Annotated in this window: 61 protein-coding genes and 2 tRNA genes (2 of these 63 running past the window's edge); 20 read left to right on the forward strand and 43 right to left on the reverse strand. The window is 72.4% G+C overall.

From position 1 onward, the window contains the following. Both ftsH and ABZ444_RS21580 read right to left on the reverse strand, forming a co-directional pair. On the reverse strand, window positions 1–157 hold the start of the coding sequence (ftsH, locus tag ABZ444_RS21575; RefSeq protein WP_357984867.1) for an ATP-dependent zinc metalloprotease FtsH. The gene continues 1763 nt to the left of window position 1, outside the view; the window shows 157 of its 1920 coding nt (coding positions 1–157); its start codon is at window positions 155–157; its stop codon lies beyond the left edge, outside the window. Between the two features lie 37 nt (window positions 158–194). Next, complete coding sequence (locus tag ABZ444_RS21580; protein WP_357999550.1) at window positions 195–995, reverse strand: hypothetical protein; 801 nt, start codon at window positions 993–995, stop codon at window positions 195–197. Window positions 996–1162: 167 nt separating this feature from the next. Here ABZ444_RS21580 and ABZ444_RS21585 point away from each other — a divergent pair, with 167 nt between their 5' ends. Further along, window positions 1163–2131: a DUF3616 domain-containing protein gene (locus tag ABZ444_RS21585; protein WP_357999553.1), complete on the forward strand. Its 969-nt coding sequence runs from the start codon at window positions 1163–1165 to the stop codon at window positions 2129–2131. Here ABZ444_RS21585 and ABZ444_RS21590 read toward each other — a convergent pair. Together ABZ444_RS21590 and ABZ444_RS21595 are read right to left on the reverse strand one after the other, a co-directional pair. Continuing rightward, window positions 2121–2786 carry a peptidyl-tRNA hydrolase gene (locus ABZ444_RS21590; RefSeq protein WP_357999556.1) on the reverse strand — a complete coding sequence of 222 codons (666 nt, stop codon included), beginning with the start codon at window positions 2784–2786 and terminating at the stop codon, window positions 2121–2123. The genes ABZ444_RS21585 and ABZ444_RS21590 overlap by 11 nt on opposite strands. Beyond that, window positions 2786–4054 (reverse strand): MFS transporter, encoded by a 1269-nt coding sequence (locus ABZ444_RS21595; protein WP_357984854.1) that lies wholly within the window; start codon window positions 4052–4054, stop codon window positions 2786–2788. The genes ABZ444_RS21590 and ABZ444_RS21595 overlap by 1 nt, the downstream gene beginning before the upstream one ends. A 71-nt stretch (window positions 4055–4125) precedes the next feature. Between ABZ444_RS21595 and ABZ444_RS21600 the strand changes: the two genes are divergently transcribed. Beyond that, a complete protein-coding gene (locus ABZ444_RS21600) occupies window positions 4126–5076 on the forward strand; it encodes a DJ-1/PfpI family protein (protein ID WP_357999559.1) in 951 nt (316 codons plus the stop codon). 5 nt (window positions 5077–5081) lie between these two features. On the opposite strand, the gene ABZ444_RS21605 is transcribed toward ABZ444_RS21600, so the two are convergent. Together ABZ444_RS21605 and ABZ444_RS21610 are read right to left on the reverse strand one after the other, a co-directional pair. Next, entirely contained in the window at window positions 5082–5846 is a 765-nt protein-coding gene (locus ABZ444_RS21605; RefSeq protein WP_352357888.1) for a class II aldolase/adducin family protein, read from the reverse strand. 38 nt (window positions 5847–5884) lie between these two features. Then, window positions 5885–6334 carry a hypothetical protein gene (locus ABZ444_RS21610; protein WP_357999562.1) on the reverse strand — a complete coding sequence of 150 codons (450 nt, stop codon included), beginning with the start codon at window positions 6332–6334 and terminating at the stop codon, window positions 5885–5887. A gap of 38 nt (window positions 6335–6372) precedes the next feature. On the opposite strand from ABZ444_RS21610, the gene ABZ444_RS21615 reads away from it, so the two are divergent. After that, entirely contained in the window at window positions 6373–6987 is a 615-nt protein-coding gene (locus ABZ444_RS21615; RefSeq protein WP_357999564.1) for a TetR family transcriptional regulator C-terminal domain-containing protein, read from the forward strand. On the opposite strand, the gene ABZ444_RS21620 is transcribed toward ABZ444_RS21615, so the two are convergent. Further along, the gene (locus ABZ444_RS21620; protein ID WP_357999567.1) at window positions 6946–8427 is read right to left on the reverse strand and encodes an FAD-dependent monooxygenase; all 1482 of its coding nucleotides are present in this window, start codon (window positions 8425–8427) and stop codon (window positions 6946–6948) included. The two genes, ABZ444_RS21615 and ABZ444_RS21620, sit on opposite strands and share 42 nt — an antisense overlap. Beyond that, the gene (locus ABZ444_RS21625) at window positions 8424–9053 is read right to left on the reverse strand and encodes a TetR family transcriptional regulator (RefSeq protein WP_357999570.1); all 630 of its coding nucleotides are present in this window, start codon (window positions 9051–9053) and stop codon (window positions 8424–8426) included. The genes ABZ444_RS21620 and ABZ444_RS21625 overlap by 4 nt, the downstream gene beginning before the upstream one ends. A 98-nt stretch (window positions 9054–9151) precedes the next feature. On the opposite strand from ABZ444_RS21625, the gene ABZ444_RS21630 reads away from it, so the two are divergent. The 3 genes from ABZ444_RS21630 to ABZ444_RS21640 all read left to right on the forward strand — a co-directional run bounded on the left by ABZ444_RS21630 (window position 9152) and on the right by ABZ444_RS21640 (window position 11123). Further along, window positions 9152–9727 (forward strand): ABATE domain-containing protein, encoded by a 576-nt coding sequence (locus ABZ444_RS21630; RefSeq protein ID WP_357999573.1) that lies wholly within the window; start codon window positions 9152–9154, stop codon window positions 9725–9727. Window positions 9728–9815: 88 nt separating this feature from the next. Continuing rightward, window positions 9816–10259 (forward strand): VOC family protein, encoded by a 444-nt coding sequence (locus ABZ444_RS21635; RefSeq protein ID WP_357999576.1) that lies wholly within the window; start codon window positions 9816–9818, stop codon window positions 10257–10259. Then, complete coding sequence (locus tag ABZ444_RS21640; protein WP_357999579.1) at window positions 10260–11123, forward strand: pyridoxamine 5'-phosphate oxidase family protein; 864 nt, start codon at window positions 10260–10262, stop codon at window positions 11121–11123. A 15-nt stretch (window positions 11124–11138) separates the two neighbouring features. Here the strand turns inward: ABZ444_RS21640 and ABZ444_RS21645 are convergent, their stop codons facing one another. After that, a complete protein-coding gene (locus ABZ444_RS21645) occupies window positions 11139–11552 on the reverse strand; it encodes a hemerythrin domain-containing protein (protein WP_357999582.1) in 414 nt (137 codons plus the stop codon). Then, window positions 11549–12880 (reverse strand): MFS transporter, encoded by a 1332-nt coding sequence (locus ABZ444_RS21650; RefSeq protein WP_357999585.1) that lies wholly within the window; start codon window positions 12878–12880, stop codon window positions 11549–11551. The genes ABZ444_RS21645 and ABZ444_RS21650 overlap by 4 nt, the downstream gene beginning before the upstream one ends. A gap of 22 nt (window positions 12881–12902) precedes the next feature. Between ABZ444_RS21650 and ABZ444_RS21655 the strand changes: the two genes are divergently transcribed. Further along, the gene (locus ABZ444_RS21655; RefSeq protein WP_357999588.1) at window positions 12903–13565 is read left to right on the forward strand and encodes a TetR/AcrR family transcriptional regulator; all 663 of its coding nucleotides are present in this window, start codon (window positions 12903–12905) and stop codon (window positions 13563–13565) included. Between the two features lies 1 nt (window position 13566). Here ABZ444_RS21655 and ABZ444_RS21660 read toward each other — a convergent pair whose 3' ends face one another. Next, window positions 13567–14604, reverse strand: a complete 1038-nt coding sequence (locus tag ABZ444_RS21660) for a helix-turn-helix domain-containing protein (RefSeq protein WP_357999590.1) — start codon at window positions 14602–14604, stop codon at window positions 13567–13569. 70 nt (window positions 14605–14674) lie between these two features. Between ABZ444_RS21660 and ABZ444_RS21665 the strand changes: the two genes are divergently transcribed. Beyond that, window positions 14675–15694 carry a 3-oxoacyl-[acyl-carrier-protein] synthase III C-terminal domain-containing protein gene (locus ABZ444_RS21665; RefSeq protein ID WP_357999593.1) on the forward strand — a complete coding sequence of 340 codons (1020 nt, stop codon included), beginning with the start codon at window positions 14675–14677 and terminating at the stop codon, window positions 15692–15694. 450 nt (window positions 15695–16144) lie between these two features. Beyond that, window positions 16145–17488, forward strand: coding sequence for a von Willebrand factor type A domain-containing protein (locus ABZ444_RS21670; protein WP_357999596.1), 1344 nt, complete (start codon window positions 16145–16147; stop codon window positions 17486–17488). Window positions 17489–17501: 13 nt separating this feature from the next. On the opposite strand, the gene ABZ444_RS21675 is transcribed toward ABZ444_RS21670, so the two are convergent. Continuing rightward, entirely contained in the window at window positions 17502–18167 is a 666-nt protein-coding gene (locus ABZ444_RS21675; protein WP_357999599.1) for a tRNA-dependent cyclodipeptide synthase, read from the reverse strand. Window positions 18168–18261: 94 nt separating this feature from the next. Here ABZ444_RS21675 and ABZ444_RS21680 point away from each other — a divergent pair. Further along, window positions 18262–18334: transfer RNA gene (locus tag ABZ444_RS21680), tRNA-Ala, on the forward strand. Window positions 18335–18338: 4 nt separating this feature from the next. Here ABZ444_RS21680 and ABZ444_RS21685 read toward each other — a convergent pair. From ABZ444_RS21685 to ABZ444_RS21695, 3 genes are all read right to left on the reverse strand, one after another. Then, on the reverse strand, window positions 18339–18767 hold the full coding sequence (locus tag ABZ444_RS21685) for a DUF3224 domain-containing protein (RefSeq protein ID WP_357999602.1): 429 nt from the start codon (window positions 18765–18767) through the stop codon (window positions 18339–18341). 36 nt (window positions 18768–18803) lie between these two features. Further along, on the reverse strand, window positions 18804–19595 hold the full coding sequence (locus ABZ444_RS21690; RefSeq protein ID WP_357984805.1) for an LLM class flavin-dependent oxidoreductase: 792 nt from the start codon (window positions 19593–19595) through the stop codon (window positions 18804–18806). A 91-nt stretch (window positions 19596–19686) separates the two neighbouring features. Further along, window positions 19687–20892, reverse strand: coding sequence for an FAD-binding protein (locus ABZ444_RS21695; protein ID WP_357999605.1), 1206 nt, complete (start codon window positions 20890–20892; stop codon window positions 19687–19689). Between the two features lie 66 nt (window positions 20893–20958). Between ABZ444_RS21695 and ABZ444_RS21700 the strand changes: the two genes are divergently transcribed. Next, the gene (locus ABZ444_RS21700; protein ID WP_357999608.1) at window positions 20959–21306 is read left to right on the forward strand and encodes a PLDc N-terminal domain-containing protein; all 348 of its coding nucleotides are present in this window, start codon (window positions 20959–20961) and stop codon (window positions 21304–21306) included. Here the strand turns inward: ABZ444_RS21700 and araA are convergent. From araA to ABZ444_RS21760, 12 genes are all read right to left on the reverse strand, one after another. Beyond that, window positions 21303–22757 carry an L-arabinose isomerase gene (araA, locus tag ABZ444_RS21705; protein WP_357999611.1) on the reverse strand — a complete coding sequence of 485 codons (1455 nt, stop codon included), beginning with the start codon at window positions 22755–22757 and terminating at the stop codon, window positions 21303–21305. The two genes, ABZ444_RS21700 and araA, sit on opposite strands and share 4 nt — an antisense overlap. Further along, window positions 22754–23401, reverse strand: coding sequence for an L-ribulose-5-phosphate 4-epimerase (locus tag ABZ444_RS21710; protein ID WP_357999614.1), 648 nt, complete (start codon window positions 23399–23401; stop codon window positions 22754–22756). The genes araA and ABZ444_RS21710 overlap by 4 nt, the downstream gene beginning before the upstream one ends. Before the next feature lie 11 nt (window positions 23402–23412). Beyond that, window positions 23413–25032 (reverse strand): ribulokinase, encoded by a 1620-nt coding sequence (gene araB / locus ABZ444_RS21715; protein ID WP_357999768.1) that lies wholly within the window; start codon window positions 25030–25032, stop codon window positions 23413–23415. Window positions 25033–25085: 53 nt separating this feature from the next. After that, the gene (locus ABZ444_RS21720; RefSeq protein WP_357999771.1) at window positions 25086–26069 is read right to left on the reverse strand and encodes a LacI family DNA-binding transcriptional regulator; all 984 of its coding nucleotides are present in this window, start codon (window positions 26067–26069) and stop codon (window positions 25086–25088) included. A 71-nt stretch (window positions 26070–26140) separates the two neighbouring features. Beyond that, complete coding sequence (gene mmsB / locus ABZ444_RS21725; protein ID WP_357999617.1) at window positions 26141–27400, reverse strand: multiple monosaccharide ABC transporter permease; 1260 nt, start codon at window positions 27398–27400, stop codon at window positions 26141–26143. A gap of 5 nt (window positions 27401–27405) precedes the next feature. Further along, window positions 27406–28935, reverse strand: a complete 1530-nt coding sequence (gene mmsA / locus ABZ444_RS21730) for a multiple monosaccharide ABC transporter ATP-binding protein (protein WP_357999621.1) — start codon at window positions 28933–28935, stop codon at window positions 27406–27408. Window positions 28936–28996: 61 nt separating this feature from the next. Further along, complete coding sequence (gene chvE / locus ABZ444_RS21735) at window positions 28997–30115, reverse strand: multiple monosaccharide ABC transporter substrate-binding protein (RefSeq protein WP_357984784.1); 1119 nt, start codon at window positions 30113–30115, stop codon at window positions 28997–28999. Window positions 30116–30323: 208 nt separating this feature from the next. Beyond that, window positions 30324–31298 carry a galactofuranose ABC transporter, permease protein YjfF gene (gene yjfF, locus ABZ444_RS21740; RefSeq protein WP_357999774.1) on the reverse strand — a complete coding sequence of 325 codons (975 nt, stop codon included), beginning with the start codon at window positions 31296–31298 and terminating at the stop codon, window positions 30324–30326. A gap of 5 nt (window positions 31299–31303) precedes the next feature. Continuing rightward, on the reverse strand, window positions 31304–32317 hold the full coding sequence (locus tag ABZ444_RS21745; protein WP_357984781.1) for an ABC transporter permease: 1014 nt from the start codon (window positions 32315–32317) through the stop codon (window positions 31304–31306). Beyond that, window positions 32317–33825 (reverse strand): sugar ABC transporter ATP-binding protein, encoded by a 1509-nt coding sequence (locus tag ABZ444_RS21750; protein WP_357999624.1) that lies wholly within the window; start codon window positions 33823–33825, stop codon window positions 32317–32319. Before ABZ444_RS21750 ends, ABZ444_RS21745 begins: the two co-directional genes overlap by 1 nt. A gap of 52 nt (window positions 33826–33877) precedes the next feature. Beyond that, window positions 33878–34849: an ABC transporter substrate-binding protein gene (locus ABZ444_RS21755; RefSeq protein WP_357999626.1), complete on the reverse strand. Its 972-nt coding sequence runs from the start codon at window positions 34847–34849 to the stop codon at window positions 33878–33880. Window positions 34850–35302: 453 nt separating this feature from the next. Next, window positions 35303–36052 carry a metallophosphoesterase gene (locus tag ABZ444_RS21760; RefSeq protein WP_357999629.1) on the reverse strand — a complete coding sequence of 250 codons (750 nt, stop codon included), beginning with the start codon at window positions 36050–36052 and terminating at the stop codon, window positions 35303–35305. A 98-nt stretch (window positions 36053–36150) separates the two neighbouring features. Between ABZ444_RS21760 and ABZ444_RS21765 the strand changes: the two genes are divergently transcribed. The 3 genes from ABZ444_RS21765 (at window position 36151) to ABZ444_RS21775 (ending at window position 39352) form a co-directional block, all read left to right on the forward strand. Next, window positions 36151–37569 carry a PLP-dependent aminotransferase family protein gene (locus tag ABZ444_RS21765; RefSeq protein ID WP_357999632.1) on the forward strand — a complete coding sequence of 473 codons (1419 nt, stop codon included), beginning with the start codon at window positions 36151–36153 and terminating at the stop codon, window positions 37567–37569. A gap of 36 nt (window positions 37570–37605) precedes the next feature. Next, a complete protein-coding gene (locus tag ABZ444_RS21770) occupies window positions 37606–37791 on the forward strand; it encodes a DUF4236 domain-containing protein (protein ID WP_352326433.1) in 186 nt (61 codons plus the stop codon). 88 nt (window positions 37792–37879) lie between these two features. Then, complete coding sequence (locus tag ABZ444_RS21775) at window positions 37880–39352, forward strand: pyridoxal-dependent decarboxylase (RefSeq protein ID WP_357999635.1); 1473 nt, start codon at window positions 37880–37882, stop codon at window positions 39350–39352. Here ABZ444_RS21775 and ABZ444_RS21780 read toward each other — a convergent pair. After that, entirely contained in the window at window positions 39349–39795 is a 447-nt protein-coding gene (locus ABZ444_RS21780) for a MarR family transcriptional regulator (protein WP_357999638.1), read from the reverse strand. The two genes, ABZ444_RS21775 and ABZ444_RS21780, sit on opposite strands and share 4 nt — an antisense overlap. A 61-nt stretch (window positions 39796–39856) precedes the next feature. Between ABZ444_RS21780 and ABZ444_RS21785 the strand changes: the two genes are divergently transcribed. Then, a complete protein-coding gene (locus tag ABZ444_RS21785; RefSeq protein ID WP_357999641.1) occupies window positions 39857–40237 on the forward strand; it encodes a hypothetical protein in 381 nt (126 codons plus the stop codon). Between the two features lie 8 nt (window positions 40238–40245). Here the strand turns inward: ABZ444_RS21785 and ABZ444_RS21790 are convergent, their stop codons facing one another. From ABZ444_RS21790 to ABZ444_RS21820, 7 genes are all read right to left on the reverse strand, one after another. Beyond that, the gene (locus ABZ444_RS21790; RefSeq protein ID WP_357999644.1) at window positions 40246–40887 is read right to left on the reverse strand and encodes a response regulator transcription factor; all 642 of its coding nucleotides are present in this window, start codon (window positions 40885–40887) and stop codon (window positions 40246–40248) included. Continuing rightward, on the reverse strand, window positions 40884–42005 hold the full coding sequence (locus tag ABZ444_RS21795; RefSeq protein WP_357999646.1) for a histidine kinase: 1122 nt from the start codon (window positions 42003–42005) through the stop codon (window positions 40884–40886). The genes ABZ444_RS21790 and ABZ444_RS21795 overlap by 4 nt, the downstream gene beginning before the upstream one ends. Continuing rightward, window positions 41999–42796, reverse strand: a complete 798-nt coding sequence (locus ABZ444_RS21800; protein WP_357999649.1) for a hypothetical protein — start codon at window positions 42794–42796, stop codon at window positions 41999–42001. Before ABZ444_RS21800 ends, ABZ444_RS21795 begins: the two co-directional genes overlap by 7 nt. Before the next feature lie 160 nt (window positions 42797–42956). Further along, window positions 42957–43029 (reverse strand) — tRNA-Ala (locus ABZ444_RS21805). Between the two features lie 106 nt (window positions 43030–43135). Continuing rightward, a complete protein-coding gene (locus ABZ444_RS21810; RefSeq protein WP_357999652.1) occupies window positions 43136–43666 on the reverse strand; it encodes a Clp protease N-terminal domain-containing protein in 531 nt (176 codons plus the stop codon). A 3-nt stretch (window positions 43667–43669) separates the two neighbouring features. Then, on the reverse strand, window positions 43670–43885 hold the full coding sequence (locus ABZ444_RS21815) for a hypothetical protein (protein WP_357999655.1): 216 nt from the start codon (window positions 43883–43885) through the stop codon (window positions 43670–43672). 50 nt (window positions 43886–43935) lie between these two features. After that, window positions 43936–44355: a MarR family transcriptional regulator gene (locus ABZ444_RS21820; protein ID WP_352357956.1), complete on the reverse strand. Its 420-nt coding sequence runs from the start codon at window positions 44353–44355 to the stop codon at window positions 43936–43938. A 49-nt stretch (window positions 44356–44404) separates the two neighbouring features. Between ABZ444_RS21820 and ABZ444_RS21825 the strand changes: the two genes are divergently transcribed. Continuing rightward, the gene (locus ABZ444_RS21825; RefSeq protein ID WP_357999658.1) at window positions 44405–45145 is read left to right on the forward strand and encodes a dienelactone hydrolase family protein; all 741 of its coding nucleotides are present in this window, start codon (window positions 44405–44407) and stop codon (window positions 45143–45145) included. A 22-nt stretch (window positions 45146–45167) separates the two neighbouring features. Here ABZ444_RS21825 and ABZ444_RS21830 read toward each other — a convergent pair whose 3' ends face one another. From ABZ444_RS21830 to ABZ444_RS21855, 6 genes are all read right to left on the reverse strand, one after another. Next, window positions 45168–45989: a metal-dependent hydrolase gene (locus ABZ444_RS21830; protein ID WP_357999661.1), complete on the reverse strand. Its 822-nt coding sequence runs from the start codon at window positions 45987–45989 to the stop codon at window positions 45168–45170. Then, window positions 45986–47152 (reverse strand): MFS transporter, encoded by a 1167-nt coding sequence (locus ABZ444_RS21835; RefSeq protein ID WP_357999664.1) that lies wholly within the window; start codon window positions 47150–47152, stop codon window positions 45986–45988. The genes ABZ444_RS21830 and ABZ444_RS21835 overlap by 4 nt, the downstream gene beginning before the upstream one ends. Before the next feature lie 196 nt (window positions 47153–47348). Beyond that, window positions 47349–47966 (reverse strand): SRPBCC family protein, encoded by a 618-nt coding sequence (locus ABZ444_RS21840; protein ID WP_357984730.1) that lies wholly within the window; start codon window positions 47964–47966, stop codon window positions 47349–47351. Between the two features lie 31 nt (window positions 47967–47997). Further along, window positions 47998–48375 (reverse strand): hypothetical protein, encoded by a 378-nt coding sequence (locus tag ABZ444_RS21845; protein WP_357999667.1) that lies wholly within the window; start codon window positions 48373–48375, stop codon window positions 47998–48000. After that, window positions 48372–48734 (reverse strand): hypothetical protein, encoded by a 363-nt coding sequence (locus ABZ444_RS21850; RefSeq protein WP_357999670.1) that lies wholly within the window; start codon window positions 48732–48734, stop codon window positions 48372–48374. The genes ABZ444_RS21845 and ABZ444_RS21850 overlap by 4 nt, the downstream gene beginning before the upstream one ends. Before the next feature lie 11 nt (window positions 48735–48745). Further along, window positions 48746–49435 carry a TetR/AcrR family transcriptional regulator C-terminal domain-containing protein gene (locus ABZ444_RS21855; RefSeq protein WP_357999673.1) on the reverse strand — a complete coding sequence of 230 codons (690 nt, stop codon included), beginning with the start codon at window positions 49433–49435 and terminating at the stop codon, window positions 48746–48748. A gap of 42 nt (window positions 49436–49477) precedes the next feature. Here ABZ444_RS21855 and ABZ444_RS21860 point away from each other — a divergent pair, with 42 nt between their 5' ends. Both ABZ444_RS21860 and ABZ444_RS21865 read left to right on the forward strand, forming a co-directional pair. Further along, window positions 49478–50833 (forward strand): DHA2 family efflux MFS transporter permease subunit, encoded by a 1356-nt coding sequence (locus ABZ444_RS21860; protein WP_357999676.1) that lies wholly within the window; start codon window positions 49478–49480, stop codon window positions 50831–50833. Next, window positions 50803–51297, forward strand: coding sequence for a DUF523 domain-containing protein (locus tag ABZ444_RS21865; protein ID WP_357999679.1), 495 nt, complete (start codon window positions 50803–50805; stop codon window positions 51295–51297). The genes ABZ444_RS21860 and ABZ444_RS21865 overlap by 31 nt, the downstream gene beginning before the upstream one ends. On the opposite strand, the gene ABZ444_RS21870 is transcribed toward ABZ444_RS21865, so the two are convergent. After that, a complete protein-coding gene (locus tag ABZ444_RS21870; protein ID WP_357999681.1) occupies window positions 51273–51653 on the reverse strand; it encodes a hypothetical protein in 381 nt (126 codons plus the stop codon). The two genes, ABZ444_RS21865 and ABZ444_RS21870, sit on opposite strands and share 25 nt — an antisense overlap. 41 nt (window positions 51654–51694) lie before the next feature. Beyond that, a complete protein-coding gene (locus ABZ444_RS21875) occupies window positions 51695–52294 on the reverse strand; it encodes a TetR/AcrR family transcriptional regulator (RefSeq protein ID WP_357999684.1) in 600 nt (199 codons plus the stop codon). Between the two features lie 139 nt (window positions 52295–52433). On the opposite strand from ABZ444_RS21875, the gene ABZ444_RS21880 reads away from it, so the two are divergent. Together ABZ444_RS21880 and nhaA are read left to right on the forward strand one after the other, a co-directional pair. Then, window positions 52434–53804: a Dyp-type peroxidase gene (locus ABZ444_RS21880; protein ID WP_357999687.1), complete on the forward strand. Its 1371-nt coding sequence runs from the start codon at window positions 52434–52436 to the stop codon at window positions 53802–53804. 88 nt (window positions 53805–53892) lie between these two features. Continuing rightward, a protein-coding gene (gene nhaA, locus ABZ444_RS21885) for a Na+/H+ antiporter NhaA (RefSeq protein WP_357999690.1) crosses the window boundary here: on the forward strand, window positions 53893–53952 show its 5' end (the start). Its footprint extends 1737 nt past the window's final position; the window shows 60 of its 1797 coding nt (coding positions 1–60); it begins with the start codon at window positions 53893–53895; its stop codon lies beyond the right edge, outside the window.

Raw genomic sequence — 53952 nt, forward strand, 5'->3', positions numbered from 1 at the left:
CGACGAAGAAGCCCGCGTACACCACGAGCAGGGTGACGACGAAGCGCCACCAGTTGATCTTCGGCCGCCCGCCTGGCGAACCGGGCAGGCCCTCCGAGCGCCAGGGCGGCTTGACCTTGCCCTTGTTCGGTGCCTGCGGCGGTCCAGAGCGTTCCACGGCGTCACTCCCCCACATCGCCGCATACATGATCTTTCTAGCCTAGAACACGCACTCCTGAGACCACGCGGCCAATATCACGCCAACGCTTTCTCTGCGAGTCAGGCACTGTGACGAACGCAAGTCCCGGCTTGCTCATTCCCCCGTCCATCACCACGACGGCCGCTCGGGAGGAATGTCTGCCGTATTTGACGCGGTATACGAGCATCCATCCGGTTTTGACACGTTGTGAGGCGAGCCAACTGATCTTGGAGCCCTTGGGGTGGTGGTTGAGCGTCCAGCGCGCGGCCAGCAGCGCCGTGTCGCGCGGCGACCTCTGCTCCATGATCGGCAGCGGGCAGGTCACGAGCATGCCGCGCAGCTTGCCGCCGCGCGCCGCCGGCAGCACCTGCTTGCTGGTGAACGGCGCCGCGCCGTGCACCTTCCACGGCTTGCCCAGCCGGGGCACGGCCAGGCCGGTGCGCCTGTCCTTCACCAGGCGCCTGGCCGGCCGGGGCAGGGCCATCCGCTTGACCCGTCCGGTCAGGCGGGGGACCCGGGGGTCGGCGTACAGGGCCTGCATGGCGGTGTAGCCGGGCGCGAGCGAGGCGCCCGGCGACGGAGTCGGGGTCGGCGTGAGGGCGGACGTCGGCGTGGGGGGCGACGTCCGCGTGAGGGTGGCCGACGGCGTGGGGGCCGGAGCGGATGAGGCGGGTGCGGACGAGGCGGGTGCGGCCGGCGGCGCGGTTACCGGCCCCGCCACGACCTCGTCCGGCCCGGAGGGGAGCGCCAGGACGATCACCGTGGCGCCGACCGCCACGGCCGCCACGGCGGCGAGCCCCCGATATATCGACCGCATCCGGACATCGCCGATGCGGGAGCGCCTGGGCGGTGAAACAGGGTTCGCAGGGCGGTCTGTGGTTCTCACTCGTGAACCCTCGGTCTCATCTTCCCCATGGAGCACGACGGGAGCGTACGACATATCCCGCCATTGCGTGTGTGAAGCGACCGAAGTGCAATCATGGCGTGGTGGAACAGGTGGAACTGCGGTTCGGCGAGGACTCCCGGTTCGCCCAGACGCACACGAATCTCTCGGCGGTCAGGTGGGAACCGTCGGGGTTGTGGGTGGCCGGCGACGAGACCGCCACCGTCGAGCGGCTCACCTGGACCGGCGACCACTTCGGCGACGAGCGCTCCTTCTTTCTGGCCGACTACGTGGACCTGCCCGCCGGACGCTTCGACGAGGCCGACATCGAGGGGCTGGCCAGGGCCGACGGCCATCTGTGGGCGGTCGGCTCGCACAGTCTCAAGCGCCGCAAGGCCAAGCCGGGCTCGCCGGAGAAGTCGATCAGGAGGCTGGGCACGGTCGTCCGCGAGGAGAACCGGTTCATCCTGGTCCGGCTGCCGCTGGACGGGACCGGCGAGCGTCCGCTGCCCGGCGCGATCCTGTCCGGCGAGCGCAACGTCGCCGCCATGCTGGCCGGCGACCGCCATCTGGCGCCGTTCCTGGCGCTGCCAGGCAAGGACAACGGGCTCGACATCGAGGGCATCGCGGTCGTGGGCGAGCGGGTCTACCTGGGGCTGCGCGGGCCGGTGCTGCGCGGCTGGGCGGTGGTGCTGGAGATCCGTCCGGTGGACGACGGCGGCGGCCGGTTACGGCTCGACGGGCCGTACCGCAAACACTTCCTGGACCTCGGCGGGCTGGGCGTGCGGGACATGTGCCCGCACGGCGGCGACCTGCTGCTGCTCACCGGTCCCACGATGAGTTTGGACGGCCCGGTGCGGGTCGTGCGCTGGCGCGAGCGGCAGGGCGGCGGGCTCGTGCCCGCGCACGATCTGGAGACGGTCCTGGAGCTGCCCTACGGCGTCGGCGACGACCATCCGGAGGGGCTGGCCGTGCTGCCCGACGGCCGGCTCATGGTCGTCTACGACAGCCCGTCGCCCGCCCGGATCACCCCGGCGGGCGGCGTGCTGGCCGACGTCTTCACGATCTAGCGACCCGCCCGAGGAGCCAGGGCGCCTCGGCGACGAACGTGCACGAACCCGGCTCGATCTCGGTGAACCCGGCGTCGCGCACCACGGGCAGCCCGGCGGCCACCTTGGCGTCGAAGTCGTCCCTGCCGGGCGCGGCGCGCACGGCGACCGCCAGGCCGTCCGCCCGCCAGGCGGCCCGCTCGGCCTCGTCGCTGGCCCACCAGGCGAGCTGCGCGGCGTGCCCGGCCTGGGCCATGGCCTTGCCCGCCGACATGGTCAGCTTCGGGTTCTCCCACAGGACCGGCGGACCAGTCGGGTCGCCCGGCTCGGCCGTGTCGCTCAGCTCGGTGCCGCCCACCTGGAGCCGGGCCAGGTCCTTGGGCCAGGCGTCGAGCGGCACGGGCGGGTGCACCCGCACCTCCGCCGTGCGGTGCTCGACCGTGCGGCCGGGGAGCGCGGCGGCCCTGCGCCACTCGGCGCCCCTGGCGCGCCGCACCACCTTGCGGATCTTGCCGGTGGACTGCCAGGCGTGCAGCTCGGCGGCCCACTCCCCCGGGTCGTCCAAAAGGCTCAGCACGGCCATGGCGGCGGCCTCCAGCGCGTCGGTGCGCTCGGGGGGAGCGGCCCTCTCGATCCTGACCACGAGGGGGAGGACCATCAGTTCGGTCTCGTTCATCACCGTCTAGCATGCCGGATGGCCAGGGACATTCCCGCGGCCAGCAGGCAGAGGGCCCCGGCGGCGTACCAGGCCAGGTCGTAGGCGCCGAGGTGGTCGCGGGTCAGGCCGGCGCCCACGGCGGCGACGGCGGCGCCCACCTGGTGCGAGGCGAACACCCAGCCGAACACGACCGCGCCGTCCTGGCCGTAGATCTGGCGGCACAGGGCGACGGTCGGGGGCACGGTGGCCACCCAGTCCAGGCCGTAGAACACGATGAAGATCAGCATGCTCGGCTCGGTGGTGGCCGCGAACAGGCCGGGCAGCAACATCAGCGACAGGCCGCGCAGGCCGTAGTACACGCCGAGCAGCAGCTTGGGGTTGACCTTGTCGCTGAGCCAGCCGGAGGCGACCGTCCCGGCGATGTCGAAGATCCCGATGATCGCGAGCAGGCCGGCGGCGACCGGCTCGGCCATGCCGTGGTCGTGCGCGGCGGGGATGAAGTGGGTGCCGACCAGGCCGTTCGTGCTCATGCCGCAGATCGCGAAGCCGCCGGCGAGGAACCAGAAGGGCCGCGTGCGCGCGGCCGAGCGCAGCACCGTCAGCGCCCGCGCCGCCGCGTTCCCGCCGGCCGGCCCGGTCCGTACGGCGCCCGCCTCGGCGCCGAGCGCCGTCGTGCCCACCTCCTCGGGGTGGTCGCGCAGCAACCACCAGACGAACGGCACCACCGCGAGCGCGGCGCCCGCCACCGTCAGGGAGGCCACCCGCCAGCCCGGCCCCTCGGCGAGCCAGGCCAGCACGGGCAGGAAGATGAGCTGTCCCGTCGCGCCCGCCGCGGTCAGGATGCCGGTGACCAGCCCCCGGTGCCGGACGAACCAGCGGTCGGTCACCGTGGCGGCGAACACCAGCGCCATCGACCCGGTGCCGAGCCCGATGAACACGCCCCAGAACAGCAGCAGGTGCCAGCTCGCCGTCATGATCACGGTGAGCCCGCTGCCCACCGCGACCAGCAGCAGGGCCAGCGACACCACGCGGCGCATGCCGAAGCGGTCCATCAGCGCGGCGGCGAAGGGCGCGGTCAGCCCGTAGAGCACCAGGTTGATCGACACGGCCAGCGAGATCGTGCCCGTGCTCCAGCCGAACTCGTCGTGCAGCGGGGTGATCAGCACGCCGGGGGTGGCGCGGAAGCCGGCCGCGCCGAGGATGGCCACGAAGGCCACGGCCGCGACCCACCAGGCGCGGTGGATCCTGCGGGTCCGCGTGGGGGCGGGGGTGGTGCTCAACGTCATGCGCCAATCCTGATTCATCGCTTTTTGACGGCGCGAGTGGCCCGAAAGCCAATATGTGCAAGAATCGGGCCATGGCCCATCGTGTCGCGGTCGTCGTGCTGAACCACTTCGCCCCGCTCGACCTCGGCGTGCCCGGCCAGGTCTTCGAGTCGGCCGAGACGCCGGACGGCGAGAAGCTCTACGAGGTCGTGACCTGCTCCCCCGACCGCGAGCCGGTCCGCTGCACGGCCGGCTACACCGTGCTGCCCGACCACGACCTCGACGTGCTGGACACGGCCGACACGGTGCTGGTGCCCGGCATCCACGCGGGCCGGGCGATGAAGGACGGCACGATCACCGCCACCCTGCGGGCGGCCCTCCAGGACCGGCCGCGGGTCATGTCGATCTGCACGGGCGCGTTCGTGCTGGCCGCGGCGGGCCTGCTTGACGGCCGCCCGGCCACCACGCACTGGCGCGAGGCGGGCCGGTTCGCCGCGCTGTTCCCGCAGGTCAAGCTGGACCCCGACGTGCTCTTCGTGGACGACGGCGACGTGCTGACCTCGGCCGGGGTGGCGGCCGGCCTCGACCTGTGCCTGTACGTGATCAAGCGCGACCACGGCACCGAGGTGGCCAACCGGACCGCCCGCCGCTGCGTGATGCCGCCCTGGCGGGACGGCGGCCAGGCGCAGTACATCGAGCGCCCCCTGCCGCACGACGGCGCCGGCGGCACCGCCGCGACCCGCGACTGGATGCTGTCCCACCTCGACGCCCCGCTCGACCTCGCCGTGCTGGCCGCCCACGCCAGGATGAGCGTGCGCACCTTCACCAGGCGCTTTCGCGAGGAGACCGGCATGAGCCCGGCCAAATGGCTGTCCGGCCACCGCGTCCGCCACGCCAGGCGCCTGCTGGAGACCACCGACCTCGGCGTGGAGGAGGTGGCCAGGCGCTCCGGCTTCGGCACGGCGGTCTCGCTCCGGCAGCACCTGCACGCGGCCGTCGGCGTCGCGCCGCTGACCTACCGGCACACCTTCCGCAGCGCCTGAGAGCCCTACTCGAACAGGTCGGGCTGCTCGCGCACGATCTGGTCGTGCAGCGGCTGGTAGTTGATCCAGCCGACCAGGTCGTTGCCGATCTGCTGGTGGGTGAGCGCGGCGTTGTCGGGCTCGATGGGCACGACCTGCCCGGCGGCCTTGGCCAGGAGCTGCACCTGGGCCGAGCGTTCCATGGTGATGAACCACCAGGCGGCCGCGTCGACCGTGTCGCCGACGGTCAGCAGGCCGTGGTTGCGCAGCACGAGGGCCTTGTTGCCGCCCAGCGTCGCGGCGATGCGCTTGCCCTCCTCCAGGTCGGTCACGACGCCCGTGTAGTCGTCGAACAGCGCGTTGTCCTGGTAGAAGGCGCAGGCGTCCTGGGTGATGGGCTCGATGGTCTGGCCGAGCGCCGACAGGGCGCGGCCGTGGATCGAGTGGCTGTGGGCGGCCGCGACGACGTCGGGACGGGCCTGGTGCACCTGGGAGTGGATGGCGAAGGCGGCCTCGTTGACGTGGTAGCGGCCCTCGACGACCTGGCCCTCGTGGTTGACCAGGATGAGGTCGCTGACCCTGACGTGCTTGAACGACATGCCGAACGGGTTGACCCAGAAGTGGTCGCTCAGCTCGGGGTCGCGGGCGGTGATGTGCCCGGCCACCCCCTCCTCGAACCCGAACCTGCCGAAGATGCGCAGCGCCGCCGCGAGCCGTTCCTTGCGGTGCCGCCGCTCCTCCTCGATCGTCTCGAACGTCGGCGGCAGGCGGAAGATGAGGTTGTCCGGCATGGCTCTCCTCGTGCACAGAATGTTGTTCTGACCGCAGACTAACGCTTGAACGGCGCGCCCGCCGTCCGCGACCTGGCCAGGATCACCAGAGCCTCGCCGAGCAGGCCGACGCCGATCGACAGCGGGATCGAGCGCACCTCCTCGTGCATGCCGGCGGCCAGCGCCAGCGCGCCCACGCCGAAGCTGATCGCGAACGTCACGACCCACACGACCAGCGTCCGCCAGGTGTAGCGCTGCCAGAGCACGCCGTCCTTGGGGAAGATCTGCGTGGTGGCGGCGCGCAGGGCGCCGAAGGCCACGCCGATCAGGGCGGTGACCACCAGCCACATGATGTCGAGCGCGGTGGGGCGCAGGTCGAGCAGGCCGTGGAGGCCGATGCCGATGAGGATGACCGGCGGCGCGTACACGTCCTTGGCGACCAGCGGCTGGCCGATCATGCGCCGGGCCACGGCGTAGACGACGAGCGCGGCGATTAGTAGCACGTCCATGCTAAATAAATTAGCAGGGCCGTGCTATAAAGGACAACATGCCGAAAGTCGTGGATCCCGAGGCCCGCCGCGACGAGGTGGCCGACGCCGTGTTCCGGGTCGTGCGCCGCGCCGGGTTCGAGCAGGCGTCGCTGCGGAACGTGGCGGAGGAGGCCGGGCTCGCCATCGGCTCGGTCCGCCACTACTTCGCCGGGCACACCGAGCTGATGACGTTCGCGATGCGCGCCTCGATCGAGCGGGTCGGCGCCCGCCTGGAGGAACGCGTCGGCCCGCTGCTCGCCGCACAGAACGGCGCGGAGCGGACCGAGCTGGTGGAGCGGATGTTGTCGGAGCTGCTGCCCCTGGACGAGCCGCGGCTGGAGGAGGCGGCGGTCTGGCTGGCCTTCACGACGGCCGCGCGCACCCGGCCGGAGCTGCGGCCGCTGGCCCGCGAGGCCTACGACGGCATGCGCCGCCTGGTCGGCCGGATCATCGAGGGCATCGCCGCGCACGGCCGTCTGGGCGCCGACGTCGAGGTGGAGACCGAACGGCTGGGCGCGCTGATCGACGGGCTCACGGTCGAGGGCGTGCTGCACCCCGAACGGATGACGCCCGGCCTGATGCGCCGCTGTCTACGCCGCCACCTCGACACCCTTGCCGAACCAGGTCTCTAGCGCCTGCGTCAGCGTCTCGTCCGGCGTGCCCGCCCAGGCCACGTAGCCGTCGGGGCGGACCAGCACGGCCTCGGCCGGGCACGACGGCACGGTGACCGTCTCGACCCGCTCGTGGCGCACGCGCAGCGCGCCGGTGCGGTCGAGCAGCAGCGGCCGGGCCCGCAAGGCGGGCTCCGCGGGCAGGTCGGCCAGGAACCGGCCGGCGAGGGGATGCCCGCCGCCGGGCGTCGGGTAGGGCAGGTCGGAGCCCGCCATGAGCGCCGCGACGCGCCGCCGGTTGGCGTCGTCGCCCAGCAGCTCGGCGAACAGCGTGCGCAGCGCGGTCACGTCGGGGCCCGGCGCGGCCAGGGCGAGCTGGGCGCTGGAGTGCACGGCCACCCGTTCGGCGGCGGGCCTGCGCTCGGCGTCGTAGGTGTCCAGCAGCCCCTCGGGCGCCCAGCCCTGGAGCTCGGCGGCCAGCTTCCAGGCCAGGTTGGCGGCGTCCTGGAGGCCGAGGTTGAGCCCGGGGGCGCCCATGGCCGAGTGCACGTGCGCGGCGTCGCCGGCCACGAAGACGCGGCCCGCCCGGTAGCGGTCGGCCACCCGGGTCTCGCGGCCGTTCAGACGCCGGAGCAGGTGGGTGCCCTCGCCGGTGGGCGGGGCGAGCGGCAGGTCGGCCCCGAGCACGCGGGCCAGGCTCGCGCGCAGCTCGCCGATCGTCATCGGCACGTCGTCGCCGGGGGTCTCGCCGCCCCACTCCATCGCGGTGACCGAGAGCACGCCCGGCCCCGTGGGGAGCATCGCGTACGCGCCGCGCTCGGTCCGGTGCCACGTGTAGAGCACGAACGTGCCGTGGCCGGGCACCTCCATCTCGGCCGTGCCGGGCCGCACGTCCGCCCCCGGCACGGTGACGTGGGCCGTGCGACTGACGACGTCGGGCGCGCTCACCCCCGGGAAGCCGATGCCGGCCCGCTTCCTGACCAGGCTGTGGGCGCCGTCGCAACCCACCAGGTAGCGCGTACGCAGCTCGGCGGAACCTTCGGGGCCCGTCACCGCCAGCGTGACGCCCTCGGCGTCCTGCTCGAAGCCGGTCAGCTCGTGGCCGCGCCGGATCTGCACGCCCAGCTCGGCGGCCCGCCGCTCGAACAGCTCCTCCAGCTCCGGCTGCCGGACGGGGAGCGCGCGCAGCGGGTTGCCGTCGAGCCCGGCCAGGTCGAGCGGCATGGCGCCGAAGACGAACGCGGGCACGGGCACGGGCGCTGCGGCGAGCCCGCGCTGGTGCAGCAGGCCGACGACCTGGCCGATGATGCCGTTGGCCTTGGGCTGGTCGCTGCGGGCGGGCAGGCGTTCGAGCACGACGGACCGGATCCCGGCCAGGCCGAGCTCGCAGGCCAGCATCAGGCCGTTGGGGCCGGCGCCGGCGATGACGACGTCCGCGATCGTGGAGTCTGCCGAGGTCATGAGGTCTCTCCTTCGGTTCGGGGGTGGGGGGACGGCAGTCCCGCGGCCAGGCGGTGCAGCGCCTCGCGCAGCACCGGCACCAGCGGGACGGGCGGGTCGGAGCGCAGCCAGTGGCCGACGGCCACCTGCACGGCGGCGCTCACGGTGGCCGCCACCAGGTGCGGGTAGAGGTCTTCGCCCGGATCGGTGCCCGTACGCTCGGCCACGGCCGCGGCCAGCTCGCCGTCGGCCGCGAACTGGGCCTTCAGCGCCTCGGCGCGCAGCGCGGGCTCCTCGGCCAGCAGCCTGGTGAGGGCCAGCCGGTCGGCGTCCGGCGGCCCCGGGCTGGTCATGGCCTGTTCCCAGGGCTCGGCGACGGCCGCGATCAGCGCCTCCCACAGCGGCTCGGCCGCCGGGCGGGCGCGCAGCACGGCCACCGTCCGCCGGACGCGGTCGGTGTGGCGGGCGGCCAGGGCCTCGTACTTGCTGGAGAAGTAGTTGTTGAACGTGCGTGGCGACACGCCGACCCGCTCGGCGACGTCCTCCACCCGGACGTTCTCCAGCCCGCGCTCCAGGGCGAGCCCGAGCGCCGCGTCCATCAGCGCCTCGCGGGTCGCCTGCTTCTTCCGTTCCCTCAATCCGGTCACCCTTTCAGGTTACGCACTTTTGCTGATCGCGCAATCTTTCCGGACAGGCAATTTTTTACCTAACGGCAGCGCTGTCCAACCGGCGTTAGATTGGAGCCATGTCCACCACGCTGACCATGGAGTTCGCCGGCACGGTCCAGGCCGACCGCTCCGGGCCCGTCGACCGGCTGCGCGACGCCGCCGCGATGACCGAATGGCTCCGCGAGCACGCGGCCGACCTGGGGCTGCCGCCCGACTTCACCGCCACGGAGGAGTTGCGCGAGCAGACCGTACGCCTACGCCAGGCCGTGAGGGCACTGCTGGCCAGGGCGATCGCGCCGGAGCCGCCGAGCGTCGCGGACGCGGCCACCCTGCCCGGCTTCGCCGAGTCGCTGGCGCTCGTCAACGCGACCGCCCTGGCCGCCCCGACGGCCCCGCAACTGTCGTGGACCGGCGAGCCGGCGCTGACCATGGTCCCGGCGGTCAAGGCGAACCCGTCCACGCGCCTGCGGGGGCGGCTCGCCGTCGCGGCCGTGGAGTTCCTGGCCGGCCCCGACCACGTCCTGCTCCGCACCTGCGGGGCCCCGCGCTGCGTGCTCTATTTCGTCAAGGAGCACCCGCGCCAGGAATGGTGCTCGCCGGCGTGCGGCAACCGCGCACGGGCGGCGCGGCACTACCGGGAGCACAAGAAGTAGCCCCATCTAACGCCAACGACCGACTTTTGCCGTTATATTGGTTTCTAACGGCCACTCGGTCGTGCAACCGTTAGACGAGGAGAGTCGTATGTCGTTCCGGACCGGGCACGTCGGGCTCAATGTCACCGACCTCGACAGGTCGAAGGAGTTCTACGGCCGCGTCTTCGGCTTCACCGTCGCCAGTGAGTCCGCCGAGGACGGCCGCCGCTACGCCCTCCTCGCCCAGGACGGCAAGCTCGTGGTCACGCTCTGGCAGCAGAGCGACGGCCGCTTCCCCACCGCCCTGCCCGGCCTGCACCACCTGTCCTTCCAGGTCGAGGACCTCGACGCGGTGCGCAGGGCCGAGCAGGTCATCAGGGAGATCGGCGCGAAGCTGCACCACGACGGCGTGGTCCCCCACGGCGAGGGCGCCTCCTCCGGCGGCGTGTTCTTCGAGGACCCCGACGGCATCCGGCTGGAGATCTCCGCCCCCGGCGCCGCCGGGGACCGTCCCGCTCCCACCGCCGGCGCTCCGACCTGCGGATTCTTCTAAATGAGACATCCAGGGGAGATCGCCGTCCAGGCCCGCGCCGGGGTGCGGACGCCGGGGGCGTTCGGCAGCTCGCGCACCCGTCCCGAGATCCCCGAGGTGGCCGCCGCGTTCCTGCGTGCGCAGCACCTGCTGGTCGCGGGCGCGGCCGACGACCTCGGCCAGGTGTGGGCCGACGTGCTGACCGGGCCGCCGGGGTTCGCCGACGCCGACGACGACCGCACGATCACCGTCCGCACCCTGCCCGCGGCGCCGCTGCGGGGCCTGTTCACGGCGGAACGCGACATCGGGCTGCTGGCCATCGAGCCGCACACCCGGCGCCGGATGCGGGTGAACGGCACCGCCGTGCAGGCGGGCGGCGGCCTGGTGATCTGGACGGAGCAGGTGTACTCCAACTGCCCCAAGTACATCCAGGCCCGCGAGCCCACCGCCGCGCCCGGCGTCCGGGAGGTCGTCGGCGGCGGGACGCGGCTCGCGCCGGGCCACGTCGAGTGGATCGAGCGGGCCGACACGTTCTTCATCGCCACCCGCGCCGAGGGCCTGGGCGCCGACGTCTCCCATCGCGGCGGCAACCCGGGGTTCGTCCGGGTGACCGGGCCGGGGTCGCTGGAGTTCCCGGACTACGTCGGCAACTCGATGTACATGACGCTCGGCAACCTGGAGCTCGACCCGGCCGCCGGGCTGCTGTTCGTCGACTGGGACGCCGGCCGGACCCTCCACCTGACCGGGCGGGCGGAGGTGGACTGGGCCGCGGCGCAACGGTCGGTGCGGTTCGAGCTGACCGCGTACACGGAGGTGGCCGGCACGGTCGGGGCGGGCTGGACGCCGCCGGAACACCACCGCTTCAACCCGCCCGTCACCCGCTGACGACGGGCGGCGGGCTCACAGGTTCTCGGGCATCGAGGTCATGCCGTTCAGCAGCGGGACGAGCTGTTCCTCCTCGTAGTCCAGGTGGGCCTCCAGCTCGGCGGCCAGCCGGTCGAGCTCGTCCCCCGCGCTCGCGTCCGTGCCGGCCAGGTCGCGGACGCGGGCGACCAGCCGGGCCACCACGCGGTGCTCGGCGCCCAGCCGGGCCAGGACGCCGGCCAGCTCCGGACGCTCGGCGGCCAGGTGCGGGAACAGGACCGCGTCCTCGCCCTCGTGGTGGGCGTGCACGGCGTCGCAGAAGGCCAGGCAGTGCGTACGCAGGTCGAACCCCGCGCCCCCGGCCCGCAGACGCGCCAGCTCCCGGCGGAAACCGTCGTGCAGCTTCACCAGCTCGTCGCCCCACGCGATCAGGCGCTGTTCCGCGCTCATGCCCACGCCACCGCCTTCGCCCGGTGGACGGCCGCGAACACGGCGGCCAGCAGGGCGGCCACGGCGGCGACGCCGAAGCTCCAGCCGGCTCCCCCGGTGGCCGACACGGCCGCGCCGACGGCTCCGGCCAGGCTGCTGCCCACGACTCTGACCAGCGCGTTCACACCGCCGGCCGCCGCGGTCTTGGCCGGTTCGACATGCTCGACGGCCATCGTGCCGAGCGCCGCGTAGACCAGGCCGACGCCGAGGCCCAGGACGGCGGCGGCCCCGTACAGGTCGGCGGCGGTGTCGCGGAAGACCACCAGCCACACCGCGGCGGCGGTGACCAGCGCGGAGCCGCCGGAGACCAGCGCCGCGGCCGGGAAGCGCCGCATCAGCGGCCCGGCCAGCATCGAGACGGCGAGCATCAGCACCGTGGTCGGCAGCAGGTACAGCCCCACCTGCAGCACCGAGGCCCCGAGGGCGCCCTGGGCGACCGCCGACAGCGTGGTGATCGCCCCGAACAGCGCGAACCCGATGAGGAACGAGGCCACCGTGGCCCCGACCGTGCCCCGGTGCAGCAGCATGGGGATCTCGATCAGCGGCGAGGCGGTGCGCCGGGCCGTGACCACCCACGCCACCGCGAGCACGACCGCCCCCGCGAGCAGCCCCCACGTCGGCGGCGACGTCCAGCCCCAGGCGCCGCCCTTGCTGATCGCGAGCAGCAGGCAGACCAGCCAGCCGGCGACCAGCACGGCCCCCACCAGGTCGGGACGCCCGGCGCGCCCGGCCGGCACGGCCTCCCGCACCAGGGCCGCCACCAGGACGAAGCTCAGCGCGCCCAGCGCCGCCAGGATCCAGAACATGGCCCGGTGGTCGCCGCCGACCAGCCCGGCCAGGATCATGCCGCCGCCGCTGCCCACGCCGATGGTGGCGCTCAGCACGCCGATCGCCGTGGCCAGCCGGTGGGCGGGGACCGCCTGCCTGGCCAGCCCCATGGCCAGCGGGAGCAGCGCGGCGGACACGCCCTGGAGCACCCGTCCCGCGACGACCGCGCCGAGCGTGCCGGACAGCGCGGCGACCGCCGCACCGGCCACGAGCAGGGCGAGCGCGGACAGGGCGACGGCGCGGCGGCCGTACATGTCGCCGAGCCGGGACAGCAGCGGGATCGCGACCGCGCCGGACAGCAGGCCGGCGGTGAGCGTCCAGGAGACGGAGGTGGGTGACGCGCCGAGCTGCCTCTGGAGCAGCGGGAGCATCGGGACGACGACGGTCATCTGGAGTGACCCGACGGCGACGGCGAACGCCAGGACCACCACCGCCGTCCAGGGAGATGTCTTTTTATACATGTATAGAAAGTAACATGACGGCATGCCCGCACGCACTGGAAGGCCGCCCCGGATCTCGCGGGCGGACATCGTGGCAGCGGCGCACCGGGTCATCGAGGCCGACGGCGTCGGCGGGCTGACCATGCGCAGGCTGGCCAAGGAGGTCGGCAGCACGCCGATGGCGCTCTACCACCACGTCCGCGACAAGGAGGAGCTCCTGCTGCTCCTGCTCGACGAGTACGCGGCCGGGCTGCCGCGCCCCGACCTGCCCGCCGACCCGCGCGAACGCGTGGTCGTCGTGGCCCTGGCCATGCGCGACGGGGTGGCCGGCTGCCCGTGGGCGGTGGACGTGCTGCGCGCCGACGACCTGCTCGCGGTCGGCGCGCTGTGGTACCCGGAGAAGATCATCGACGCCGCCCTCGACGCGGGCCTGACGGCCGAGCGCGCCGTGCACCTCTACCGGATCATCTGGCACTACACGGCGGGCGAGATCGCCATCCGCGCGGCGGCCGGGCGCAGGCGCGAGGAGGGCGGGCCGACCTACCGCGACCAGGTCTTCGCCGGCCTCGACCCGGCCGCCCTGCCCCGCCTGGCCGAACTGGGCGGCCGCTGGGCCGAGCTCACCGCCGAGGACACCTACGAGCTGGGGCTGCGCACCCTGGTGGACGGCCTGCTCCCCCGCCCCGGCCACACGGCAACGGGTTGAGTCAGGGACCGAAGGCGCGGCGGTAGGCGGAGGGCGAGGTGCGCATGGCGCGCGTGAAGTGGTGCCGGAACGTCGCCGGGCTCTCGAACCCGACGGCCGCCCCGATCTCCTCCACCGGAACCGCCGTCGACTCCAGCATCGGCAGGCTCGCCGCCACCCGCTGCGAGATCACCCACCGCAGCGGGCTGGTCCCGGTCTGCCGCTTGAAGTGCCTGATGAACGAGCGTTGCGACATGTGCGCCACCGCGGCCAGGTCCGCCACGCCGATCGGCTCGGCCAGATGCGCGAGCACCCACCCCATGGCCCTGGCCACGCCGCCGTCGTCGGCCACGGGCGTGACGGCGGCCTCGATGAACTGGGCCTGACCGCCCTCCCGGTGCGGCGGGACGACCAGGCGGCGGGCGACCGCGTTGGCCACGTTCGGCCCGTGGTCGGTGCGTACCAGGTGGACGAGCAGGTCGAGGCCGGCGGCGCTGCCCGCGCTGGTCAGCACGTCGCCGCCGTCCACGTACAGGACCGAGGGGTTGACGCGGACGGCGGGGAAGCGCCGCTGGAGCAGGTCGGCGTACCTCCAGTGGGTGGTGGCCTCACGGCCGTCCAGCAGACCGGCGGCGGCCAGTGCGAACGCGCCGGAGCAGATCGACACCATCCGGGCACCCCGGCCGTGGGCCACGCGCAGCGCCTCGACCAGCTCGCCCGAGACCTCGCCCCGGACGTCGGCCACGCCGGGCACGATCACCGTCCCGGCCCCCGCCAGGACGTCGAGCCCGTGCGCGGCCTGCATGGTGAACCCGCCGACCACGCGCAGCGGCTCGGCGGTCTCGGCGCACACCTTGAGGTCGTACCAGGGCACGTCCAGCTCGGGCCGGGGCAGCCCGAAGAACTCCACGACACACCCCAGCTCGAACGGCGCCATCCCGTCGAAGGCCAGCACGGCGACCGTGGGCAGCCGGGCGGGAACCGGAAGCGGCAGCCGGACCGGGGCCGGAAGCGGGGCGGCATGGGTGGAGGGCGGTCGGCCGGAGGTCGGAAGCGGCACATCTGCATATTAACCGCCCATATCCGGCGCGAGCAGGTTAGCGCTCCGCTCCCTGCGGCAGGAGTGATATATGCATATTTCGGGGGTAGAGACCGTTTTCCCCGATCACCGCTACGAGCAGGCGGAGATCACCGAAGCGTTCTCCCGTCTGACGGACTGCGACGAGGAGTTGCTGCGGCGCTTCCACGCGGCCACCGGCGTCGTGGGCCGCAACCTCGCACTCCCGCTGGACGGCTACACCAAGCTCGACTCCTTCGCCCGCGCCAACGCCATGTACGTCGAGATCGCCCTCGACCTGGGCGAACAGGCCGTCAGAGGCGCCCTCGAAAAGGCCGACGTGCCGCCGGAGAAGATCGACCACCTGCTGTTCTGCTCGACCACCGGCCTGGCCACGCCCTCGCTGGACGCCAAGCTCGCCCAGCGCCTCGGGTTGCGCGGCGACGTCAAGCGGGTGCCCGTGTTCGGCCTCGGCTGCGCGGCCGGGGCCTCGGGCCTGTCGCGCCTGCACGACTATTTGCGCGGCTGGCCCGACCACGCCGCCGTGCTGGTCTGCGTGGAGCTGTGCTCGCTGACCATCCAGCGCGATGACTCCTCGATCGCCAACATGATCGCCAGCGGCCTGTTCGGGGACGGCGCGGCGGCCGTCGTGGCCACCGGGCGCGGCCGGGGCCCCGAGGTCGTCGCCACCCGCAGCAGGCTCTACCCCGACACCGAGCACCTGATGGGATGGGAGGTGGGCGACCACGGCTTCCACATCGTGCTCGACGCCGACCTCACCCACTTCGTGGACCAGGTGCTGGCCGACGACATCAGGGCTTTCCTGGCCGACTACGGCCTGACCCCCGACCAGGTGCCGACGTGGATCTGCCACCCCGGCGGCCCCAAGGTCATCGACAAGATCGTGCAGAGCCTCGACCTCGACCCCAGGGCCCTGGACGTGACGTGGCGGTCGCTGCGGACGTACGGGAACCTGTCGTCGGTCTCGGTGCTCCACGTGCTCCAGGAGACCCGCGGGCACCCCGGGCTGCCCGCCGTGCTGATGGCGCTGGGCCCCGGCTTCTCCGCCGAACTGCTCCTGCTGCACTGGTGACGGCGACCGGCCGACGGCAGGCGATCGGGCGAGGGCCGGCCACCGACGACAGGGCGACGACAGGGCGACGACAGGGCGACGACAGGGCGAGGGTCGATAACGACCGGGCGACGGCCGGTAACGACGGGGCGACGGCGACCTCCGCCGGGCCCGCGCGACCGTCCGCGCCGCTCATCCCCGCTCATCTCATTGATCCGTATTTGTCACAACTGATCACATGATGATCGCGGTTTGTGCTCGCTTGCGTCTCCGGCCCGGCCGCTCCCGCGCCGATCCCCGTCATAGGACGCGGAGGTGGTTGCGATGAGATGTCGCCCCTTAGCCATTCGTCCCCTGGCCATCAGCGTCGGGCTCGCCGCGCTTCTCGGACTCGCCGCGTGCGGCGGCTCCGGCGGATCGTCGAGCGGTAGCGCCGCGCGGGCCCCCCTGTCCGACACGCAGCGTCAGCCCGTGCCGAGCGCGTCCCCGGCCGGCACCCAGGAAACCGAGCAGGACACGACCACGGCGCAGATCTCCACCTTCGCCCTGGACGTGGACACCGCCTCGTACGGCTACGCCCGCCGTACGCTCCAGGAGGGGCGCTGGCCCGCGCCCGGCGAGATCCGCCCCGAGGAGTGGGTCAACGCCTTCGGGCAGGACTACGCGCAGCCCGCCGACGACGGCTTCGCCGTGCACGTGGACGGCGCGCGGCTGCCCGGCCGCGACGAGGCCGTGCTCCGCGTAGGCCTGCAGACCCGCGCCTCCGACTCGGCCGCGCGCCGCCCGGCCAACCTCACGTTCGTGGTCGACGTCTCCGGCTCGATGGCCGAGACCGGCCGCCTCGACCTGGTCAAGTCGGCCCTGCACAAGCTGCTCGACCAGCTCGCGCCCGGCGACCAGGTGTCGCTCGTGGCCTTCAGCGACGAGGCGAAGCTGCTGGCCTCCATGACGCCGCTCACCGCCAGGAGCCAACTCCACGCCGCGGTGGACGAGCTGGCCACCGACGGCGGCACGAACCTGCAGAGCGGCATCCTGGCCGGGTACCGGGAGGCGTCCCAGGCGTTCCGGGCCGCCGCCACGAACCGGGTCATCCTGCTCTCCGACGGCCTGGCCAACCAGGGCGAGACCGAGTGGCGGACCATCGTGGAGCAGGTCAAGGAGTACGCGGGCAAGCAGGTCACGCTGCTCACCGTCGGCGTCGGCCGCGACTACGGCGACGAGCTGATGGAGCAGCTGGCCGACAACGGCGACGGCATGGCCGTCTACGTGGACTCCGAGCAGGAGGCCGAGAAGGTCTTCACCACCCGGCTCCCGGCCAACATCGAGGTACGGGCCCGCGACGCCAAGGCGCAGGTCGTCTTCAACCCCTCGGTCGTGGAGAGCTACCAGCTCATCGGCTACGAGAACCGTGCGATGTCGGCCGAGGAGTTCCGTGACGACAGCCGCGACGGCGGCGAGATCGGCCCCGGCCACTCGGTCACGGCCCTGTACGCCCTCCACCTCAAGCCGGGTGCGCGGGGACAGCTCGCCCAGGCGACCGTGCGCTGGCAGGACCCCGACACCCGGGCGGCCTCCGAGGCCGGCAAGTCGCTGCGGGCCGACGAGCTGAACCCCTCGATCTGGACCGGTACGCCGGTCCGGCTGCAGGTGGACGTGGTGGTCGCGGCCTTCGCGGTCTACCTGCGCGACAGGAAGGCGTTCGGCCTGGACCTGCCGACGCTGCGCGAGCACGCCGAGCGCCTGTCGCGGACCGCGGAGGACCCGATGGTCGCCGAGCTGGTCACCCTGATCGACAAGGCCGGCTCGGTCGGCTGACCGCCCACCCGGGTCAGGCGGGGTCAGGGGCCGGCCGGGAGGCGACGAAGCCCTGGTGGGGCGAGCGCGAGACGGGCAGTGTGCCCGCGTAGAGCTCCCCCACCAGCGGCATGGGCTCGGGGTGGCAGAACACCGACGAGCCCGTGCGCAGGATCGCCGGGCTGTTGAGCACCAGCGGCAGCCCGGCCAGCAGGAAGGGCAGCGCGTTCGCGGCCTGCTCGGGGGTGAGCTCCTGGCCGCCGACGCTCGGCAGCACCGCCGCCACGCACCGCGCGCGGAACGAGGCGTCCTTGGCGGCCAGCCGCTCCAGCTCCCGCCGGGAGCGCCGGTAGGCGCGGTTGCCGGCCAGCTCGTTCCAGTCGAAGACGGTGGCGTTGGCCGCGCCCATGCCTTCGAGCACCCGGATCACCCGGTTGCGCGTGTTGTTGGCCGCCGACCGCGCCTTGATCAGCGCCGCCCCGGACGGGAGCCCGCGCGCCACCAGCGTGCCGGCCAGCTCGACGCCAGGCACGAGCACGTGCACGCCGGTGAACGTGCGGGTCGCCCACTCCAGCAGGCTGCGGATGGCCCGCAGGGTGAAGAACCCGTTGAACGCGCTGACCTCGACGACGGCATGCTCACGAGCGGCGAGGATCTTCGCGCACCGCGGGGTCAACGGGACGGCCTGCACGCTGGACATGGCACGGAGAGTAGCAAGATTTGACTCAGCGTATGCCTGGTACGCGCATGTGTGTCGCGGGTCCCGGAGTCCGATACACTTGTGACCGCAGCAAGGGGCTATGGCGCAGTTGGTAGCGCGCCTCCATGGCATGGAGGAGGTCTGGGGTTCGAATCCCCATAGCTCCACCCCTCATCCACCCGGGCGTTCGCCCGGGTCACTTCCCGCCCGCAGCTCGTAGTCCAGGGTGTAGGAGTGCGAGCCGTCCGGGGCGATGGTGATGTTCATCCCTCCCGTGATGCCGGTCAGCTCGCCGACGCCCGAGTCGGGCACGATCGTGATGGTCAGCGACTGCCCTCCGCGGTCGCTCATCGCGTGGTGCGCCACGACGAAGCCGCCCTTCCGGCCCTCCAGGGTGCCCTCGACGCGTTCCAGCGCCACGTACACGCGCGAGTCCTCGACCGGGGTCGAGGCCACCATCAGATGGACGACGCTCGTCCCGGTCAGGTCGCCGTGGAAGGTCTTGGTCATGCTGACGAGGCCGAGCGCGACGCCGTCGCGGTCGTCGAAGGGCGGCTTGGCGTCCCAGCCGGCGGTGTCGAAGGTTCCCTTTGCGGTCATGGGAGGCATCCTGCCGGTCTTACCTGTCAGCTTCCGTCAGGTACCGGCCAGACGTTCCACGACGGGCGCGAAGGCGTCGATGAACTGGGCGTTCACCGTCACGTACGAGATCCCGAGCCGGTCCCTGCGCCGCCGCAGGACGTCGGCCATCTCGTCGGGGGTGCCGGTGAGCAGGCCGGTGGCCTCGGGGCCGAGCGGGCCGAAGCGGCCGGTCAGCCAGGCGGGCGGCTCGCCGCCGGCGGCCACCAGGTTCATGCCGAGCTCCAGGTCGTGGAAGCGGTCGCCGGCCAGCTCGTACAGCTCGTCCAGCTTGGCCGCGACCTGGTCCTCGGTGTGCTGCGGCGGCACGCCGAGCGCCACCGTGTCGGCCTTGCGCGCGGCCAGCCCCAGCACGCGGGCGCCCGTCGCGGCGACCAGGATCGGCACGTCCTTGACCGCGTCGATCGTCGCGGCCAGGCGTTCCACGCGCTCGGCCGGGCTGCCGAACGGCACGCCGAGCGCCGCCGCGTCCTGCTCGGCGCCCGGACGGCCGGCGCCCAGCCCCAGCTCGAAGCGCCCCCCGGTGAGGGTGTGCAGGGTGGCGGTCTCCCAGGCGACGGTCTCGGGCGTGCGATACGGGGCGCTGACCACGTACGTGCCGACGCGCAACGTCGTGGTGACGGCGGCGGCCGCGGCCGCGGCGGCGAACGGCGACAGCGTCCCGAGCGTGTCGGGGACGAGCAGGGTGGAGAAGCCCAGGCTCTCGACCCTGCGGGCCAGCCCGGTCCAGGCCTGCGCGGTGGGGGCGTAACCGGCGACGGCCCCGAATCTGAACGGGTGATCGGTCATGGGCTCCACGATGCCGTGACGGCGCGGCCGGCACATCGTCCGCCGGACCGGTGGCCCGCTACGACGGCGGGCGCATGCCCGGCGCGGGCCGCTACTCCCCCAGCAGTAGCCGGACGAAGTCGTTGGCGAACTTGCCCGCCGGGTCCAGCCGTCCGGCCAGCTCGCGGAAGTCGTCGGGGCAGCCGGGGCGGCGGGTGAACAGCTTGCCCCAGTGCGGCCGCGGCTCGAAGGGGGCGAGCGTCCGCTCGACCAGGTCGATCGCCGGGAGCACGGTGGCGACGTCCCTGATCCAGGTGAAGTGCACGCCGACGCTGTCGCGGTCGCGGAACGGGCTGAGCCACAGGTCGTCGGCGGCGATCGTGCGCACCTCCGAGATCTGCAGGGCCGGCCGGACCTGGTCGCCGACGGCGTACAGCTCGCGCAGCGCCGCGACCGCGTGCGCCCGGGGCAGCAGGAACTCCGACTGGAGCTCGTCGGCGGCGCCGCTCGGCGGGGCGTCGGGCCGGAAGTGCGGCAGCCGCTCGTGCCAGGGGCCCGGCACGCCGAGCTGCGTGGTGCAGGCGTCGGCGGGCATCCCGGCCAGTGGGTGGCGGGGGGCGGGGGCGGGGCGGGTGCCGTGCCAGGAGTCGCCGGTGAACTCCTCGCGGCGCTTCAGCCAGATCCGGGTGTCGCGCCAGTCGGTGAACAGGCTGACGCTGTAGCCGCCGGCCATGATGTCGTCGAACCCGTCGAGCTCGTCGGGCGTCAGGCCCTCGCGGACGTACTGGCGCAGCTCGAAGACCGGTACGAGGTCGAGCGTCAGCGTGTGGACGACGCCGAGGGCGCCCAGCGAGACGACCGCACCGGCGAAGCCGTCGTCCCCGCGGGACAACGACAGCAGCGAGCCGTCGGCGGTGACCAGCTCCAGCCCGGACACGGCGGCGGCCAGGCAGCGGTTGGCGTCGCCGGAGCCGTGCGTGCCGGTCGCGACCGAGCCGGCGATCGAGATGTGCGGCAGCGAGGCCATGTTCTCCAGCGCGAACCCGGCCGCGTGCACCGCCTCGGCCAGCCGCGCGTACGTGGTGCCGGCCGCGACCCGGACCTTGCGCGCCGCGCTGTCGACCTCGATCGTCGCGGGCATGCGGTCGAGCACGACGAGGTCGCCGGTGGTGTCGGCGACGTCGTTGAAGGAATGACCGCTGCCCAGGGCCCGCACCCGGTCACTGGCGGCCACCAGGCCGCGCAGCTCGTCGAGCGAGACGGGACGGTGGACGGCCCGCGCCCGGAAGGCGGTGTTGCCCGCCCAGTTGGTCAACATCACGGCTTCACCCTATTCATCCGGTTTCCCTTGCCGACTCCCCCGCCCGTCACTACGTTCGGCCCCGTGCTGTATCTGTCCGAGGCCATGGGCCTGGCCACCCTCGTGTTGTGGCTCTACTGCCTCTTCGACGTGATCACCACGCCGGACGCGGTCTGCAGGAACCTGCCCAAGATCGTATGGGTGCTGGTGGTCCTGCTGTTCCCGCTGGTCGGCTCGGTCGTCTGGCTCGTGGCCGGCCGTCCGGAACGCGCCCCGCAGGCGGCCTCGCGCCCGAGCGCGTTCCCCGAGTACGACCGCCCGGGGCGCTTCACCGCCACCGACCCCGACGACGACGCGGAGTTCCTGCGCCGCTGCCGCGAACGTGCCGAGGAGCAGCGCAGGAACGCCCCGAAGAAGCCGCCGGAGGACTAGAAGCCCTGGGCGAGCCGGTAGTACGCCTGGTTCCAGCGGATCTCCTTGGCGAACTGCGCCGTCGTGGTGTCCTTGTCGATCACCAGCAGCTCCACGCCGAGCATGTCGGCCAGGTCGGTCAGCTCCTCGCGCCCGACGGCCGTGGACAGCACGGTGTGGTGCGGCGCCCCGGCGGTCAGCCACGACTCGGTCGAGGTGCGCAGGTTCGGCCGCGGCGACCAGACGGCACGGGCCACGGGCAGCTTCGGCAGCGGCCGCGGCGGCGCGACGACGTCGATCTCGTTGGCCACCAGGCGGAACCGGTCGCCCATGTCGGCCAGGCCGACGACGATGCCGGGGCCGGGCGCGGCGTCGAACACCAGCCGCACCGGGTCCTCCCGCCCGCCGATGCCCAGCGGGTGGATCTCGCACGACGGCGTCCCGGCGGCGATGGACGGGCACACCTCCAGCATGTGCGCGCCGAGGATGAGCTCGTTCCCGGGCGTCAGGTCGTAGGTGTAGTCCTCCATGAACGACGTCCCGCCCGGCCTCATCGCCTTGAGGGTGCGCAGCAGGACCGAGGTCTTCCAGTCGCCCTCGCCGCCGAAGCCGTAGCCGTCGGCCATCAGGCGCTGCACGGCCAGGCCGGGGAGCTGGCGCAGGCCGCCGAGGTCCTCGAAGTTCGTGGTGAAGGCACGGAAGCCGCCGCGCTCCAGGAAACCGCGCAGGCCGAGCTCGATCCTGGCGGCGTACCGCAGCGACTCGTGGCGCTCGCCGAGCAGCTCGGGGGCCACCCGGTACAGTTCGGCGTACTCCTTGACCAGGGCCGACACGTCGGCGTCGGAGGCCGCGTCCACGGCCTCGACCAGGTCGTTGACGCCGTAGGTGTTGACCGAGACGCCGAACCGGAGCTGCGCCTCGACCTTGTCGCCCTCGGTCACGGCCACGTCGCGCATGTTGTCGCCGAAGCGGGCCAGCTTGAGCGCCCGCACCTCGGCCACGCCCCTGGCCGCGCGCGCCCACGCCTCGATGCGCGCGCCGACGGCCGGGTCGCTGACGTGCCCGGCGACGGTCTTGCGCGGCACGCCGAGCCGGGTCTGCACGAACCCGAACTCGCGGTCGCCGTGCGCGGCCTGGTTGAGGTTCATGAAGTCCATGTCGATGGAGCTCCACGGCAGCTCGACGTTCGCCTGCGTGTGCAGGTGCAGCAGCGGCTTGCGCAGCGCGTCGAGGCCGGCGATCCACATCTTGGCCGGGGAGAAGGTGTGCATCCAGGCGATGACGCCGGCGCACTCGTCGTCCGCGTTGGCCTCCAGCATGACGCGCCTGATCGCGGTGGCGTCGGTCAGCACGGGCCGCCACTGCACGGGCACGGGAAGCTGCTCGGCGATGCGCCGCGACTGCTCGGCCACCTGGCTCAGCGTGTCCTCGCCGTACAGTCCCTGGCTGCCGGTCAGAAACCAGATGTTCAACGCGGGCTCCTCTGTCCGTAGACGTTCTGATAGCGGTCGTACAGGCGGTCGATGTGGGCCGGGCCGATCGGCAGCGGCGTGCCGAGCTGCCTGGACACGTGGACGGTGCGGGCCACGTCCTCGCACATCACGGCGGCCTTGACGGCGGCCTTGGGGTCCTTGCCGATGCTGAAGACGCCGTGGTTCTGCATGAGGACGGCCGGCGAGCGGTGGCCCCTGAGCGTCTGCACGATGCCCTGGCCGATGGAGTCGTCCCCGATCAGCGCGAACGGGCCGACCGGGATCTCGCCGCCGAACTCGTCGGCCATGGCCGTCAGCACGCACGGGATCGGCTCGCCGCGGGCCGCCCACGCCGAGGCGTAGGTCGAGTGGGTGTGCACGACGCCGCCGACCTCGGGCATCTCGCGGTAGACGCAGGCGTGCGCGGCGGTGTCGCTGGAGGGCGCGTGGGCCCCCTCGACCAGGTTGCCGTCGAGGTCGCAGACGACCATGTTCTCCGGGGTCAGCTCGTCGTAGGAGACCCCGGACGGCTTGATGACGAACAGGTCCTCGCCCGGGACGCGGCCCGAGACGTTGCCCGCGGTCCAGACGACCAGGCCGTAGTTCACCAGCTCGGCGTGCAGCCCGGCGACGGTCGCTCTCATTGCCTCGTGGTTCACCTGGCGGCCTCGTTCCTGATCGCGCGGAGCGTGTGCAGCATGCGCCCGTCCCCGAAGTGGTCGTGCAGTTCCCGGTACTGGGCGTACAGGCGGTCGTAGGCGTCGGCGCGGGCCTCGTCGGGCACGTACGCCGCCCGCGTGCGCTTGCCCATCGCCGCGGCGGCCTCCTCGATGCCCGGGTAGGCCCCGGCGGCGACGGCCGCGTGGACGGCTGAGCCGAGCGCGGGGCCCTGGTCGGAGCCGATGACCGACAGCGGGCGGCGCAGCACGTCGGCGTAGACCTGCATGAGGAAGCGGTTCTTCAGCAGCCCGCCGGCGACCACGAACTCCTCGACGGGCACGCCGGACTTCTCGAACGTCTCGACGATCATGCGGGCGCCGTACGCGGTGGACTCGATGAGCGCGCGGTAGACGTCCTCGGGCCTGGTGGCGAGGGTCTGGCCGACGATCACGCCGGACAGGTCGTGGTCCACGAGCACCGAGCGGTTGCCGCCGAACCAGTCGAGCGCGACCAGCCCGTGCGCGCCGACGGCCTGTTGCTCGGCCAGCTCGGTCAGGCGCTCGTGGCCGTCGGTGCCGAAGGTGTCGACGTACCAGGCGAAGATGTCGCCGACGGCGGACTGGCCGGCCTCGTAGCCCCACAGGCCGGGCACGATGCCGTCCCGGACGACACCACACATCCCGGGCACCTCGGCCAGCCGGTCGCTGGGCATGATGTGGCAGGTGGAGGTGCCCATGATGGCCACCATCTGGCCGGGGCGCACGGCGTCCGCGGCGGCGGCGGTGACGTGGGCGTCCACGTTGCCGACGGCCACGGCGATGCCCTCGGGCAGGCCGGTCCACCCGGCCGCCCGCGCCGTCAGCACGCCGGCCAGGCCGCCGAGGGGGGCCAGGGTGGTGCCGCCGACGTCCTCGCCGACCACGCCGGTGGCCAGTTTGCCGGCGAAGCCGGAGAAGCCGGGGTCGAGGGCGGCGAGGAAGTCCTCGGAGGGGTAGCTCCCGTCCTGGAAGACGCCCTTGTAGCCGGCCGTGCAGATGTTGCGGCTCTCGACGCCGGACAGCTGCCAGACGATCCAGTCGGCCGCCTCGATCCAGCGCTCGGCCCTGGCGTACACCTCGGGGGCCTCCTCCAGGACCTGCAGGGCCTTGGCGAACTCCCACTCCGAGGAGATCTTGCCGCCGTAGCGCGGCAGCCAGCTCTCGCCCCGCCGCGCGGCCAGCTCGTTGATGCGGTCGGCGTGCGGCTGGGCGGCGTGGTGCTTCCACAACTTCGGCCAGGCGTGCGGCTGCTCGGGCGTCTCGAAGCACAGGGGCGTGCCGTCGGCCGTGGTCGGCAGGACGGTGCAGGCGGTGAAGTCGGTACCGATGCCGATCACGTCCTCGGCGGCGACCCCGGCGGCGGCCAGGGCCCCGGGCACGGCCACGCGCAGCACGTCCAGCCAGTCGCGCGGCGACTGCAACGCCCAGTCGGGGCCGAGCCGCACGCCGGTGCCGGGGAGCGTGTGCTCGATGACGCGCTCGGCGTACTCGTGGACGGCGCTGCCCAGCTCAGCGCCGTCGGACACGCGGACGACGACCGCGCGCCCCGACAGCGTGCCGAAGTCCACTCCGACCACGAACTTGTTAGCGTTCACATTGCACTCCAGAGAGTTGTCTGTTCGCCTGCCGGCTATCGGGCCGGCGCGGTGCTGGACCTGACGACGAAGCTGGGACGCACCACCATGCGCTCGTACGCCGCCGGCCCGGCGTCGATCTGCCGCAGCAGCACCTCGATGCAGTGGCGGCCCACCACGTCGAAGTCCTGCCGGACCGTGGTGAGCGGCGGGGAGAAGAACTCGGACTCGGGGATGTCGTCGAAGCCGACGACGCTGATCCGCCCCGGGACGGGCACCCCGGCCTCGCTGAGCGCGCGCAGCACGCCCAGCGCCATCTGGTCGTTGGCGGCGAACACCGCGGTGACCCCGTCCATCGCGGCCAGGCGCCGGCCGGCCGCGTACCCGGCGCGCGGGCTCCAGTCGCCGGACAGCGGCTCGGGCACCGCGCGGCCGGCCGCCTCCAGCGTGGAGCGCCAGCCCTCGACGCGGCCCTCGGTCTCCAGCCAGTCGGACGGCCCCGCGACGTGCCAGACCGTCTCGTGGCCCAGGTCCAGCAGGTGCCGGGTGGCGAGCCTGGCGCCCTCGACCTGGTCGATGCAGACCGCGGAGACGTCGGCGCCGTGCGCGCCCTCGACCACGACCGCGGGCACCCCGGCCGGCAGGCTCTCCAGGGCGGCGGCGGCCGAGCGCTGCGGCGCGACCACCACCACCCCGTCGACGCTCTGCTCGGCCAGGTAGTCGAGCGCGTCGCGGACACTGGCCGCGTCGATCGACTTCAGGCTCACGATGCTGACGAAGTAACCCGCGGTCCTGGCCGCCTGCTCGATGCCGTAGACCATGCTGGCCGGGCCGTACAGGGTGGTGTCGAAGCTGACCACCCCGAGGGTGCGCGACCGCTTGGTGACCAGCGCGCGGGCGACCAGGTTGCGCCGGTAGCCCAGCCGGACGATCGCCTCCTCCACCCGGGCGCGGGTGTCGGCCCGGACGTTCGGGTGGTCGTTGAGCACCCGCGAGACCGTCTGGTGCGACACGCCGGCCTCCTTGGCCACGTCGGCCATGACCGGCGGACGCGGCCTGGGGCTCGGTACCACGGGTTCTCCTTTCGCGGGGCTTGCCGGGCCTGCGGTGGTCAGCGGGAGGCGCCGGCCCGCCGCTTGGTCCATACGTCGAACGCGACGGCGGCCAGCAGCACGGCGCCCTTGACGAGCATCACGCGCTCACTGGGCGAACCGATGAGCGACATGCCGTTGTTGATGACAGCCATGATCAGACCGCCGGTGATCGCGCCGACGACCTTGCCCACGCCGCCCTGGACGGCCGCGCCGCCGATGAAGGCCGCCGCGATGGCGTCCAGCTCGAAGCTGTTGCCCGCGGTCGGGCCCGCCTGGTTGAGCCGGCCGGCGAAGATGATGCCGGCGACGGAGGCCAGCACGCCCATGTTGACGAAGATCCAGAAGACCACCGACTTGACCTTGACGCCGGACATGACCGCCGCCTGGAGGTTGCCGCCGATGGCGTAGATCTGCCGGCCGAAGACCGTGCGGTTGGCCATCAGCGAGTACGCCAGCACCAGCGCGGCCAGCAGCACCAGCACCCACGGCAGGTTCTTGAAGCGGGCGAGCTGCACGACCAGGAACAGGATCAGCGCGGCGCCGGCCGCCATCTTCAGCGCGAACACGGCCATCGGCTCGACCGACTGGCCGTAGCCCCGGCGGGCGTTGCGGGTGCGCCACTGCGCGGCGACCATGCCGCCGATCGCGACCAGGCCGACGATCAGGCTGAACAGGTCGGCGCCGCCCAGCGGGCCGAGGCCCACGTTGCCGAGGTAGCCGTCGGTGAAGCCGTTGGCCAGCGTACGGACCTGGTCGGGGAACGGGCCGATGCCCTGGTTGCCGAGGACGGTCATGGTGAGCGCGCGGAACAGCAGCATGCCGGCCAGCGTGACGATGAAGGCCGGGATGCCGAAGTAGGCGATCCAGTACCCCTGCCAGGCCCCGATCAGCGCCCCGGCGGCCACCGTGATCAGCAGGGCCAGCGGCCACGGCAGGCCCATGTTCACCATGAGCACGGCGGCCAGCGCCCCGGTGACCGCCACCACCGAGCCGACCGACAGGTCGATGTGCCCGGCGATGATGACCAGGATCATCCCGATCGCCAGGATCAGGACGTAGGAGTTCTGGACGATGATGTTGGAGATGTTCTGCGGCTGGAGCAACGCGCCGTCGGTGAGCACCGAGAACAGCACGATGATCAGCGCGAAGGCGATGTAGATGCCGCTCGAACGCAGGTTCAGCGACAGGCCGCCCAGCGAGACCCGGCCGGGCCGCCGCGGCGCTCCCCCGTCGCCTCCCGCGCCGACCTGCACGTCGGCGGGCGTGATGCTGCTCATCGGAGCTACTCCTGTCCCTTGGTCATGAGATGCATGAGGCTTTCCTGGGTGGCCTCCCGGCGGGGGACCTCGCCGGTGACGCGACCTTCGGAGAGCGTGTAGATGCGGTCGCACAGGCCGAGCAGCTCAGGCAACTCACTGGAGATCACCAGCACGGCCTTGCCCTGGTCGGCGAGGCGGTTGATGATCGTGTAGATCTCGTACTTGGCGCCGACGTCGATGCCGCGGGTGGGCTCGTCGAGGATGAGCACGTCAGGCTGCGTCAGGATCCACTTGGAGAGCACGACCTTCTGCTGGTTGCCGCCGCTCAGCTTGCCGACGACGCTGTCGACGCTGGGCGCCTTGATGTTCATGCTCCGGTGGAACTCCTCGGCGACCTTGTACTCCTCGTTCTCGTTCACCCAGCCGCGCCGGGCCAGGCCCTTGAGCCCGGCCGCGCTGATGTTGCGCTTGATGTCCTCGATGAGGTTGAGGCCGTACCGCTTGCGGTCCTCGGTGGCGTAGGCCAGGCCGTGGCGGATCGCGTCCTGCACGTTGCGGATCTCGATCGGCTTGCCGTCCTTGAAGACCTTGCCGGAGATGTGCACGCCGTACGTGCGGCCGAACAGGCTCATCGCCAGCTCGGTGCGCCCGGCGCCCATCAGGCCGGCCAGGCCGACGATCTCGCCCCTGCGCAGGGTGAGTGCGGCGCCGTCCACGACCTTCCGGCCGGGCTGGCTCGGGCTGTGGACCGTCCAGTCCTCGATCCGCAGGACCTCCTCGCCGATCGTCGACTCGTGCGGCGGGAAGCGGTTGTCCAGCGCGCGGCCGACCATGCCGGAGATGATGCGGTCCTCGGTGACGTGGTCGGTGGCCATGTCCAGGGTCTCGATCGTGCGGCCGTCGCGGATGATGGTGACGGAGTCGGCGATCGCGGTCACCTCGTTGAGCTTGTGCGAGATGATCACGCAGGTGATGCCCTCGTCCCGCAGGCCGCGCAGCAGGTCGAGCAGGTGGGCCGAGTCGTCGTCGTTGAGCGCGGCGGTCGGCTCGTCGAGGATGAGCAGCTTCACCTCCTTCGACAGCGCCTTGGCGATCTCGACGAGCTGCTGCTTGCCGACGCCGAGGTCGGAGACCGTGGTGGTGGGGTTCTCCTGCAGGCCGACGCGGCGCATCAGCTCGGCGGCCTCGTAGTTGGTGCGGTTCCAGTCGATGAAGCCGCGCCTGGCGCGCTCGTTGCCGAGGAAGATGTTCTCCGCGATCGACAGTTGCGGGCTGAGCGCCAGCTCCTGGTGGATGATGACGATCCCGGCGTGCTCGCTGTCGCGGATGCCGGCGAACTCGCAGCGCCTGCCCTCGAAGGTGATCTCGCCCTCGTAGTCGCCGTGCGGGTAGACCCCGGACAGCACCTTCATCAGCGTCGACTTGCCGGCGCCGTTCTCGCCGCAGACGGCGTGGATCTCGCCGCGCCGGACGGCCAGGTTGACGTCCTGCAGCGCCTTGACACCGGGGAACGTCTTGGTGATCCCGCTCATCCGCAAGATGTGCTCGGTCATATGCCCCTCGCTCAGGTGTGGGAAGTGCCCCCGGGGGACCGCCGTCCCCCGGGGCGGGCCCTTACTTGAGCTGGTCCTCGGTGTAGTAGTTGCCGCCGACGATGATCTCCTTGTAGTTGCTCTTGTCCACGATCACCGGGTCGAGCAGGTAGGAGGGGACGACCTTGTTGCCGTTGTCGTAGTCCTTGGTGTTGTTCACCTCGGGCTTGCCGCCCTTCAGGACCGCGTCGGCCATCTTCACCGTCTGCTCGGCGAGCTTGCGGGTGTCCTTGAAGATGGTGGAGTACTGCTCGTCGGCGATGATCGACTTGACCGAGGCGAGCTCGGCGTCCTGGCCGGTCACGACGGGGTAGGGCTGGCCGCTGGTGCCGTAGCCGGAGCTCTTGAGCGCCGACAGGATGCCGATGGACAGGCCGTCGTACGGGGAGAGCACGCCGTCCACCTTGGTGCCGCCGGTGTAGGTCTTGGTGAGGATGTCCTCCATGCGCTTCTGGGCCGTGGCCGGGTCCCAGCGCAGGATGGCGGCGGTCTTGAAGTCCTTCTGGCCGCTCTTGACCAGCAGGGTGCCGTCGTCGATCTTCGGCTGGAGCACCGACATGGCGCCGTTCCAGAAGAACGTGGCGTTGTTGTCGTCGGGCGAGCCGCCGAACAGCTCGACGTTGAACGGGCCCTTCTTGCCGTCGTCCACGCCGAGGCCCTTGAGCAGGGAGGTCGCCTGCTGCACGCCGACCTTGAAGTTGTCGAAGGTGGCGTAGTAGTCGACGTTGGGGCTGTTGCGGATCAGGCGGTCGTAGGAGATGACCGGGATCTTGGCGTCGGCGGCCTGCTGGAGCTGCGAGGTGATCGCGGTGCCGTCGATCGAGGCGATGATCAGGAGCTTGGCGCCCTTGGTGATCTGGTTCTCGATCTGGTTGGCCTGCGTCGGGATGTCGTTCTCCGCGTACTGGAGGTCGACCTTGTAGCCCAGCTGTTCGAGCTGCTGCTTGACGTTGTCGCCGTCGTGGATCCACCGCTCGGACGACTTGGTGGGCATGGTGACGCCGATCAGGGCGCCCGCGCCCCCGGCGGCGGCCGACGTGGAGGCGTCGGCGTCGACCGTCTTCTGGCTGGAGCCGCAGGCCGTCATGGTCGCGGCGAGCGCGATGGCGGACACCACGCCCCCGATACGTCCCAACCTCATGTGGCACTCCTTGCAATGGGGGTTGCGGCAGCGGAATGTGAGCGTTAACTGCCGATAGTGCAGAGGACTCAGTCACAGAACGTGCCGAATCAGAACAAAGTTCTCGCTTCGTTCTCGCCGATTGTTATCGCTAACAAAGACGATGTCAACGGTTGAGCATAACCTCACGGAAACCTTTAGGTAACGTTCGCGGCAGACTCCTTGCAGGTCAGCGCCTTGGACGCGCGCTGAAGATCCGTTGCAGCACGATGAAGACGAAGAGCAGCAGGCCGATGAAGATCTTGGTCCACCAGGAGCTGAGCGTGCCCTCGAAGCTGATGATCGTCTGGATCAGGCCGAGCACCAGCACGCCGAGCACCGTGCCGAGCAGGAAGCCGCTGCCGCCCGTGAGCAGCGTGCCGCCGATCACCACGGCGGCGATGGCGTCCAGTTCCATGCCCACGGCGTGCAGGCCGTAGCCCGAGAGCATGTAGAACGACAGCAGCACGCCGCCGAGCGCGGAGCAGAAGCCGCTCACCGTGTAGACCGTGATCTTCGTCCGGCCCACCGGCAGGCCCATGAGCAGCGCCGACTGCTCGCTGCCGCCCGTCGCGTACACGGCCCGGCCGAACCGGGTGTGGTGCAGCACGTACGCCGCCACCAGCACCACCCCCACCGCGATGAGCACGCTCGGCGAGATCCACAGACCGGCGAACAGGTCGACCCTGGTCTGCGCGAACGCCGTGAACGCCGGGTCCTCGATCGGGATCGAGTCCGTGCCGATCGTGTAGCACAGCCCCCGGGCCAGGAACATCCCGGCCAGCGTCACGATGAACGGCTGGATGTCGAAGGCGTGCACGATGTAGCCCATCACCAGCCCGAGCCCGGCCCCCACGGCCAGCACCAGCGGCACCACCACGTACGGCGGCCACCCCGGCCCCGACATCAGCGACGCCGAGATCATCGTGGACAGCGCCACCACCGACCCCACCGACAGGTCGATGCCCCCGGCCAGGATCACGAACGTCATCCCCACCGCCACCACCAGCAGGAACGCGTTGTCGATGAAGACGTTGAGCACCACCTGCCCGCTGGCGAAGCCCTCGTACCGGACGCCGCCCACGACGAACATCGCCACGAACAGGCACGCCGTCACGAGCACCGGCAGGTGGCGGGCCGGCAACGCGACCCGGCCCACGGTCATGGTCGTCACAGGGTCACCCGCACTTTCTCCTCGGGGGCCGGGCTGGGCGGCGCGCTGCCACCGCGCCGGCGCAGCGCCTTCGCGCGGAACGACGGCGACTGCACGAGACAGACCGCCGTCACCACCAGCGCCTTGAACAGCAGGGTCGTCTCGGGCGGCACGCCGATGGAGTAGATCGTCGTGGTGAGTGTCTGGATGACCAGCGCGCCGGCCACGGTCCCGCCCAGCGAGAACCGGCCGCCCGACAACGAGGTGCCGCCGATCACCACGGCCAGGATCGCGTCCAGCTCGATCCACAGGCCGGCGTTGTTGCCGTCGGCGCTGGAGACGTTCGAGCTGATCAGGATCCCGGCGATGCCCGCGCACAGGGCGGCGAAGGCGTAGACCATGATGACGATGCCGCGCGACCTGATGCCCGCGAGCCTGCTGGCCTCGGCGTTCCCGCCGACCGACTCGATCAGCAGGCCCAGCGCCAGCCGGCGGGTCAGGAACGCGGTGACCGCCAGCACGACCGGCACCAGCAGCACCCCGAACGGCACCGCCAGCAGGTACCCGCCGCCGATCAGCTTGTACGACGGGCTGTTGACCGTGATGATCTGCCCGTCGGTGATGAGCTGGGCCAGGCCGCGCCCGGCCACCATGAGGATCAGCGTGGCGATGATCGGCTGGATGCCCGCCTGCGCGACCAGGAACCCGTTCCAGGCGCCGAGCAGCAGGCACAGCCCGAGCGCGAGCGCCACGGCGGCGAGCACGCCGGCGTCCTCGCTGATCCGCAGGCAGGCCAGCGCGCCCGAGATCGCCACCACCGAGCCCACCGACAGGTCGATGCCGCCGGTCGCGATGACCAGCGTCATGCCGAGCGAGACCAGGATGAGCGGCGCGCCGAAACGCAGGATGTCGATCAGGCTCCCGTACAGGTGCCCGTCCCTGACCTGGACGGAGAGGAAGCTGGGGGTGAAGAACACGTTCAGGGCCAGCAGCAGCACGAGCACCGCCACCGGCCACAGCAGCCGCCGCATCAGGCCCGCCCTCCGCTCGCGATCGTCTCCATCAGCACGTCCGTGGTGAGGGCTTCGTCGTTGGGCAGCTCGGCCACCAGCCGCCGGTCGCGCAGCACCTCGACCTTGTGGCTGAGCCGCAGCACCTCCTCCAGCTCGGCGGAGATGAACAGCACCGCCATGCCGCCGTCGGACAGCTCGGCGACCAGGCGCTGGATCTCGGTCTTGGCCCCGACGTCGATGCCGCGGGTGGGCTCGTCGAGGATGAGCAGCCGGGGCTCCAGGATGAGCCAGCGCGCCAGCAGCACCTTCTGCTGGTTGCCGCCGCTCAGGTTCCGCACCAGGTGCTCGGGGTTGGGCGGGCTGATCCGCAGGGCCTTGACGTACCGGCCGACCAGCTCGTCCTGCTGTTCGCGCGGGACCGGCCTGGTCCAGCCCCGGGTGGCCTGGAGCGCCAGGATGATGTTCTCGCGCACGGTGAGGTCGGGGATCAGGCCGTCCTCCTTGCGGTTCTCCGAGCAGAAGGCGATCTTGTGGTTCATCGCCGCGCGCGGGGTGCGCAGCGCGGCGGGCGCGCCGCCGACGGACAGCTCGCCGCCGCTCGCGTGGTCGGCGCCGAACAGCAACCGTGCGACCTCGGTACGCCCCGAGCCGAGCAGCCCGGCCAGCCCCACGACCTCGCCCTCGTGGATGGTGAGCGAGAACGGCTCGACGGCCCCGGCCCGGCCCAGCCCGCGCGCCTCGACCAGTGGCCGGTCGAAGACCCTGGCCGCGCCGTGCAGGCGTTCGAGCGCGGCCAGCTCCTGGCCGATCATCTTGGCGACCAGGTCGAGCTGGGGCAGCTCGCGGGTCAGGTACTCGCCGACGAGCCGTCCGTTGCGCAGGATCGTCATACGGTCCGAAATTTCGTAGATCTGGTCAAGAAAGTGGGAGACGAAGAGGATGGCGATGCCCTCCTCCTTGAGCCGCCGCATCACCCGGAAGAGCTGCCGCACCTCGTCGGCGTCCAGGCTGGAGGTGGGCTCGTCCAGGATCAGCACCCGCGCCTCGATGTCGACCGCCCGCGCGATGGCCACCATCTGCTGCACCGCCGGCGAGTACGCCGACAGCGGCGCCGAGACGTCGATGCTCAGGTCCAGCCCGCTCAGCAGCTCGCCGGCCCTGGCCCGCACGCGTTTCCAGTCGATGCGGCCGAATTTGCGCGGCTCGCGGCCGATGAAGATGTTCTCGGCCACCGACAGGTTCGCGCAGAGGTTGACCTCCTGGTAGACCGTGCTGATGCCGCCCCGCTGCGCCTCGGCCGGGCCGGCGAAGGCGACGGGCCGCCCGCCCAGCTCTATCGTGCCCGAGTCGGCGGGATGCACGCCGGTGAGCACCTTGATCAGGGTGGACTTGCCGGCGCCGTTCTCGCCCATGAGCGCGTGCACCTCGCCGGGCAGCAGCCGCAGGTCCACGCCGTCCAGGGCCTTGACCCCGGGAAACTGTTTGCCGATCCCGTTCATCGTCAGGACCGGCACGGGTGCGGCCATGGGCCTCCCCTTCCGCCTGAAGGGGCCGGGCCACCGGGCCCGGCCCGCGCGATCAGTACTGACGGCTGGACAGGACCTGCTTGGCCTGCTCCTGCGTGAACGTGGTCTCCTCGGTCACCACGCGGGCCGGCACCTGCTCGCCCTTGACGACCTTCTTGGCCAGGTCCATGAGCTGCGGGCCGAGCAGCGGCGAGCACTCGACGATGTAGTTGATCTTCCCGTCGGCCAGCGCCTGCATGCCGTCCTTGACGGCGTCGACCGTGATGATCTTGATGTCCTTGCCGGGCACCTTGCCCGCGCCCTCGATGGCCTCGATCGCGCCCAGGCCCATGTCGTCGTTGTGGGCGTACAGCACGTCGATGTCCGGGTTGGACTTCAGGAAGGCCTCCATGACCTCCTTGCCCTTGGCCCTGGTGAAGTCGCCGGTCTGCGAGGCGATCACCTTGAACTTCGGGTCGGCGCCGATGACCTGGGCGAACCCGGCCTTGCGGTCGTTGGCGGGGGCCGAGCCGGTGGTGCCCTGGAGCTCGACGATGTTCACCGGGTCGGTGGCGTCCTTGTACTCCGCCACCAGCCACTGGCCGGCCTTCTTCCCCTCCTCGACGAAGTCGGAGCCGAGGAAGGTCCGGTACAGGGAGGTGTCCTTGGAGTCGACGGCGCGGTCGGTCAGGATGACCGGGATCTTCGCGTCCTTGGCCTCCTTGAGCACCGTGTCCCAGCCGGACTCCACCACCGGCGAGAAGGCGATGACGTCCACCTTCTGCTGGATGTAGGAGCGGATGGCCTTGATCTGGTTCTCCTGCTTCTGCTGGGCGTCGGAGAACTTGAGCGTCACGCCCGCGCTCTTGGCCGAGTCCTGCACGGACTTGGTGTTCGCGGTGCGCCAGCCGCTCTCCGCGCCGACCTGGGCGAAGCCCATGGTGATCGAGCCGTCGCCGCCGCTGCCGCCACTGCCTCCGCCGCAGCTCGCCACCGACATCGCGGTGAGCCCGGCGAGCACCAACGCCGAGATCCTCTTGAACACGTGGGGGGTTCCCTTCTCATGTGAGCGCTAACAACCGAATCCGGCCGTCGGCGCCTTCCTGCCTCGGGGGCCTGCGCGGTCCCGTCGGGCCGTGCCCGTCTCGCGTACCGGCGACCGCGGGTGCCAGGAGGCGGGCCGCCACCTCGCCTCCTCGGCCGCGACCGAGGGGAGACGACCCCGGACCGATCCCGCGACCGCTCCTTTCCTGGCTTGGCCACGACTGTGAACGTTAACAAGCACATCCGTCAAGGGCCCTCCGCATCACGGTCGCGTCACGCCGGGCACCCCTTGACTCCAGGGGCGTTCCATCCCTAACGTGACGCCGATCACCTTCGTCTGCGGCCACTTCGACTGGTAGCGCTAACAGTCCGCTCGTCCGAGGAGCACCCATGAAACGATCCGTCCCGGCGCCGGGAAGCCCGCGGCCTCCCGGCCCGCCCGCTGCCTACACCCTCACACCGGGACGACGCGGTGGTGGGTGGTGACCCGGCCGCCGTCGTCCAGCACGTGGAAGACGAGCCCCGGCGGCAGTTCGTAGTCGGCGCAGTCGGCCAGCGTCGTCGCGCCCTCCCAGGGCAGCCGCAGCGTGGACACCACGCCCGGCGCGGCCAGCAGCGGGCGTCCGGCGAAGGTGGTGGCCGCCGCCGTGTGGGCGTGGCCGACCAGCACGGCTGTCACGTGCGGATGCCCGGCCAGCAGGTCCGCTAGGCGGTCCGGGGTCTGGAGCATGATCGTGTCGATCGGCGAGTGCAGCGTGGTGGGCGGGTGGTGGAAGGCCACGAACACCGGCAGGTCACGTTCCGCGCCGAGCACGACGTCGAGCCAGGCCAGCGTCTCGTCGTCCAGGTGGCCCTCGGGGCGGCCCGGGATGGAGGAGTCGCACAACACGTAGACGGCCCCGCCGGTGCGGTGAACCCGGTTGACCGGCCCGGACGCGGCCGGCTCGCCGAGCAGCACCCGCCGGAACTCCTCCCGGACGTCGTGGTTGCCGGGGCACACGAGGACCGGGTGGCGCGAGGTCAGCAGCTTGCGCGCCTGCTCGTACTCCGCGGCCAGCCCGTGGTCGGCGATGTCGCCGGAGACGAGCACCGCGTCGAGGTCGTACGGCAGGGCGTCCAGGTAGCGCATGACGGCGTCGGCGCGCTCGACGGACCGGTCCGAGCCGCCGACGTGGATGTCGCTGAGATGGGCGATCACGAGCATGGGCAGAACTTCCTTTCGTGGTACGCCCTCGACGGTAGCCGCCCACCGGACCACCCGTAAGATCCGGTTTTGTGGTGAAACATTGGGCCAGTTCCGGAGTGGACCTGCATCTGGAGCTCGATCCCGCACTCGGGCGGCGGCGGGCCGTCGAGGACGCGCTGCGCGCCGCCGTACGCGACGGGCGGCTGCCGCCCGGCACCCGCCTGCCCTCGACCAGGGCGCTCGCGGCCGGGCTGGGCCTCGCCCGCGGCACGGTGAGCGCCGCCTACGACCAGCTCGCCGAGGAGGGCTACCTCACCACCCGCCCGGGTTCGGGCACCGAGGTCGCCGACGCCTTCCCACCCGCCCCCGCGCTGATCCGCTCAACTTCCGTCGCCGGGGCGCCGCAGCCGGCGCACGATCTTCGCCCCGGGCAGCCGGACGTGTCGGCCTTCCCCGTGCGGGCCTGGCTGCGGGCCACCCGCCACGTGCTCGCCGCGTCCCCCGCCGAGGTCTTCGGCCCCTGCGACCCCAGGGGCCGGATCGAACTGCGCACCGCGCTGGCCGGCTACCTCGGCAGGACCCGCGGCGTGCGCACCACCCCCGACCGGATCGTCGTCACCACGGGCTTCGTCCAGTCGCTCAACCTGCTGGCGGACGTACTCGGGGCGGGCCCGATCGCCATGGAGGACCCGGGCCACGACTTCTACCGCGAGGTCCTGCGCCGCGCCGGCCGCACGATCGCCCCCCTCCCGGTGGACGAGCAGGGCGCCCGTACCGGCGACCTCACGTCCGGGGTGGCCGCCGCCGTGCTGACCCCGGCGCACCAGTACCCGACCGGCGTCCCTCTGGCCCCGGCGCGCCGCCGCCTGCTGCGCGAGTGGGGCGGCCCGGTCATCGAGGACGACTACGACGGCGAGTTCCGCCACGACCGCCGTCCCGTGGGCGCCCTCCAGGGCACGGCCCCCGACCAGGTCGTCTACTGCGGCACCACCTCCGAGTCGCTCTCCCCGGCGCTGCGCCTGGGCTGGATGGCGCTCCCGCCCGCCCTGGTGGGCCCGGTCGCCGAGGCCAAGCTGTACGCCGACGCCCACACCGGGGTGCTGGGCCAGCTCGTCCTGGCCCGGCTGATCGACGACCACGACTACGACCGGCACGTCCGCGCCGCGCGCCTGCGCTACCGCCGCCGCCGCGACCTGCTGCTGTCGCGGCTCGGCCCCGGACCGGCCGCCCCGCTGCCCGGCGCACGCCTGCCCGGCGTGGCCGCCGGCCTGCGCGCCCTGCTGCTGCTCCCGCCGGCCGGGCCGGCCGAGTCCGCCGTGCTGGCGGCCTGCGAACGGCGCGGCGTCGCCCTGCGCGGCCTGACCCCGCTGCGCCAGACGCCTGGCCCCGGCGGCCTGCTGATCGGGTACGCCGCCCCCTCCGAACGCGCCTACCCCGCCGCCCTGGACGCCCTCGCCGACGCCCTGACCTGGGCGTCCGCCGGCAGAAGCAGCGCCAACGCCGAAAACCCCGATATTTCCGGCGTTCCCGGGTAGTTGACCGGCTCTCACCGACCTCGACGGAGGAGTCCGATGAGCTGGAGCTACCGCAAGACGATCAAGCTGGGTCCGGTCCGGCTGAACCTGTCCCGCGGCGGCGTTGGACACAGCTGGGGCAACCGGCTGTTCAGGGTGACGCGTACCGCCGACGGCCGCCGTACGCTGTCGGTCAATCTGCCCGGCGGCTTCCACTGGCGCAAGACACTCAGCGGGCGCTGACCCCCAGCCGGAACGACGGGCCGGAGGCACGCGGCCTCCGGCCCGTTCCCGTCTTCCCGGGACGCCGCCCGGATGATGATCTGTAGGCATGAACGCCCACATGAGCCCGGAGGAGTTCCGCCGCCACGGCAGGCAGGTCGTCGACTGGATCGCGGACTACATGGCGGGCATCGAGTCCCGTCCGGTGATGTCACGGGCCGAGCCGGGAGACGTCCGCCGCGCCTTACCCGCGGAGCCGCCCGAGCACGGCGAGCCGTTCGAGGCCGTCCTTGACGACCTGAACACCATCCTGCTGCCCGGCATCACCCACTGGCAGCACCCCGCCTTCTTCGCCTACTACCCCTCCAACGCCAGCGGCCCCGCCATCCTCGGCGACCTGCTCTCCAGCGGCCTCGGCGTGCAGGGCATGTTGTGGGTCACCAGCCCCGCCTGCACCGAGCTGGAGACCGTGGTGGTGGACTGGCTGGCGAGCCTGCTCGGCCTGCCCGCGCACTTCAGGACCGACGCGCGCGGCGGCGGCGTGATCCAGGACTCGGCGTCGAGCGCCTGCCTGGTCGCGCTGCTCGCCGCCCTGCACCGGGCGAGCGGCGGCCGGGTCACGCGTACGGGCGTCGCCGAGCGGTACACGATCTACGTCTCGTCGCAGACGCACTCCTCGCTGGAGAAGGCCGCCCGCGTCGCCGGCCTCGGCTCCGACGGCGTACGGGTGGTGGACGTGCACCCCCGTACGCTGGCCATGGACCCGGGCCGGCTGCGCGAGCTGATCGCGGCCGACAAGGCCGGCGGCGCGGTCCCCGCGATGGTCTGCGCCACCGTCGGCACCACCTCCTCGGCCGCCGTCGACCCGGTGCCGGAGATCGGCGAGGTGTGCCGCGAGCACGACGTGTGGCTGCACGTGGACGCCGCCTACGCCGGGGTCGCCGCCGTCTGCCCCGAGTTCCGCGGGCTCAACGACGGCGTGGCGGAGTACGCCGACACCTACTCCACCAACCCGCACAAATGGCTGCTGACCAACTTCGACTGCACCGTCCTGTGGACGGCCGACCGCGCCCCGTTGCTCGGCGCGCTGTCGATCCTGCCCGAGTACCTGCGCAACGCCGCCACCTCGGCCGGTTCGGTGGTCGACTACCGCGACTGGCAGATCCCGCTGGGCCGCCGGTTCAGAGCGCTGAAACTGTGGTCGGTGATCCGCTGGTACGGCGCCGAGGGCCTGCGCGCCCACATCCGCAAGGGCGTCTCCCTGGCCCAGCACCTGGCCGCCCGGATCGCCACCGACCCCGCCTTCGAGCTGCACGAGCCGCACCCGCTCGGCCTGGTCTGCTTCCGTCCCCGCTGGCCCGGCCTGCCGCCCGCCGACGCCGACGCGGCCACGCTGCGCCTGATGGAGACCCTGAACGCCGGCGGCTCCCTCTACCTCACGCACACCAGGATCGGCGGCCGGATCGTGCTCCGCATGGCCGTCGGCGCCCCCGCCACCGAACTCCGCCACATCGACCGGGCCTGGACCGACATCCGCCAGGGACACACCACCCTGGCCCGGCAGACCGCCCGCGACGACTAGAGCGGCAGCCCCGCCTGGGCGGCCAGCGTGCCGAGGACCCTGGCGAGCACGGCCCGGTCCCGCGGGCCGAGCCCGCCGGTCAGCTCGGCGTCGAGCTCCAGCGTCACCTCCAGGCACCGGCCCAGCAGCGCGCGCCCCTCGCCGGTGAGGTCGAGGAGCTGACGCCGCCGGTCGCCGGGGTCGCGCACCCGGGAGATCGCGCCGAGCCGTTCGAGGTGGTCGGCCAGCGTCACCACCAGGCTCGGCGCGACGCCCATCGTCTTGGCGACGTCGAGCTGCGAGGCCGCGCCGCGTGCCTCCAGCAGGGTCATCAGCCCGACGTGCTTGGGCTTGAGGTCGAGCGGGACGAGCGCGGCCGTGAACCGCTCGGTCAGGATCGCCCCGAGCGTCCCGATCCTGAAGGCCATCGTCCCCGCCACCGACACCGGCTTGACTTCGTCCACGCCCACAATGGTACCGTCGATATATCATTCAGAGTATGAACGATTCGAGTGGAGAAGTGTTGTGCGCAAGTCGCTGATCGTCCTCAACGTCCTGGCCGCCGCCGGCGCCATGGTCTCCGGCGTGCTCGCCCTCGCCGACCCCGGGATCATCCTGCCCACCGGCGCCGAGGTCTCCGGCGGCGTCTCCCTGTACGCCCAGGCCTACGCCGCGCGCGCCCTCCCCCTCGGCGCCGCCCTGCTGTGGTCGATGACGGCGAAGGGCAGGCCGGCGCTGGTGCCGCTGCTCGTCGCGGCCGGGGCGGTGCAGGCGGCCGACGTCGCGATCGGGCTCGCGCAGGGCCTGCCCGGCATGGCGGTGGGCGGCGCGATCGGCGCCGCCGTCCATCTGCTGTCGGCCTGGGCCCTGACCCGCCGTTCCGGCACCGCCCCGGCCGCCGTCTGACGGCCTGCTCAGGGGCGGCGGTTCAGGCCGTGCTCGTAGGCCCAGATGACCGCCTGGACCCGGTCGCGCAGCCCGAGTTTGGCCAGGATGCGGCCGACATGGGTCTTGACGGTGCCCTCCGACAGGAACAGGGAGCCCGCGATCTCGGCGTTCGTCTCGCCCCAGGCGATGTGCCGCAACACCTCCCGCTCCCGGTCGGTCAGCGGGTCGGGCCCGGCGTCCGGCAGCTGCGGCGCGACGTGGTCGAGCAGGCGGCGGGTGGTCGAGGGGGCGATCACCGCGTCCCCCCGGTGGACGGTCCGCACCGCGGCCAGCAGCTCCTCGGCGGGGGCGTCCTTGAGCAGGAACCCCGACGCACCGGCCCGCAGCGCGGCGAAGGCGTACTCGTCCAGGTCGAAGGTGGTCAGGACGATCACCTTGGGCGCGCCGGGGGCCGTCAGCAGCCGCCGGGTCGCCTCGACGCCGTCCATGCGCGGCATGCGGACGTCCATGAGCACCACGTCCGCCGTCACCGCGCGCAGACCGGCCAGTGCCTCCACCCCGTCGCCGGCCTCCCCCACCACGCGCATGTCGTCCTGGGCGTCGATCACCATGACCGTGCCGGTACGCACCAGCCGCTGGTCGTCGACGACGTACACGCCGATGGTCATGCCGGGTACGGAAGGCGGGCCTCGACGACGAACCCGCCTTCCTCCTCCGTCCGGACGTCCAGGGTCCCGCCCAGCGCGGTCACCCGCTCGCGCATGCCCGCCAGCCCGTTCCCCGGCCCGTCATCGCGCATTCCAGCAGAGGCGGTGCCGCCCGCGTCGCCGGCGGTGATGCGCAGGGCCTCGTCCGTCCAGTCCAGCCGGAGGGTGCTGCGCGCGCCCGTGCCCGCGTGCTTGAGTGTGTTCGTCAGCGCCTCCTGCACCACGCGGTACGCGACGAGATCGGCCCCCGGCCCGAGGGGGCGCGGCGTGCCGCACACGATCTCCTCGACGGGCAGCCCGGCGTCCCGGGTCCGCGCCACCAGGTCCGGCAGGCCGGTCAGTCCGGGCGGCGGCCCGTCCCCTGGCGTGGCGCGCAGCACGCCGACGGCGGCCCGCATGTCCGTGAGAGCCGCGCGGCCCGTCTCCTCGATCGTGGCCAGGATCTCGGCCGCCCGCGCGGGCGCGAACCGGCCGCCCCTGGCCTGGGCGACGATGACGGCCAGCGCGTGGGCGACCACGTCGTGCATCTCCCTGGCGATCCGCGCCCGTTCCTCGGCGGTGGCCCGCGCCGCGGCCTCGCCGGCCCGCTCCCGCAGCAGGTCGAGGTGGGCGAGCTGGGTCCGCCGGTACAGGCCGAGCCCCCACGCCGCGACCACCACCGCGGCCAGCAGCCCGAGCAGCAGCCACGGATCCGGGCCGAGCCCGGCCGCCGCGACGCTGGAGTCGGTCGCGAACCTGGCCGCCGCCACCCCCGCGCCCGCCAGGCCGACCAGCAGCGGCGGATGGCGCCGGGCGTGGGCGGCGCAGGAGTAGACCGCGAGCGGGAACAGCGCCGCCGACGGCAGCACGAGGAACAACCCGGTCACCGCGACCTGGACGGCGAAGGCCGCGGCGACCACGAGGAACGCCCACGTCCGCCGCCGGTAGGCCACGGCCGCGTGCGCCACCAGGCAGGCCCCCGCCAGCAGGACCGCCCGCACGCCGGGCGCCGACAACACCGCCACCGTCAGGGAGAGCGGGACCAGTGTCACCCCGGCGACCAGGGCCAGGACCACGTCGGCGCGGCGGGGCGTCAGCACGCCGTCGTGCGCTGGTAGGAGAGGGTGGCCCCGGCGACCGCCAGCCCGAACAGCAGCCAGCTCCCGTACACGACCGCGACCGCCGCCACCGCGGCCGGATCGGACAGCGGCACGGGCCCCCGGGTGAGGCCGAGGAGCTGGGAGAACGTGCCGAGAACGGACATGGCTCCCATAGTGGTCAACATGGCGGCGCCCGTCCAACCGCCGGCCAGCACCAGCCGCCGCGGCAGCGAGCGTCCCCACCTCTGCACGAGGGCCAGCGAGCCCACCGCCCCGATGACCAGCATGATCGTCTCGCCGTACGGGAAGCCCTCGCCGTAGTCCGCGGGGCGCAGCAGGGTGCCGCCCGCCGACCAGTAGAGCTTGGCCAGGGGGTAGACGAACCCGATGGCGAACGCGGCGTACCCGAGCCAGGGCCCGCCGGGCACCCTGACGCGCGGCAGCAGCAGCGCCCCCAGCAGCGCGCAGCCCGCCAGGCTGAGCCCGCGCAGCGCCATCCCGGGCCAGTCGACCTGCGCGAACTCCCCGGCGGGGATCCCGGTGAGCGCGAAGAAGGCGCGGAAGACGTCGAGCACGAGCCCGCCCGCCGACCACAGCAGCAGCAGGACGGGCAGCAGCCCCGCCGGATGCGGCCGCACCACGAAGACCGCCCCCAGCACGGCGGCCAGGACGGTCACCCAGTGCGGCGCGAACCCCATGGTGTACGGCAACCCTGGCAGCGGCGCGAGCGCGAGCGCCACGACGAGCGCGAGGACGGACAGCGCCGAGATCTGCAGTCGTTGAAGTCGCATGCCCCCGACGATCCCGTCCCGGGCCGGCCGCCCGCGTCTCCCCCAGGTCCGGACAAGAGGCGACCTGAGAGGTATTGACACGGCCTGGCGCGGGCACGAAAAGGGCCTGGCGCGGGCACGAAAAAAGGTGGCGCCCTTACGGACGCCACCTTCTCTTCTGTGGAGCTATGGGGATTCGAACCCCAGACCTCCTCCATGCCATGGAGGCGCGCTACCAACTGCGCCATAGCCCCTTGCGATCACCAAGTGTATCGGACTTCCGGACCCCTCGCGTCACGCCGGATCGCGCATCCCCGGCGGGCCGGAGGAGCTCTCCGACCCGCCCTGGACGGCGTTACGTCAGGCGGCGCGGCGGGACGGGATGCCCGCCTCCCGGACCAGCGCGGCCACGTCGACCCCGGCCTCGCCGAGCAGCCGGCCGGCGCCGTTCGCGCCGTCGGCGAGCAGGCCCCACAGCAGCCGTTCGCCGGTCACCGGCCCCGGCTTCCACATCGCCACCTCGATCACCTTCCTGGCGTGCATGGCCAGCGGGATCCCGCCCAGCGGCCCGTCCAGGGTCACGCGCAACGGGCGCAGCCTGGACCGGCGCAGCACCCACCGGTCAGGCGCGTCCGTCCCGGCTCTGGTACGGCGGTGCACCTCGTCGAGGTCGATGCCGAGCGTGGCCAGCAGCGCACGCGCGTCGCCCAGGTCGATGCGCGCGCGCAGGCCGGCGCCGGAGGCGGTGAACGACGACAGCGAGAACGGCCGCACCTCGGCCACGCCCAGCAGCAGGAGGTCGGCGTCAAGCGTGGCGCGGTGGGCGTCGAGCGCGAGGATCCCGGCCCGGACCACCGCCCGGCGGGCGCCTTCTGTGAACCTGTCGAACACCTGCTACCTCCCCGTTCTGCGGGCGTGCTTGCGATGGGCGGACTGCCGCCGGACCCCGAGCGCGCCGGCGATCTGCTCCCACGACCACCCCGCCGCGCGGGCGTTGCCGACGTGGACGGCCTCCAGCTCCTCCAGCAGGGCCCTGAGCGCGGCCACCGCCGCCAGGCCCGTTCCGGGGTCGCGGTCGGCTGCCGCCCCGGCCAGTTCGGTGACGTCCATGGTGTCAGCATGTGCTGACAGAGGGCCGCTTGTCAACACATGCTGACGCCTCAGAGCCGTTCGGCCAGGTCGGCGAGGACGGGCAGGGCCGCGGCGAGGCGTTCGCGTTCGTCGGGGGTGAGGGAGTCGACGGCCGCGGCCAGGCGTTCGGTGATCACCTGTTCGCGGCTGACCAGCGCGGCGCGGCCGGAGCCGGTGATGGCGGTGATCACCCGCCGCCGGTCGGCCGGGTCGGGCTCGCGGGCCACCATGCCGCGCTGGTGGAGGCCGCCCAGGACGGTGCCGATCGCCTGGGCGGTGATGCGTTCCAGGTGCGCGAGCTGGGCCGAGGTGTGCGGCCCGTCCCGGTCGAGGCGGGAGAGCACGGCGAGCTCGGTGAACGACACGTCGTCGCCCGAGGCGTTGGTGTAAAGCTGCCGGATGCGGCGGGCGAGCCGCCCGACCGAGATCCGCAGTTCCTTGGCGAGCACAAAACCAAGACTAGCTTTATCAATCCAGCTTTGGTAGTTTCCCGGCACCATGTGCTACGACAACGACGCCACACCACCGCGCCCGCAGCCCCCGACCACCGGCACCCGCTCCGCCGACCTGCGCCTGACCTCCTCCGACGGCACGACGTTCGCCGCCTACGAGTCCCGTCCCGACCAGGTGAGCGGGCCAGGCGTCGTGATCCTGCCCGACGTCCGCGGCCTGCACGGCTTCTACAAGCAGCTCACCGTACGGCTGGCCGAGCAGGGTCATCCGGCGCTCGCCCTCGACTACTACGGCAGGACCGCCACCGACGCCGACCGGGGCGAGTCGTTCCAGGTCATGGCCCACATCCCCAAGCTGACCAGGGAGAACATCCAGGCCGACATCCAGGCCGCCACCGAGCACCTGGGACGGCCGGCGGTGGCGCTCGGCTTCTGCATGGGCGGCCGGAACGCGTTCTTCGCCTCGGCGCCCAGGTTCGGGTTCGCCGGCGTGATCGGGTTCTACGGCGCGCCGGGGATCGCCGGCCCGTACGGCCCCGGCCCCACCCAGCACGCCGCCGAGCTGGGCGCGCCGATCCTCGGCCTGTTCGGCGGAGCCGACGAGGGCATCCCGGCCGAGCAGGTGACGGAGTTCGGGGCCGCGCTGACCGGGGCCGGGGTGGAGCACGAGATCGTCGTCTACCCGGGCGCCCCGCACGGCTTCTTCGACGAGGCCCACGGCGAGCACGAGGCGATCTGCGCGGACGCGTGGCGCCGGGTGCTCGCCTTCCTGGCCGCCAGAGCCTGAGGGGCCCCGGAGCAAGGGCCCGCTAGCCGCAGGTGGTGCGCATGGTGAGGGCGGCTTCCTCCAGGGTGAACGCGACCTCGACCGTGCCCAGCTCCGCCGTGTCGCGCACGTGCGTGCCGCCGCACGGGATCGACGCCTCGCCCTCGGGCAGCGAGCAGTGCCAGGTGCGCAACGCGGTCAGACCGGGCCCCGGCACGTCGAGCCGGACCGGCGCGCGGGCCGCCACCCACGTCCTGAGCTGCTCGTTCACCCGCTGGGCCAGCTCGGTCAGGTCCAGGTCGTCGGCGGCGAAGCCCTTCTTGCGCAGCGACTTGCCGAGGCGGTATTCGTCCACGCTGCCGTGCGGCACGATGCGCGAGGAGGTGATCGCCGTCTGGTCGAAGTCGGGGTGGCCGAGCCGGTCCTGCCGCACCTCCTTGCGCCACCGGTCCGCCAGCGCCGCGTTGAGCGCCAGCGCGGCCAGGTGGCAGGCGGTGTGGCCGGCCGAGAGCGCCGCCCGGTATCCGGCGTCCACCTCCAGGGCCACCTCGGCGCCGACGGGCAGCGGGGTGTCGGTGACGTGGACGACCAGCCACTCCCAGCCCTCGGCGCCCCGCCGGACCGGGACGGACTCGCCGACGAAGATCTCACCGTCGTTCGACTGGGCCCCTGTCACGCAGTCGAGGACCGGCAGCTCGCCGATCGTCCCCCGGTCTGCGGGCTGGTCGGGCCAGGTGTGGTCGAGGGGGTGGAACGGCGTCTCGGCGGTGACGAGGCCGTGCCGGTCCCCCACCGGCACGGCCCCGACAATCGGGGAACGGCCGCTGACCCGGCCGTTGGGGAAGGTGACGACAGTGGATCTCACCTGGTCATTGTGGCAGGGCGCCGCTCGTCCTCCAGATAGCGGTCGCGGCCGGCGTACAGGCCGGTGGCGAGCTGGACGGCGATCACGGCGAAGATCAGCACGTACGTCAGCGCCCAGCCGCCGGTCATCTGGTAGATCACCCCGACCAGCAGCGGGCCGGCGCCGGCGATGAGATATCCGGCGCTCTGCCCGAAGGCCGACAGCGCGGCCGTGCTCTCCGGCGTACGGGTGCGCAGCCCCAGCATCACCAGCGCCAGCGGGAACGACCCCATGCCGACCGCCACGAACACCACCCAGACCATGGCGGTAGAGGCGGGCGCGAACCACAGCCCGAGGAAGCCGATCGTGTAGGCCACGACCAGCCCCACGACGACCGGCCGCTGGTCGCGGAAGCGCGCGGCGATCGTCGGCACCAGGATCGAGACCGGGATGTTCAGGGCGGTGAACACGCCGAGCATGATCCCGGCCTGCGAGGAGGTGTATCCCCCGTCGGTGAGGATCGTGGCCAGCCACCCGAACATGATGTAGGCGATCATCGACTGGGTGCCGAAGTAGATCGCCACCATCCAGGCGAGCCTGCTCCTGAGCAGGGTCGAGATGCCCGCGTCCCGGCTGCCCGTGTCCCGCTCCGGCTCACTGCGCAGCAGCGCAAGCCACGGAATGGCGGCCACGGCGGCCAGGGCCGCCCACACGCCCAGCGCGATGTGCCAGTCCCCCGACGCGCGCTCGATCGGCACGGTCGCGGCGGCGGCCAGCATGGTGCCCGCCGCCAGGGCCGTGGTGTAGACGGTGGTCATGATCCCGGTACGCCCGGGGAAGTGACGCTTGATCAGCGTCGGGATGAGCACGTTGCCGACGGCGCCGCCGGACAGCGCGACCGCGCTGCTCAGCAGGAACACCGGGGCCGTCCCGACCAGCGACCTGACCAGCATGCCCGAGCCGAGGGTGACCAGCGCGAGCAGCAGCAGCCGGTGCTCGCCGATCCGGCGGGCCAGCGTGGGGGTGATCGCGCCGACGCCGGCGAAGGCCAGCACGGGCAGCGTGGTGAGCAGGCCGGTGCCGACGCTGCTCATGCCGAGCGCCCCGGCGAGCTGGTCGAGCAGCGGCCCGACGCTGGTGACGGCCGTGCGCAGGTTCAACGCCGCCAGAACGATGCCCAGCACGAGAAGCCAGGCCAGGGGGGCCGTTCTGCCTGTTCTGCCACGGGCCTCTTGGGCTAGCACGCTCATGCTGGTCAGGTCCTCCACTCATCAAATCATGGGACGAATCACCACCTTAACAGGACCGAAATGTCCCTTTATTCCTGGACATGAGAAAGCCCCCGGGGCGGGGGCTGAGATTCTCAGGGGAGATCCGGTCCTACAGGACCGGGCTCGGGCCCTCCGGGGGCTGGTTGCGCGGGGGAACGGGGCCGGGAGGCGGCAGGGTGCCGCTCGGCGGGTAGTCGCCGCCGCCGACGGTGCCGGGCGGGACCGGCGCGCCGCTGTCGCCGTACGTGGAGCCGTGCTCGTGCTGGTGCTGGTGGGCGCCGGGGACGTCGCCGCGCCAGCCGCCCGTCTCGCCGCCGCGCGACTCGATGAACGACTTGAACCGCTCCATGTCGTTCCTGATGCGCAGCCGGACGATCTGCAGCGCGTCGCCGACGGTCTCGACGACGCCCTCGGGGTCGTACTCCATCTGGAGGGTGACCTTGGTGGTGTCGGCGTCGATGCGGTGGAAGGTGACGACACCCGCGTGGTGCGGCGAGTCCGTGCCGCGCCAGGCGACGCGCTCGTCGGGGTGCTGCTCGGTGATCTCGGCCTGGAACTCGCGGCGGACCCCGGCGATCTCGACCACCCACTCGGTGAGCGTGTCGGAGATCTGCTTGACGGACTCCACGCCCTCCATGAACTCGGGGAAGCTCTCGAACTGGGTCCACTGGTTGTAGGCCACGCGGATCGGGACGTTGACGTCTACTGAGTGCTCGATCGTGCTCATGGGGTCTGTCCCTGCCCGCGCACGCCCGGCGTTAACGCCTGCGCAGCAGCCAGTAGAGACCCACGAAGGGCAGCACGAGGGGGATGAACAGGTAGCCCTTGCCGTACGACGACCACACCGTGGCGTCGGGGAAGGCCGCCGGGTCGGCCACGCTCGCGGTGCCGATCAGCAGCACGCCGGCCAGCTCGATGACGAGCGCGCCGAGCGCGAGACGGCGGGCGCCGCGCACGAGGGCGACGGTGAGCACGACGTAGACCAGCGCGGCGAAGGCCGACAGCGCGTAGGCCAGCGGAGCCTCGTCGAACCTGGTGGCGATCTGCACCGCCGCCCGCGCCCCGGCCGCCAGCGAGAACAGCCCGTAGACGGCGACCAGCGCGCGCCCGGGGCCGGTGCCGATCGGGGCGCTCACGCCACGCCCTGCCAGACCTGCAGCAGCCGCGCGGTCATCACCGCGATCGCGAACCCGGCCACGACCAGGATCGCGGTGCCCCACCGGCTGCGCTCGGCCAGCGCGAGGAACACCCCGGCGGGCGGGATGAGCACCTGGCCGCCGATGTACCCGAACAGCGTGGCCTTCTCCGGCGGCCCCTCGCCGCCGCTCACCGCCGCGATCACGAACCCGGCCTGCACCAGGATCGCCACTTCCAGCACGGCGAAGCCGACCAGCAGGACCATGCCCATGGGCCGATCGCGGACGGCGACGACCAGGCTCGCCAGCATGAGCAGCAGTGAGCCGACGATGACGATCGTGGCGACGGTGGTGTTCATCGGGACACAGGTTAGCGCCCGTGCAGGTCGCCCTCGATTCCGTCCAGCACCCATGACAGGCCGCGCCGGAAATTGTCGTCGGCCCCGGCCACACCCTGCTCGATCATCGGCGCCAGCCTGGGGAACTCGCCGCCCTCGATCAGCTCCCTGATGTACGGCTCGGCCACGGCCGCCCGCTCGGCCTCGTTGACGCCGCCCTCCCGGGGCTGCCCCCGCTCCAGCGCCTCCCTGACCACGAACCCCGTCATGTAGTCGTTGAACGCCGCCAGATAGCGCCAGGCCCGCAGCCGGTCGACCCCGAGCCCGTCGAAGGCCGACAACTTCTGCTCGACGTGCCGCAGCCCGTTGGGCCCGACGGCGACGCGCTGCGAGATCAGCTCGACCCGCCAGGGGTGGCGGCGCACGACCTCGCGCTCGCGTCCGGCCAGCAGCAGCAGCGCCGCCCGCCAGTCTTCCGGCAGCGGCTCCTCGACCAGCACCTCGGCCGCGATCTCGTCGGCCATCAGGGCGAGCAGGTCCTCCTTGCGCTCGATGTAGGAGTACAGCGTCATCGTGCGCGCGCCCAGCTCGGCGGCGACCCGGCGGATCGACACCGCGCCCAGCCCCTCGGCGTCGGCGATCGCCACCGCCGCGGCCACGACCGCCTCCCTGGTCAGCGCCGGGCGGCGAGGTGGCTCCGGACGCGACCAGACGGAACTCATGCGTCCGATGCTACACCGTACGAAACTGATACGCTGTACGACATGCGATACGCCGTACGAAACTCCTTCCGAACGACCGGCCTGGTCGTCCTGCTCGGCGTGGTCATGACGATGCTCGACACCACGATCGTCAACGTCGCCCTCGGCACCCTGTCGCGCGACTTCGGCGCGGCCCCGGCCACCATGCAGTGGGTGGTCACCGGCTACCTGCTGGCCCTGGCGATGACCGTGCCGGTCACCGGCTGGGCGGTCGGCCGCTTCGGCGCGCGCCGGGTGTGGCTGCTCTCGCTCGTGCTGTTCGCCGCCGGGTCCGCGCTCGGCGCCGCCGCCTGGTCGGTCGGCAGCCTGATCGCCTTCCGCGTCCTTCAGGGGCTGGGCGGGGGCCTGCTGCTGCCGGTGGGCCAGACCATGCTGGCCCAGGCCGCCGGACGGGAGCGCATGGGCCGCGCGATGGCGATGATCTCGGTGCCGGCGATGCTGGCGCCCGTCCTCGGGCCGGTGCTCGGCGGGGCGCTCGTGGAGGGGCTCGGCTGGCGCTGGATGTTCCTGGTGAACCTGCCGGTCGGGGCGGCGGCGCTGGTGGCGGCGCTGGCGCTGGTGCCGCGCGAGCCGGGCGCGGACCGGCGGCGGCTCGACGTGGCCGGTCTCGCGCTGCTCTCCCCCGGCCTCGCGGCGCTCGTCCACGGGCTGGCCGAGGTGGGCGGGGGTGCCTCACCGCTGCATCCCGCGTTGTGGGGCGGCCTCGCGCTGGTGGCCGCGTTCGCGGTGCGGGCCTGGCGGCGGCCGGGCGGGCTGGTGGACCTGCGGCTGTTCGGCGACCGCCGGTTCGCCTGCGCGGTGGTCGCGATGGCGTGCTACTCGGCGGCGATGTTCGGCGTCACCGTGCTCGTCCCGCTCTACAGCCAGCTCGCCGAGGGCGGCGGCGCGCTGGACGCCGGGCTGCTGCTGGCCCCGATGGGCGTCGGCGCGGCGCTCACCATGCCGCTGGCGGGCCGGCTCACCGACAGCAGGGGGCCGCGCGGCGTCGGCGCGGCGGGGGTGGTGGTCGCCGTGCTGGGGATCGCGGCGTTCGCGCTCTTCGGCGGGTTCGTGCCGGTGTTCGTGCTGGGCCTGGGGCACGGGCTGGTGTCGACGTCGGTGATGGCGGCGGCGTTCACCACCCTCGACCGCGCCGCCCTGCCCGCCGCGACCACGCTGAGCACGATCGCGGTACGCCTGGCCGCGCCGTTCGGCGTCGCGCTGCTGACCGTGCTGGCGCAGACGTTCACCAGGGCGGGGGTGGAGCGGCCGTTCGCGTACGCGTTCGGCTGCGCGGTCGTCCTGGCCGCCGTCTCGCTGGTGCCGATCGCGCTCATAGGATCGGGGACGTGCAGAGAATCCTCGTCAGCGCCTGCCTGATGGGCCGCCGGGTCCGCTACGACGGCGGCGCGAAGACCAGCGCCGACGCCCTGCTCGCGGGCTGGCGGGCGGAGGGCCGGCTGGTGGTCTTCTGCCCCGAGGTGACGGGCGGGCTGCCCGTTCCGCGCCCGGCGGCCGAGATCGAGGGCGGCGCGGGCGGGGCGGCGGTGCTCTCCGGCGACGCGCGCGTGCTGGCGAGCGACGGCTCCGACGTGACGGCCGAGTTCGTGGCCGGGGCGCGGGCCGCGCTGGCGGCCGCCCGCTCGGCCGGGGTCCGGCTGGCCGTGCTCAAGGAGGGCAGCCCCTCGTGCGGGGCGCTGGCGATTCACGACGGCACGTTCGGCGGACGGCGGGTGCCCGGCCAGGGGGTGACCACCGCCCTGCTCGAAGCGCACGGCGTCCGCGTGTTCACCGAGGACCAGCTGCCCGAGGCGGCCGATCACCTGCGCGACCTGGAGGCGTAGAAGGCCCCGGCCAGACCGGCGGCCAGCAGCACCGCCATCGTGTCGTGGAACCAGGTGCTCAGGGCCGTGGCCGCCGCCGGGTGCAGGGCCAGCGCCAGGATGCCGATCAGCACACCACCCAGGGCCCCCGCGTGGGTGTAGACCAGGCCGTCCCAGGCCCACCGGCGGCGGGTCAGCGCGCCGTGGCCGCCGGCGAGCAGGCCCAGGGCGCACAACGTCTCCACCACCACCGCGGGCGGCACGACCGGCTGGGACAGCGGGCCGACCGTGATGCCCGAGTGCAGCAGCGCGGACCCGGCGAAGATCAGCGCGTAGGCCAGTGAGAGCGCGCCGAGGGCTTTGCGCAGTGCGTCCATGGGCTACACGCTCGCATCGCGGGCGTCCGGCGAAATCGTCCTCAGGGAGAAGGCCGCGGTACGCCGCCCGTCGTAGCCAGCATGCGGCGGACGATCCGGATCACCTCGTCTATGGTCACCTGGGCGTCCTCGTCGGACTCGCAGGCCGCCACCTCGCGCCCGGCCTCGCCCATCACCGTGGTCAGCAGCACCACCAGCACGTTGCCCTCCGGCGTGTCCGCCAGGCCGAGCAGCCGCTTGTTGCCGCCGATCCACTCCCAGCCGCGCTGCCTGCGCAACGTCGTGAACTCGGCGGGGCCGTCGTTCTCCAGGAACAGCCTGGCCACGTCGCGCTGCTCCCACGAGCCCTCCAGATAGGCGCGCGCGCCGGCCAGGAACCGTTCCTCGCCGGCGCCCGCGGTGGCCTTGGCCGCGCGGGAGGTGCGTTCCTCCTGGCCGCGCATGAACTGCTCCCACAGGGCGAGGAACAGGCCCGGCTTGCCGCCGAAATGGTGGTACAGGCTGCCGACGCTGATGCCCGACGTCTCGACGATGTCGGCGACGGTGGCCTCGGCGTACCCCTTGGCCAGGAAGACCTCGCGGGCCGCGCGCAGCAGCGTGTCGCGGGTGCCGCTGGAACGTCCCCAGCCCCGGTTCTTCATCCGGTCATTATGTACGGTCCGCCGGGTTTGATCAGGAAATCGAACTGACCTGATCAACGGAAACTTTCTCGCATTCCCGGGAGTCGTACAGATGCAGGGGGCCCGATTCATTTCGAAACGGGGAAAGGATTCGGCGACAATGGCTGTCGACCTGAACAACGCACAACCTCTGGCCTGGGATTCGGCCACGCTCGACGCGGACACCAAGGAGATGCTGGACAATCTCCAGCCCAACATTCTCCGCGCGCACGTGCGCGAGCACCTGTCCGTGCTGTTCGTCAGGTTCAACGACGTCGCCGCGGGAAAGGCGTTCCTGCGGCACATCGCCGTCACCAAGATGAAGTCGGCGCGCCGGCACCTGGAGGAGGTGCGCGAGTTCGGCGCGAACGGCCGGCGCGGCACACCGTACGTCGGCATCGGCATCAGCAAGGCCGGCTACCGCGACCTCGGCCACTCGGTCGAGGACGTGCGCAAGTTCGGCGACAAGGCGTTCCGCGACGGCATGAAGCGGCGCGGCGCCGAGCTGGACGACCCGCCGGTGACGGAGTGGGAGCCCGCCTACCAGCGGGAGATCCACGCCGTCATCCTCATCGGCGACGCCCGCCAGGACCGGGTCGAGGAGCTGCGCGAGGAGATCCTGGGCGAGCTGCCCGCCAGCGCGCGGCTGCTCGGCGAGGAGACCGGCCAGGGCATGCGCAACCCCGCCGGCGACGGCATCGAGCACTTCGGGTACGTGGACGGCCGCAGCCAGCCGCTGTTCGTGCAGGACGAGGTGGACAAGGAGCCGAAGGAGCACTGGGACCCCGCCTTCCCGCTCTCCAACATCCTGGTCGCCGACCCCTTCGCGCCGCACCCGAAGCGGCATTTCGGCAGCTACCTGATCTTCAGGAAGCTGGAGCAGAACGTACGGGCGTTCAAGGAGATCGAGCAGGACCTGGCCGACGCCCTCGGCCTGCTCGGCGCCGACCGCGACCGCGCGGGCGCCATGCTCGTCGGCCGCTTCAAGGACGGCACCCCCGTCACGCTCAAGCAGAAGCCGGGCGGGGGCCCGGTGTCCAACGACTTCACCTTCGACGACGACCCGGGCTCGAAGTGCCCCTTCAGCGGGCACATCAGGAAGACGAACCCGCGATCGTTCGGCCGTGAGGTCCTCATGGCCCGCCGGGGCCAGACCTACGGCGACCGCACCGACGACCCCTGGGACGACTCCCCGCCCGGCACCCGCCCGAGCGGCGAGGTCGGCCTGCTGTTCATGGCGTTCAACAGCAGCCTGCTCGCCCAGTTCGAGTTCACGCAGCAGAGCTGGGCGAACAACGAGGACTTCCAGAACCCGGCGACCGGGCACGACCCGCTCATCGGGCAGGGAGCCCGCGACGTCAAGGTGAGCTGGCCGAAGGTGTGGGGCCGGGCCGAGCCGTCGGCCCCGCAGGCCCAGGTCGCCCAGACGATCACGATGAAGGGCGGCGAGTACTTCTTCGCGCCGTCCCTGGCCTATCTCCGCAACCTGTGACACCCGGGCCCGGCGGGGAACACCCCCGCCGGGCCCGGCCGCCGCCGGGGCGGGTTCTAAGATCGGATCTCCGGGGGGAGATCTGACGATGTTGCGGGCGTTCTTCAAGACCGAGGCGGGCAGCACGAGCGTGCTGCTCGTGGCCACC

The sequence above is a fragment of the Nonomuraea sp. NPDC005730 genome (genome assembly GCF_040630865.1).
Classification (GTDB): domain Bacteria; phylum Actinomycetota; class Actinomycetes; order Streptosporangiales; family Streptosporangiaceae; genus Nonomuraea.

Bases quoted from the DNA above. Each gene is read 5' to 3' on its own strand.
- ABZ444_RS21840 (WP_357984730.1), bottom strand. From the start codon at position 47,966: ATGAGCACGATCGAGCACTCAGTAGACGTCAACGTCCCGATCCGCGTG.
- ABZ444_RS21645 (WP_357999582.1), bottom strand. From the start codon at position 11,552: ATGAGCGCGGAACAGCGCCTGATCGCGTGGGGCGACGAGCTGGTGAAG.
- mmsA (WP_357999621.1), bottom strand. From the start codon at position 28,935: ATGACCGAGCACATCTTGCGGATGAGCGGGATCACCAAGACGTTCCCC.
- ABZ444_RS21790 (WP_357999644.1), bottom strand. From the start codon at position 40,887: ATGACCATCGGCGTGTACGTCGTCGACGACCAGCGGCTGGTGCGTACC.
- ABZ444_RS21855 (WP_357999673.1), bottom strand. From the start codon at position 49,435: ATGAGTTCCGTCTGGTCGCGTCCGGAGCCACCTCGCCGCCCGGCGCTG.
- ABZ444_RS21815 (WP_357999655.1), bottom strand. From the start codon at position 43,885: ATGGACGTCACCGAACTGGCCGGGGCGGCAGCCGACCGCGACCCCGGA.
- ABZ444_RS21610 (WP_357999562.1), bottom strand. From the start codon at position 6,334: ATGGACGTGCTACTAATCGCCGCGCTCGTCGTCTACGCCGTGGCCCGG.
- ABZ444_RS21665 (WP_357999593.1), top strand. From the start codon at position 14,675: ATGCATATTTCGGGGGTAGAGACCGTTTTCCCCGATCACCGCTACGAG.
- ABZ444_RS21580 (WP_357999550.1), bottom strand. From the start codon at position 995: ATGCGGTCGATATATCGGGGGCTCGCCGCCGTGGCGGCCGTGGCGGTC.
- ABZ444_RS21880 (WP_357999687.1), top strand. From the start codon at position 52,434: ATGGCTGTCGACCTGAACAACGCACAACCTCTGGCCTGGGATTCGGCC.
- ABZ444_RS21615 (WP_357999564.1), top strand. From the start codon at position 6,373: ATGCCGAAAGTCGTGGATCCCGAGGCCCGCCGCGACGAGGTGGCCGAC.
- ABZ444_RS21620 (WP_357999567.1), bottom strand. From the start codon at position 8,427: ATGACCTCGGCAGACTCCACGATCGCGGACGTCGTCATCGCCGGCGCC.
- ABZ444_RS21760 (WP_357999629.1), bottom strand. From the start codon at position 36,052: ATGCTCGTGATCGCCCATCTCAGCGACATCCACGTCGGCGGCTCGGAC.
- ABZ444_RS21875 (WP_357999684.1), bottom strand. From the start codon at position 52,294: ATGAAGAACCGGGGCTGGGGACGTTCCAGCGGCACCCGCGACACGCTG.
- ABZ444_RS21685 (WP_357999602.1), bottom strand. From the start codon at position 18,767: ATGACCGCAAAGGGAACCTTCGACACCGCCGGCTGGGACGCCAAGCCG.
- ABZ444_RS21775 (WP_357999635.1), top strand. From the start codon at position 37,880: ATGAACGCCCACATGAGCCCGGAGGAGTTCCGCCGCCACGGCAGGCAG.
- ABZ444_RS21860 (WP_357999676.1), top strand. From the start codon at position 49,478: ATGCGATACGCCGTACGAAACTCCTTCCGAACGACCGGCCTGGTCGTC.
- ABZ444_RS21710 (WP_357999614.1), bottom strand. From the start codon at position 23,401: ATGAGAGCGACCGTCGCCGGGCTGCACGCCGAGCTGGTGAACTACGGC.
- mmsB (WP_357999617.1), bottom strand. From the start codon at position 27,400: ATGAGCAGCATCACGCCCGCCGACGTGCAGGTCGGCGCGGGAGGCGAC.
- ABZ444_RS21650 (WP_357999585.1), bottom strand. From the start codon at position 12,880: ATGTATAAAAAGACATCTCCCTGGACGGCGGTGGTGGTCCTGGCGTTC.
- ABZ444_RS21635 (WP_357999576.1), top strand. From the start codon at position 9,816: ATGTCGTTCCGGACCGGGCACGTCGGGCTCAATGTCACCGACCTCGAC.
- ABZ444_RS21825 (WP_357999658.1), top strand. From the start codon at position 44,405: ATGTGCTACGACAACGACGCCACACCACCGCGCCCGCAGCCCCCGACC.
- ABZ444_RS21590 (WP_357999556.1), bottom strand. From the start codon at position 2,786: ATGAACGAGACCGAACTGATGGTCCTCCCCCTCGTGGTCAGGATCGAG.
- ABZ444_RS21605 (WP_352357888.1), bottom strand. From the start codon at position 5,846: ATGCCGGACAACCTCATCTTCCGCCTGCCGCCGACGTTCGAGACGATC.
- ABZ444_RS21870 (WP_357999681.1), bottom strand. From the start codon at position 51,653: ATGGACGCACTGCGCAAAGCCCTCGGCGCGCTCTCACTGGCCTACGCG.
- ABZ444_RS21745 (WP_357984781.1), bottom strand. From the start codon at position 32,317: ATGCGGCGGCTGCTGTGGCCGGTGGCGGTGCTCGTGCTGCTGCTGGCC.
- ABZ444_RS21770 (WP_352326433.1), top strand. From the start codon at position 37,606: ATGAGCTGGAGCTACCGCAAGACGATCAAGCTGGGTCCGGTCCGGCTG.
- ABZ444_RS21600 (WP_357999559.1), top strand. From the start codon at position 4,126: ATGGCCCATCGTGTCGCGGTCGTCGTGCTGAACCACTTCGCCCCGCTC.
- ABZ444_RS21630 (WP_357999573.1), top strand. From the start codon at position 9,152: ATGTCCACCACGCTGACCATGGAGTTCGCCGGCACGGTCCAGGCCGAC.
- ABZ444_RS21695 (WP_357999605.1), bottom strand. From the start codon at position 20,892: ATGTTGACCAACTGGGCGGGCAACACCGCCTTCCGGGCGCGGGCCGTC.
- ABZ444_RS21690 (WP_357984805.1), bottom strand. From the start codon at position 19,595: ATGACCGATCACCCGTTCAGATTCGGGGCCGTCGCCGGTTACGCCCCC.
- ABZ444_RS21655 (WP_357999588.1), top strand. From the start codon at position 12,903: ATGCCCGCACGCACTGGAAGGCCGCCCCGGATCTCGCGGGCGGACATC.
- ABZ444_RS21750 (WP_357999624.1), bottom strand. From the start codon at position 33,825: ATGGCCGCACCCGTGCCGGTCCTGACGATGAACGGGATCGGCAAACAG.
- ABZ444_RS21640 (WP_357999579.1), top strand. From the start codon at position 10,260: ATGAGACATCCAGGGGAGATCGCCGTCCAGGCCCGCGCCGGGGTGCGG.
- ABZ444_RS21675 (WP_357999599.1), bottom strand. From the start codon at position 18,167: ATGTCCAGCGTGCAGGCCGTCCCGTTGACCCCGCGGTGCGCGAAGATC.
- ABZ444_RS21800 (WP_357999649.1), bottom strand. From the start codon at position 42,796: ATGCGACTTCAACGACTGCAGATCTCGGCGCTGTCCGTCCTCGCGCTC.
- ABZ444_RS21720 (WP_357999771.1), bottom strand. From the start codon at position 26,069: ATGGCCGACGTGGCCAAGGAGGCCGGCGTGTCGCACCAGACGGTCTCG.
- ABZ444_RS21850 (WP_357999670.1), bottom strand. From the start codon at position 48,734: ATGAACACCACCGTCGCCACGATCGTCATCGTCGGCTCACTGCTGCTC.
- yjfF (WP_357999774.1), bottom strand. From the start codon at position 31,298: ATGACCGTGGGCCGGGTCGCGTTGCCGGCCCGCCACCTGCCGGTGCTC.
- ABZ444_RS21595 (WP_357984854.1), bottom strand. From the start codon at position 4,054: ATGACGTTGAGCACCACCCCCGCCCCCACGCGGACCCGCAGGATCCAC.
- chvE (WP_357984784.1), bottom strand. From the start codon at position 30,115: ATGAGGTTGGGACGTATCGGGGGCGTGGTGTCCGCCATCGCGCTCGCC.